At 31.5% G+C, this 57,671-nt stretch carries 59 protein-coding genes and 3 pseudogenes (1 of these 62 running past the window's edge); 5 read left to right on the top strand and 57 right to left on the bottom strand.

Going from position 1 to position 57,671, the window contains the following annotated elements:
• The 3 genes in view from dnaG to ccpN are tightly spaced (at most 59 nt apart) and all read right to left on the bottom strand, a layout consistent with a single transcriptional unit that may run on beyond the window.
• On the bottom strand, window positions 1–942 hold the 5' portion of the coding sequence (gene dnaG, locus BDW31_RS05575) for a DNA primase (protein ID WP_110709309.1). 864 nt of this gene lie to the left of the window's left edge; the window shows 942 of its 1,806 coding nt (coding positions 1–942); its start codon is at window positions 940–942; its stop codon lies beyond the left edge, outside the window.
• A gap of 59 nt (window positions 943–1,001) precedes the next feature.
• Window positions 1,002–1,817: a pyruvate, water dikinase regulatory protein gene (locus tag BDW31_RS05570; RefSeq protein ID WP_053024511.1), complete on the bottom strand. Its 816-nt coding sequence runs from the start codon at window positions 1,815–1,817 to the stop codon at window positions 1,002–1,004.
• An 11-nt stretch (window positions 1,818–1,828) separates the two neighbouring features.
• Entirely contained in the window at window positions 1,829–2,452 is a 624-nt protein-coding gene (gene ccpN, locus BDW31_RS05565; RefSeq protein ID WP_075140644.1) for a transcriptional regulator CcpN, read from the bottom strand.
• Window positions 2,453–2,790: 338 nt separating this feature from the next.
• Between ccpN and BDW31_RS05560 the strand changes: the two genes are divergently transcribed.
• The gene (locus tag BDW31_RS05560; protein ID WP_011275647.1) at window positions 2,791–4,182 is read left to right on the top strand and encodes a glycine--tRNA ligase; all 1,392 of its coding nucleotides are present in this window, start codon (window positions 2,791–2,793) and stop codon (window positions 4,180–4,182) included.
• A 77-nt stretch (window positions 4,183–4,259) separates the two neighbouring features.
• Here BDW31_RS05560 and recO read toward each other — a convergent pair whose 3' ends face one another.
• From recO to lepA, 19 genes are all read right to left on the bottom strand, one after another.
• Window positions 4,260–5,012, bottom strand: a complete 753-nt coding sequence (gene recO, locus BDW31_RS05555; RefSeq protein ID WP_037550657.1) for a DNA repair protein RecO — start codon at window positions 5,010–5,012, stop codon at window positions 4,260–4,262.
• Window positions 5,013–5,043: 31 nt separating this feature from the next.
• Window positions 5,044–5,943, bottom strand: coding sequence for a GTPase Era (era, locus tag BDW31_RS05550; RefSeq protein WP_053024512.1), 900 nt, complete (start codon window positions 5,941–5,943; stop codon window positions 5,044–5,046).
• Window positions 5,944–6,348 (bottom strand): cytidine deaminase, encoded by a 405-nt coding sequence (gene cdd / locus BDW31_RS05545; RefSeq protein WP_053024513.1) that lies wholly within the window; start codon window positions 6,346–6,348, stop codon window positions 5,944–5,946.
• A gap of 19 nt (window positions 6,349–6,367) precedes the next feature.
• On the bottom strand, window positions 6,368–6,703 hold the full coding sequence (locus BDW31_RS05540) for a diacylglycerol kinase family protein (RefSeq protein WP_053024514.1): 336 nt from the start codon (window positions 6,701–6,703) through the stop codon (window positions 6,368–6,370).
• 4 nt (window positions 6,704–6,707) lie between these two features.
• Window positions 6,708–7,169, bottom strand: coding sequence for an rRNA maturation RNase YbeY (ybeY, locus tag BDW31_RS05535; RefSeq protein ID WP_037550661.1), 462 nt, complete (start codon window positions 7,167–7,169; stop codon window positions 6,708–6,710).
• Window positions 7,170–8,117, bottom strand: coding sequence for a PhoH family protein (locus BDW31_RS05530; protein WP_037550663.1), 948 nt, complete (start codon window positions 8,115–8,117; stop codon window positions 7,170–7,172).
• A gap of 313 nt (window positions 8,118–8,430) precedes the next feature.
• Window positions 8,431–9,120, bottom strand: a complete 690-nt coding sequence (locus BDW31_RS05525; protein WP_053024515.1) for a hypothetical protein — start codon at window positions 9,118–9,120, stop codon at window positions 8,431–8,433.
• A gap of 18 nt (window positions 9,121–9,138) precedes the next feature.
• Complete coding sequence (floA, locus tag BDW31_RS05520; protein WP_037536620.1) at window positions 9,139–10,125, bottom strand: flotillin-like protein FloA; 987 nt, start codon at window positions 10,123–10,125, stop codon at window positions 9,139–9,141.
• Between the two features lie 12 nt (window positions 10,126–10,137).
• Window positions 10,138–10,809 carry an NfeD family protein gene (locus BDW31_RS05515; RefSeq protein ID WP_370741124.1) on the bottom strand — a complete coding sequence of 224 codons (672 nt, stop codon included), beginning with the start codon at window positions 10,807–10,809 and terminating at the stop codon, window positions 10,138–10,140.
• 196 nt (window positions 10,810–11,005) lie between these two features.
• Window positions 11,006–11,182, bottom strand: coding sequence for a 30S ribosomal protein S21 (gene rpsU, locus BDW31_RS05510; protein ID WP_000048060.1), 177 nt, complete (start codon window positions 11,180–11,182; stop codon window positions 11,006–11,008).
• Between the two features lie 129 nt (window positions 11,183–11,311).
• Window positions 11,312–12,658 carry a tRNA (N(6)-L-threonylcarbamoyladenosine(37)-C(2))-methylthiotransferase MtaB gene (gene mtaB / locus BDW31_RS05505; protein ID WP_053024516.1) on the bottom strand — a complete coding sequence of 449 codons (1,347 nt, stop codon included), beginning with the start codon at window positions 12,656–12,658 and terminating at the stop codon, window positions 11,312–11,314.
• Between the two features lie 5 nt (window positions 12,659–12,663).
• Complete coding sequence (locus tag BDW31_RS05500) at window positions 12,664–13,416, bottom strand: 16S rRNA (uracil(1498)-N(3))-methyltransferase (protein ID WP_037550671.1); 753 nt, start codon at window positions 13,414–13,416, stop codon at window positions 12,664–12,666.
• A gap of 1 nt (window position 13,417) precedes the next feature.
• The gene (gene prmA, locus BDW31_RS05495; protein WP_053024517.1) at window positions 13,418–14,356 is read right to left on the bottom strand and encodes a 50S ribosomal protein L11 methyltransferase; all 939 of its coding nucleotides are present in this window, start codon (window positions 14,354–14,356) and stop codon (window positions 13,418–13,420) included.
• A 4-nt stretch (window positions 14,357–14,360) separates the two neighbouring features.
• A complete protein-coding gene (gene dnaJ / locus BDW31_RS05490; protein ID WP_037536631.1) occupies window positions 14,361–15,494 on the bottom strand; it encodes a molecular chaperone DnaJ in 1,134 nt (377 codons plus the stop codon).
• Window positions 15,495–15,645: 151 nt separating this feature from the next.
• Window positions 15,646–17,478: a molecular chaperone DnaK gene (gene dnaK, locus BDW31_RS05485; RefSeq protein WP_053024518.1), complete on the bottom strand. Its 1,833-nt coding sequence runs from the start codon at window positions 17,476–17,478 to the stop codon at window positions 15,646–15,648.
• 50 nt (window positions 17,479–17,528) lie between these two features.
• Window positions 17,529–18,155 carry a nucleotide exchange factor GrpE gene (gene grpE / locus BDW31_RS05480; protein WP_037550678.1) on the bottom strand — a complete coding sequence of 209 codons (627 nt, stop codon included), beginning with the start codon at window positions 18,153–18,155 and terminating at the stop codon, window positions 17,529–17,531.
• 31 nt (window positions 18,156–18,186) lie between these two features.
• Window positions 18,187–19,164: a heat-inducible transcriptional repressor HrcA gene (gene hrcA, locus BDW31_RS05475; RefSeq protein WP_053024519.1), complete on the bottom strand. Its 978-nt coding sequence runs from the start codon at window positions 19,162–19,164 to the stop codon at window positions 18,187–18,189.
• A gap of 101 nt (window positions 19,165–19,265) precedes the next feature.
• The gene (gene hemW, locus BDW31_RS05470) at window positions 19,266–20,387 is read right to left on the bottom strand and encodes a radical SAM family heme chaperone HemW (protein ID WP_110709305.1); all 1,122 of its coding nucleotides are present in this window, start codon (window positions 20,385–20,387) and stop codon (window positions 19,266–19,268) included.
• Window positions 20,388–20,520: 133 nt separating this feature from the next.
• On the bottom strand, window positions 20,521–22,344 hold the full coding sequence (gene lepA / locus BDW31_RS05465) for a translation elongation factor 4 (protein WP_053024521.1): 1,824 nt from the start codon (window positions 22,342–22,344) through the stop codon (window positions 20,521–20,523).
• Between the two features lie 336 nt (window positions 22,345–22,680).
• Here lepA and rpsT point away from each other — a divergent pair, with 336 nt between their 5' ends.
• Complete coding sequence (gene rpsT / locus BDW31_RS05460) at window positions 22,681–22,932, top strand: 30S ribosomal protein S20 (protein ID WP_011275628.1); 252 nt, start codon at window positions 22,681–22,683, stop codon at window positions 22,930–22,932.
• A 118-nt stretch (window positions 22,933–23,050) separates the two neighbouring features.
• On the opposite strand, the gene holA is transcribed toward rpsT, so the two are convergent.
• The 33 genes and pseudogenes from holA to BDW31_RS05300 all read right to left on the bottom strand — a co-directional run bounded on the left by holA (window position 23,051) and on the right by BDW31_RS05300 (window position 53,609).
• Complete coding sequence (gene holA / locus BDW31_RS05455; protein WP_037550686.1) at window positions 23,051–24,025, bottom strand: DNA polymerase III subunit delta; 975 nt, start codon at window positions 24,023–24,025, stop codon at window positions 23,051–23,053.
• A 75-nt stretch (window positions 24,026–24,100) separates the two neighbouring features.
• A complete protein-coding gene (locus tag BDW31_RS05450; RefSeq protein ID WP_242305980.1) occupies window positions 24,101–25,969 on the bottom strand; it encodes a DNA internalization-related competence protein ComEC/Rec2 in 1,869 nt (622 codons plus the stop codon).
• A gap of 316 nt (window positions 25,970–26,285) precedes the next feature.
• Entirely contained in the window at window positions 26,286–26,744 is a 459-nt protein-coding gene (locus BDW31_RS05445) for a ComE operon protein 2 (protein ID WP_011275624.1), read from the bottom strand.
• 70 nt (window positions 26,745–26,814) lie between these two features.
• Window positions 26,815–27,528 carry a helix-hairpin-helix domain-containing protein gene (locus BDW31_RS05440; protein ID WP_242318919.1) on the bottom strand — a complete coding sequence of 238 codons (714 nt, stop codon included), beginning with the start codon at window positions 27,526–27,528 and terminating at the stop codon, window positions 26,815–26,817.
• Between the two features lie 43 nt (window positions 27,529–27,571).
• Window positions 27,572–28,297 carry a class I SAM-dependent DNA methyltransferase gene (locus tag BDW31_RS05435; protein ID WP_053024524.1) on the bottom strand — a complete coding sequence of 242 codons (726 nt, stop codon included), beginning with the start codon at window positions 28,295–28,297 and terminating at the stop codon, window positions 27,572–27,574.
• Entirely contained in the window at window positions 28,298–28,651 is a 354-nt protein-coding gene (gene rsfS / locus BDW31_RS05430; protein ID WP_037550694.1) for a ribosome silencing factor, read from the bottom strand.
• Window positions 28,652–29,236 (bottom strand): bis(5'-nucleosyl)-tetraphosphatase (symmetrical) YqeK, encoded by a 585-nt coding sequence (gene yqeK, locus BDW31_RS05425; protein ID WP_053024525.1) that lies wholly within the window; start codon window positions 29,234–29,236, stop codon window positions 28,652–28,654. It abuts the gene before it with no gap.
• Window positions 29,226–29,801 carry a nicotinate (nicotinamide) nucleotide adenylyltransferase gene (gene nadD / locus BDW31_RS05420; protein ID WP_037550695.1) on the bottom strand — a complete coding sequence of 192 codons (576 nt, stop codon included), beginning with the start codon at window positions 29,799–29,801 and terminating at the stop codon, window positions 29,226–29,228. The genes yqeK and nadD overlap by 11 nt, the downstream gene beginning before the upstream one ends.
• Window positions 29,802–29,804: 3 nt before the next feature.
• Complete coding sequence (gene yhbY, locus BDW31_RS05415) at window positions 29,805–30,095, bottom strand: ribosome assembly RNA-binding protein YhbY (protein WP_053024526.1); 291 nt, start codon at window positions 30,093–30,095, stop codon at window positions 29,805–29,807.
• A gap of 1 nt (window position 30,096) precedes the next feature.
• Entirely contained in the window at window positions 30,097–30,903 is an 807-nt protein-coding gene (aroE, locus tag BDW31_RS05410) for a shikimate dehydrogenase (protein ID WP_053024527.1), read from the bottom strand.
• A gap of 12 nt (window positions 30,904–30,915) precedes the next feature.
• A complete protein-coding gene (yqeH, locus tag BDW31_RS05405) occupies window positions 30,916–32,016 on the bottom strand; it encodes a ribosome biogenesis GTPase YqeH (protein ID WP_053024528.1) in 1,101 nt (366 codons plus the stop codon).
• Window positions 32,017–32,544: a YqeG family HAD IIIA-type phosphatase gene (locus BDW31_RS05400; protein ID WP_037550701.1), complete on the bottom strand. Its 528-nt coding sequence runs from the start codon at window positions 32,542–32,544 to the stop codon at window positions 32,017–32,019.
• Window positions 32,545–32,567: 23 nt separating this feature from the next.
• Window positions 32,568–33,254, bottom strand: a complete 687-nt coding sequence (locus tag BDW31_RS05395; protein ID WP_053024529.1) for a 5'-methylthioadenosine/adenosylhomocysteine nucleosidase — start codon at window positions 33,252–33,254, stop codon at window positions 32,568–32,570.
• A gap of 244 nt (window positions 33,255–33,498) precedes the next feature.
• Window positions 33,499–34,755, bottom strand: coding sequence for an NRAMP family divalent metal transporter (locus BDW31_RS05390; protein ID WP_037550704.1), 1,257 nt, complete (start codon window positions 34,753–34,755; stop codon window positions 33,499–33,501).
• 12 nt (window positions 34,756–34,767) lie between these two features.
• The gene (gene pxpA / locus BDW31_RS05385; RefSeq protein WP_053024530.1) at window positions 34,768–35,520 is read right to left on the bottom strand and encodes a 5-oxoprolinase subunit PxpA; all 753 of its coding nucleotides are present in this window, start codon (window positions 35,518–35,520) and stop codon (window positions 34,768–34,770) included.
• Window positions 35,520–36,881 (bottom strand): acetyl-CoA carboxylase biotin carboxylase subunit, encoded by a 1,362-nt coding sequence (locus BDW31_RS05380; protein ID WP_110709303.1) that lies wholly within the window; start codon window positions 36,879–36,881, stop codon window positions 35,520–35,522. Before BDW31_RS05380 ends, pxpA begins: the two co-directional genes overlap by 1 nt.
• Before the next feature lie 13 nt (window positions 36,882–36,894).
• Window positions 36,895–37,125 (bottom strand): annotated as a pseudogene (locus tag BDW31_RS12940) (acetyl-CoA carboxylase biotin carboxyl carrier protein); the annotation flags it as partial.
• A gap of 108 nt (window positions 37,126–37,233) precedes the next feature.
• A pseudogene (locus BDW31_RS12935) lies at window positions 37,234–37,344 on the bottom strand (acetyl-CoA carboxylase biotin carboxyl carrier protein subunit); the annotation flags it as partial.
• 3 nt (window positions 37,345–37,347) lie between these two features.
• Window positions 37,348–38,352: a 5-oxoprolinase subunit C family protein gene (locus BDW31_RS05370; RefSeq protein WP_037550713.1), complete on the bottom strand. Its 1,005-nt coding sequence runs from the start codon at window positions 38,350–38,352 to the stop codon at window positions 37,348–37,350.
• The gene (gene pxpB / locus BDW31_RS05365; RefSeq protein WP_053024531.1) at window positions 38,342–39,070 is read right to left on the bottom strand and encodes a 5-oxoprolinase subunit PxpB; all 729 of its coding nucleotides are present in this window, start codon (window positions 39,068–39,070) and stop codon (window positions 38,342–38,344) included. The genes BDW31_RS05370 and pxpB overlap by 11 nt, the downstream gene beginning before the upstream one ends.
• Before the next feature lie 533 nt (window positions 39,071–39,603).
• Window positions 39,604–40,080, bottom strand: a complete 477-nt coding sequence (gene greA / locus BDW31_RS05360; RefSeq protein ID WP_037536682.1) for a transcription elongation factor GreA — start codon at window positions 40,078–40,080, stop codon at window positions 39,604–39,606.
• A 74-nt stretch (window positions 40,081–40,154) separates the two neighbouring features.
• Window positions 40,155–40,778, bottom strand: a complete 624-nt coding sequence (udk, locus tag BDW31_RS05355; protein ID WP_037536685.1) for a uridine kinase — start codon at window positions 40,776–40,778, stop codon at window positions 40,155–40,157.
• A complete protein-coding gene (locus tag BDW31_RS05350; protein WP_037550718.1) occupies window positions 40,778–42,046 on the bottom strand; it encodes a peptidase U32 family protein in 1,269 nt (422 codons plus the stop codon). Before BDW31_RS05350 ends, udk begins: the two co-directional genes overlap by 1 nt.
• A gap of 17 nt (window positions 42,047–42,063) precedes the next feature.
• Window positions 42,064–42,987 (bottom strand): peptidase U32 family protein, encoded by a 924-nt coding sequence (locus BDW31_RS05345; protein WP_053024532.1) that lies wholly within the window; start codon window positions 42,985–42,987, stop codon window positions 42,064–42,066.
• A 2-nt stretch (window positions 42,988–42,989) separates the two neighbouring features.
• Window positions 42,990–43,625: an O-methyltransferase gene (locus tag BDW31_RS05340; RefSeq protein WP_053024533.1), complete on the bottom strand. Its 636-nt coding sequence runs from the start codon at window positions 43,623–43,625 to the stop codon at window positions 42,990–42,992.
• A gap of 399 nt (window positions 43,626–44,024) precedes the next feature.
• Window positions 44,025–44,339: a DUF1292 domain-containing protein gene (locus tag BDW31_RS05335; RefSeq protein WP_011275602.1), complete on the bottom strand. Its 315-nt coding sequence runs from the start codon at window positions 44,337–44,339 to the stop codon at window positions 44,025–44,027.
• 14 nt (window positions 44,340–44,353) lie between these two features.
• Window positions 44,354–44,782, bottom strand: coding sequence for a Holliday junction resolvase RuvX (ruvX, locus tag BDW31_RS05330; RefSeq protein ID WP_053024534.1), 429 nt, complete (start codon window positions 44,780–44,782; stop codon window positions 44,354–44,356).
• A 3-nt stretch (window positions 44,783–44,785) separates the two neighbouring features.
• Window positions 44,786–45,046: an IreB family regulatory phosphoprotein gene (locus tag BDW31_RS05325; protein ID WP_011275600.1), complete on the bottom strand. Its 261-nt coding sequence runs from the start codon at window positions 45,044–45,046 to the stop codon at window positions 44,786–44,788.
• A gap of 66 nt (window positions 45,047–45,112) precedes the next feature.
• On the bottom strand, window positions 45,113–47,743 hold the full coding sequence (gene alaS, locus BDW31_RS05320) for an alanine--tRNA ligase (protein ID WP_037550728.1): 2,631 nt from the start codon (window positions 47,741–47,743) through the stop codon (window positions 45,113–45,115).
• A gap of 299 nt (window positions 47,744–48,042) precedes the next feature.
• Window positions 48,043–50,484 carry an SF1B family DNA helicase RecD2 gene (gene recD2, locus BDW31_RS05315; protein WP_110709301.1) on the bottom strand — a complete coding sequence of 814 codons (2,442 nt, stop codon included), beginning with the start codon at window positions 50,482–50,484 and terminating at the stop codon, window positions 48,043–48,045.
• A 1-nt stretch (window position 50,485) separates the two neighbouring features.
• Window positions 50,486–51,157 carry a tetratricopeptide repeat protein gene (locus BDW31_RS05310; RefSeq protein WP_180529054.1) on the bottom strand — a complete coding sequence of 224 codons (672 nt, stop codon included), beginning with the start codon at window positions 51,155–51,157 and terminating at the stop codon, window positions 50,486–50,488.
• 197 nt (window positions 51,158–51,354) lie between these two features.
• Window positions 51,355–52,467, bottom strand: a complete 1,113-nt coding sequence (mnmA, locus tag BDW31_RS05305) for a tRNA 2-thiouridine(34) synthase MnmA (protein ID WP_110709299.1) — start codon at window positions 52,465–52,467, stop codon at window positions 51,355–51,357.
• 2 nt (window positions 52,468–52,469) lie between these two features.
• Complete coding sequence (locus BDW31_RS05300; RefSeq protein ID WP_037550733.1) at window positions 52,470–53,609, bottom strand: cysteine desulfurase family protein; 1,140 nt, start codon at window positions 53,607–53,609, stop codon at window positions 52,470–52,472.
• A gap of 280 nt (window positions 53,610–53,889) precedes the next feature.
• Between BDW31_RS05300 and BDW31_RS05295 the strand changes: the two genes are divergently transcribed.
• A complete protein-coding gene (locus BDW31_RS05295) occupies window positions 53,890–54,903 on the top strand; it encodes an LLM class flavin-dependent oxidoreductase (protein WP_080287546.1) in 1,014 nt (337 codons plus the stop codon).
• Between the two features lie 220 nt (window positions 54,904–55,123).
• Here the strand turns inward: BDW31_RS05295 and BDW31_RS05290 are convergent, their stop codons facing one another.
• Both BDW31_RS05290 and cymR read right to left on the bottom strand, forming a co-directional pair.
• A complete protein-coding gene (locus BDW31_RS05290; protein WP_110709297.1) occupies window positions 55,124–55,258 on the bottom strand; it encodes an SAS049 family protein in 135 nt (44 codons plus the stop codon).
• 140 nt (window positions 55,259–55,398) lie between these two features.
• Window positions 55,399–55,821, bottom strand: coding sequence for a cysteine metabolism transcriptional regulator CymR (gene cymR, locus BDW31_RS05285; RefSeq protein WP_033080142.1), 423 nt, complete (start codon window positions 55,819–55,821; stop codon window positions 55,399–55,401).
• 85 nt (window positions 55,822–55,906) lie between these two features.
• Here cymR and BDW31_RS05280 point away from each other — a divergent pair, with 85 nt between their 5' ends.
• Window positions 55,907–57,175, top strand: a complete 1,269-nt coding sequence (locus tag BDW31_RS05280; RefSeq protein ID WP_037550736.1) for a replication-associated recombination protein A — start codon at window positions 55,907–55,909, stop codon at window positions 57,173–57,175.
• 173 nt (window positions 57,176–57,348) lie between these two features.
• Window positions 57,349–57,671: pseudogene (locus tag BDW31_RS05275) on the top strand (transposase family protein); the annotation flags it as partial.

The following is a 57,671-nucleotide window of genomic DNA, read 5'->3' as shown; positions in this document are numbered from 1 at the left end:
ACCAGCGAAATCACCATCAAACATTAGAGTAATATGAGATGTTAGTTTTTTTAGAACAGTAATGTGTTCATCTGATATAGCTGTTCCCATACTTGCAATGACCGGTTTTAGTCCTGATGAATCGGATTTAATTACATCCATAAATCCTTCTAATAAAATGGCTTCATCATTTTTTCGTATATACTTTCTAGCATTATCAAGATTATATAATAATCTTCTCTTTTGAAATATGGGTGTTTCCGGACTGTTTAAATATTTAGGTTCTTGATTATTATATGTTCTACCTGAATAGCCCACAATACGACCTTGAGCATTATTTAAAGGGAACATAATGCGATCTCTAAACCTATCAAAATAGCTGAAATTTTCTTCATTTCGTGATAAAAGACCAGCTTCGTACGCGAGTTCTATATCATAACCTTTTTGTTGTAAAAAGTCATGACAAAAGTGAGTATGATTAGGCGCATAACCAATACCACGTGATTTAATAAGTTTTTCAGTAAAACCACGTTTTGTTAGATAATTTAATGCCTCTTCACCTTCTACTGTCTTAAGTAAAGCATATTGATAATATTCATGCATTAATTCATGCATCTCAATCATTGTTAAATCATTCGATGCTATTTGACTTGTATAGTCACTACTATTACCAATATCAACTGAAATGTTAATTCTTTCTCCTAGCTCTTTTACAGCCTCTACAAATGATAAATCTTTTATTTCTTGAGTAAATTGAAAGACATTACCACCTTTTTTACAACCAAAGCAATGACAAATTTGTTTATCTTCAGATACAGTAAACGAAGGAGTCTTCTCATCATGAAAAGGACACAAACCAATGTAATTGCGTCCTTTTTTTTCTAATTTTACATATTCACTTACTAGATCCAAAATATCGGTCTTATCTTTAATTTCATTAATTACTGATTGTTCAATACGCAATATATATCACCTATAAATTGTAGTCATAATATTATACTTTGTCTAAAGATAAATTAAAACTATTTTGATTGACTTTCGATTATATTAATAACATCATTAGCTGTTTCTTCAATTGCTTTATCAGATACATCAATGACTGCACATCCAATTCTGTCTACGATATCTTCGAAGTATTTAATCTCTTCTTTAATACGTATTTCATTAGCGTATCTAGCTGAATCACCTAATCCAAGCTGTTTCAAACGTTGTTTTCTAATACGATTTAATTTTTCTTCACTAATTCTTAAAGCGATGCATTTTGATGAGTCAATGTCAAATAACATGTCCGGTGGGGTTACTTCAGGTACAATTGGAACGTTCATCACTTTATAACTTTTATGGGCTAAATATTGAGATAAAGGAGTTTTTGATGTTCTTGAAACACCAATTAATACTATATCCGCTTTAGGTAATCCTTTAGAGTCTTTTCCATCATCATATTTTACCGCAAACTCAATCGCATCAATTTTCTTAAAATAAGCGTCATCTAAACGATGGACTCTACCAGGTTGATTATATGGATTCTCTTCAAAAGCATCTTTCAAATAGCCCATTAATGGACCCATAATATCAATAGAACGTAACTTATTAGTACCTATCTTACTTTCCATATAAGTTTTCATTTCTGGTTTAACTAACGTATAAACTATAATTGCATTTCTGTCATTTGCTACTTGAATAACTTCATCAATGTCCTCTTTTGTCTCGATATAAGGATACCTTAAAAATTCATGTTTACATTCCTTTGGATTGAATTGAGAAATACATGCTCTTGATACTAATTCAGCAGTTTCTCCAATTGAATCAGAAGCGATGATTATCTTTATATTTTCCATCGTTCTACCACCTATTCTTTAAATAATGATACAAATAATTTTGCAATTGTTGTTTTTGAAATTCTACCAGTGACTTGATATTTATTATTACCTTTATTTTTTACAATGGGTATTGAGTCGATTTCTTTCTCTATCATTTGATCTGCAGCATATATAATAAGTTCATCTTCTTCTAAATAAGTTAAGTTAGGCATTCTAGACATGTTTACACTGATAGGCATTGTATGAATATCCTCTCCAATCATAGATGCTCGTAACAAATCCTTTCTTGAACAAACGCCTATAAAATCATTATGCTCATTTGTAATGAATAAAGTACCTGCGTCTTCTAAAAAGATGGTACAAATAGCATCATAAACAGTCATATCTTCTTTTACAATGACTGGTGGAGACATATAGTCTTTAACAACATATTGGCGTAATTTATCGGTCATTAATTTGTTTTTTGATTTTCCTGAATAATAATAACCCACTCGAGGTCTAGCTTCTAAAAAACCGGACATAGTTAAAATTGCTAGGTCAGGTCTTAGAGTAGCACGCGTTAAATCTAATTTTTCGGCAATGTGTTCTCCAGTAATAGGTCCACCGCTTTTGACTATTTCAATGATTTGCTCTTGTCTTTTACTAAGTTCTATAGGTCTTCACCCCTTTTTTATTCACGTCTATTATACCTATTTATTTATGTAGCTACAAATACATATAATTTCTTGCTATTAAATAATCAATCTATTAAACTAATAGTAAGCGAGTTAAGGATGGTGTAAGCTTAACAATTTTAATTTGGCTAATATTAAAACTTTATAAAAGAGAGTGGCTACACTAATTTGGGTGGAACCGCGGGTTATTAAGGTATCAACTATATTAAAACAATATAGTAAAATAAATTAACTCGTCCCAAGATAATGATAAATGTAATTAATACATTTATTTATTGTCTTGGGGCGTTTTTATGTATTAAATAAGGAGAGATTATATGGTTAAAGATATGGAAACAATTGTATCATTAGCGAAACACAGAGGATTTGTATTTCCTGGTAGTGATATTTATGGTGGATTATCAAATACATGGGATTATGGCCCATTAGGTGTTGAATTAAAAAATAACGTAAAAAAAGCATGGTGGCAGAAGTTCATAACTCAATCACCATTTAATGTTGGTATTGATGCTGCAATTTTAATGAATCCTAAAACTTGGGAAGCTTCAGGTCACTTAGGTAACTTTAATGATCCTATGATTGACAATAAAGATAGTAAGATTCGTTATCGTGCAGATAAATTAATTGAAGATTACATGCAAAAAGAAAAAGGCGACGAAAACTTTATCGCTGATGGTTTGAGTTTCGATGAAATGAAACGTATTATTGATGATGAAGGTATTGTGTGTCCGGTAAGTGGAACTGCTAATTGGACAGATATTCGTCAATTTAATCTTATGTTTAAAACATTCCAAGGTGTTACAGAAGATTCTACAAATGAAATTTTCTTAAGACCAGAAACTGCACAAGGTATTTTTGTGAATTACAAAAACGTGCAACGTTCTATGCGTAAAAAATTACCATTTGGTATTGGTCAAATTGGTAAGTCTTTCCGTAATGAAATTACACCAGGAAACTTCATCTTCAGAACTAGAGAGTTCGAACAAATGGAATTGGAATTCTTCTGTAAACCTGGCGAAGAAATTGAATGGCAAAATTATTGGAAAACATTTGCTAGTCAATGGTTAAAAGATTTAAATATCAATGAAGAAAACATGAGATTACGTGACCATGACGAAGAAGAGTTATCTCATTACTCTAATGCTACGACAGATATCGAATATCGCTTCCCATTTGGTTGGGGTGAATTATGGGGTATCGCAAGCCGTACTGACTTTGACTTGAAAAAACATAGTGAACATTCAGGTGAAGACTTTAAATATCACGACCCTGAAACAAACGAAAAGTATGTTCCATACTGTATTGAACCATCTCTTGGTGCTGATCGTGTTACATTAGCATTCTTATGTGATGCATATGAAGAAGAAGGTGTTGAAGGAAGCAAAGATGCACGTACAGTGATGCATTTCCACCCTGCTCTAGCACCTTATAAAGCGGCTGTTTTACCATTAAGTAAAAAATTATCTGAAGAAGCTATTAAGATTTTCGAACAATTAAGTTCTAAATTTGCAATTGATTTTGACGAGTCTCAATCAATTGGTAAACGTTACCGTAGACAAGATGAAATTGGTACACCTTATTGTATTACATTTGATTTTGACTCATTAGAAGATAATCAAGTTACAGTACGTGACCGTGATTCAATGGAACAAGTGCGTATGCCTATTTCAGAGTTAGAAACATTTTTAGCTGAAAAAGTGGCATTCTAATAAAATGTGAATAATTAGTACTAACCCCACCTCAAATTTCTTTGTGGTGGGGTTTTAAGTGTGTGTATTGTTGGATATTAATATTCTATACGTTTAAGTTGGTTAATTAGCTTTTGACCTTTAAAGTACATGCCTGCATATTCTTTATAAATTAATAATATTAATTCTGACATTTCATCTAATATTTCTTGGCTAATGTTAAATTGATTCATTTTATCAATTGGTAATTTTTGTAAAACATCTAATAAGTATAACGTTTTGTTAGATATTCGAAAGGCATGTGGGTCTTTGTGTAATTCTGATTCAAGAATAGTTCCATCATATACAAAACTATACGCAACTAATTTTGATTGATCAAAGCTATTTGAAATAGCTGAGTGATTAAAAAATGCTGTAAACCCAAAACGATTCATACATTTTAAAAGAACTATAATTGACATTAATTGAGCTGAATCACCATTTGAAATCTTTTCGAGTACGAAGTGTAAAAGTTGGTAATGGAACGGTGAAATGTCATCATCATCCATAGAACGTTCAATTGCCTCTGCACATAACATAGCATAGCTACTATTAAATATATCTAAACGTAAATAATAATATTGATTGATAACATCAACTGAACTTAATGTACCCATACCTTTCCATTTATTATAAATAAATAAGCCATACACAAATAGTTGCGTATGGGCTTGCAAACCTGTTTTTGATTTTTTAGCTCGTCTAACCATTAATGGTATTTTTGCACCATGCTCGTTTAATATTGTAATAATTTTATCAGATTCTCCATAATCTACGGACTTTATGATGATACCTTTTTGTTTTTCGAGCATAGTTTCACGACCTTTCTAAAATCAAATATTTTTAATCTTGATCTTCAATATATCCCATTTGACGAATAAAATTAACTTTATTTCGCCAATCTTTTTGAACTTTTACCCATAGTTCTAAATAAACTTTTGAGCCTAGTAACATTTCAATATCATGTCTTGCTCTTTTACCGACTTCTTTTAGTTTCTTGCCACCTTTACCGATAACAATACCTTTTTGTGAATCTCTCTCAACAAAAATAGTAGCTTCAACTCTAACACGCTCGTCATTTTCTTTAATCATTCTATCTACATTTACGCCTATTGCATGCGGAATTTCTTCACTAGTTAAATGTAAAATTTTCTCACGTATGATTTCACTGACAACAAACTGTTCAGGGTGATCTGAGATTTGATCATCTGGATAGTATTTTGGACCTTCAGGTAAATATGTTTTCAACACATCTATAAAATGGTCAACATTTAGTCCTTCTAAAGCTGATAGTGGTACGATTTCAGTAAAATCCATGTATTTTTGATATTGTTCTATTCTTGGCATTAAAGCATCAGGATGAACTAAATCGATTTTATTTAATACTAAGAAAACGGGCGTCTTAACATTCTTTAGCATTTCCATGATATATTCATCGCCACGACCGATTTCTTCATTAACGTTAACCATGAACATGATTGCATCAATTTCAGATAGAGTATTTTTTGCAACACGCATCATATAATCACCTAATTTGTGTTTAGGCTTATGAATACCCGGTGTGTCTAAAAATATGATTTGTGCATCATTTCTAGTCATTACACCTTGGATTTTATTTCGAGTTGTTTGAGCCTTGTCGGACATAATTGCAATTTTATGGCCAATAACTCTATTCATAAATGTAGATTTTCCTACATTCGGTCTTCCTATTATTGATACAAATCCTGACTTATGTTGTGTCATTTATTCTAAATCCTTTCCTGAAAAGCCATGTGGTAATAAATCTCCCACAGTTGACTCAAGTAATTCCCCTTTATGGTTTGTCATATATACCGGCATATCATCATCGCATAATTCTTTAAGTACCTGTCTACAAGTTCCGCAAGGAGAAGACGGTTTTTCAGAATCAACAGTTACTGTTATTGATTCAAAATCTCCAGGTCGATAACCTTCAGAAATTGCGGCCACTAAACTAGAACGTTCAGCACAAATGGTAGCAGGGTAAGCTGCATTTTCAACATTAGCACCATAGAACGTACGGCCGCCTTTGGTCTTTAAATAAGCACCTACTTTAAAGTTGCTGTATGGTACATACGCACGGCTTTGAGCTTCTCTAGCTTCTTGAAAATAATGTGATTGATAAGTCATTTAAACATCCCCTTTATAGTTAGAAAATATGAGGTAAAAATATAACTAATCCAGTTATTAGAGCAAATATTGATACCAACATAACACTAAATGCGGCAATATCTTTAGCCTGTTTAGCAAGTTCGTGATAATCCATTGTAACCAAATCAACTACACATTCAATTGCAGTATTAACTGCTTCTATGGTTAATACTAAAAAGATGGCTAGTAATATAAATAACCACTCTATAGCACTCAATTGATAAATATAACCTAAAATAATTGTTATAAAAGCAACAATGATATGTAGTAAATAATTATGATCTTTTAGAAGAAGCGTTTTTAACCCATCATACGTATGTTTAAAACGTTTAATATGTTTAATCTCTAGTCAATCCATATGCATTTAGTATAGTGTCTTGACGGCCAAACATTTCTTTCTCATCTTCTTCATTCATATGATCATAACCTAATAAATGTAAAAATCCATGAAGCGCTAAAAATCCAAGTTCTCTTTCAAATGAATGCCCGTATGAGTCAGCTTGCTCTTCAGCTACATTAGTGCAGATAATAATATCACCGAGAACTCTAGGCATATCTAGTCCAACAATTTCTGGTTCGTCTTCTTCAAGAGCGAATGAAATAACATCTGTTACTTTATCTTTATCGCGATAAGTTTTATTTATTTCTTGAATTTCATTTTTATCTACGAATGTGACTGAAAGTTCAGCATCCTCGTTAATTTGCTCTTGTTCTTTAGCAAAATTTAGTAAATCTTCAATCTGATGATACCAAGATTCATTTACCAGGTCTGTATGATCATTAAAATCAATTGTAAACATTTAAATGTCTCCTTCATAGCGATCAATTATTTTACTTACTAATGGGTGTCTTACAACATCACTTTGATCTAATTGCATAATATTAATTCCTTTGACACCATGTAATTTTTTGACTGCTTCTTTTAGTCCACTTTTAACACCTTTTGGTAAATCGATTTGAGTTTGATCTCCTGTTACTACCATTTTAGAACCAAACCCAAGTCGTGTTAAGAACATCTTCATTTGAGCATGCGTTGTATTTTGAGCTTCATCTAAAATCACAAACGCATCATCAAGTGTACGACCACGCATATAGGCTAAAGGTGCAATTTCAATAGTACCTCTCTCTATAAATCGAGCTGTTTGTTCTCTTCCTAATACAGTGTTTAATCCGTCATAAAGAGGTCTCAAATAAGGGTCTACTTTTTCTTTTAAATCACCGGGTAAAAATCCAAGAGACTCTCCTGCTTCAACAGCTGGTCTTGTTAATACAATACGTTTTACTGAGCCTTTTCTTAATTGTTTAGCTGCATATACCACTGCTAAAAAAGTTTTGCCAGTACCTGCAGGCCCAATGCCAAAGACTAAGTCATTATTCTTCATTGCATTAACATATAGTCTTTGTCCCATAGTTTTTGCTCTAATAGTTTTTCCATAAGCATCTTTTGTAATTTCTTCATCATATAAATCAATAAGGTGATGTATTGTATCATTTTTAGCCATTTTTATTGCAGCTTCTACATCTTTTAATGTAATTGTGTTACCCATTTCAATTACTTTTAATAAATTTTTAAGAACTAATTCTGACTTTTCTACAGGCTCTATTTTTTGGCCTTTAACTGCTATTTCTTGGCCACGAGCATGTATTTCGACATCAAATGCCTCCTCAATCGCATTAATATGTTCATCATTATTACCAATTAATGCTTGAGAATGGTTAATATCGTCTATTTGAATTATTCCTGGCATACAAGCGCTCCTTTTCACTTAAACAATGTAAAATCTTTTGATTATATTAGTTTCACTTAAGATTCAAAAATTAAACATGATTTGTTAATTTTCAAAAAAGTAAAAACTAAATTGTGTTTAGTAAATTAACTTTCATTTAAATTTTACTAAAGTCTGTTAAAGTATACAAATTTAATTGGCTTTGTGTGCTGATTTATTAAATTATAATATGAGCCTTTTCTTTTTATTTAAATAAAACAACCCGAAAATCATTTAAAAATGAAATTCGGGTTAAATATAATTTTTAATTATAAAATAATAACATTTCTTCAAATTATAATTGTTTAGGTTTATTGAGAATTTCTTGCCATAGAATACCATTTACAACAGGATCATTATCAAACTGAAAACTTTGATGTGTCATATCTTGTTCTATTGCTTTACTATTTAACAATTGTTTTAATCTATAGCGTTTGGTACGTTCAGATAGATTTTTATCATTGATAATAGCTCTTGCTTCATTTTCAATTCTAGAAAGTTGTTTTTCTTTTTCACGGTCGATTTCTGTACGTACGTTATATAAATCGTCTACAAGTTGCTTTTCTAATTCTTTTTGAAGTTTATTCGAGTCTCTATTGCTCTCGCGTGAATTGGCAGATTGACGTGTTTCTCTTTCAACTCTACCACGTTGTCTTGTAGAACGCTCTAATTCCTCTGGTACACTCTCTTTTTCGATTTCTTTTTCAAGTTTTTGATCCTGATAAACACGTTTTGTGTTAGGCTGTTTATCTTTCTTTTGTTTGTTAGATGGTTTATCTTCGTTTGTAAATTCCTTTTCTAACTCACTAAATGCTTCTTCAATTTGCTCAAAAAAACCTTTTTCATGAGTTTCTTTTTTGTCAGAAGTTGACTTTTTTGGCTGAGGGGGTCTTTGATTTTTTCTTTGTTCATGACTCTTATCCCTCATCGCACTAATACCTGTAACAATTATGGATATTATAAAAATTATAATACCAATATTCATCTAATCACCCCTTAAATTTTACTTTGGTGATTCATCTTCATTTTGTTCAGTACGTTTGTTTATCGCATTTCTCATACCAGTGTCAGCCTCTACGTTTTTTAAATTGTAGTAATCTTTGACACCCAAATTGCCTTCACGTAATGCTTCTGCCATCGCAAGTGGAACTTCAGATTCTGCTTCAACCACTTTAGCACGCATTTCTTGAACACGCGCTTTCATTTCTTGTTCAGAAGCTACGGCCATAGCACGACGTTCTTCAGCTTTAGCTTGTGCAATATTCTTATCTGCAAGTGCTTGTTCTGTTTGTAAGTCAGCACCGATATTTTTGCCAATATCTACGTCAGCGATATCAATAGATAAAATTTCGAAGGCTGTACCTGAATCAAGACCTTTACTTAAGACAGTCTTAGAAATGTTATCAGGGTTCTCAAGTACTTGTGTATGATGCTCACTTGAACCAATAGTAGAAACAATACCTTCACCTACACGAGCAATGATTGTTTCTTCTCCGGCACCACCAACTAAACGAGAAATGTTTGCACGTACAGTAATTCTAGCTTTCGCTTTTACTTCTATACCGTTCATTGCAACACCAGTAATAAACGGTGTTGCAATTACTTTAGGGTTTACAGACATTTGAACTGCTTCAAGAACGTCGCGTCCAGCTAAGTCAATAGCTGCACCACGTTCGAATGGTAAGTTAATATCTGCACGTTGAGCAGCAATATTAGCATCGACTACTCTATCTACATTACCCCCCGCTAAGTAATGTGATTCTAATTGATTTGTTGTAAGGTTCAAACCTGCTTTATGTGCTTTAATTAATGGACCAATTACCTTACGTGGTGATACTCGACGTAATCTCATACCTACTAATGTTCCAATACCTACTTTAACTCCAGCAGCAATTGCTGATATCCAAAGTCCTACTGGGACAAATGAGAATAACACTAGTAAAGCAATGACAATGATTACTGCTATAACTATAATGCCTAATCCAAACATTTAACCACTCCTCTATGTATTTTCAATTTCTCTAACAACAACTCTAGATCCTTCTACCTCAAGAATTTTAACTTCTTTATTTCTTAAAATAAAAGCGCCATCTGATACGGCATCTATTCTTTCATTATCAAGCGTTATAATTCCTGCAGGTCTTAAATCTGTCACAGTACGAGCTGTTTGACCAACTAAATGAGAACGATCATCGTGAGATCTATATCCTGCTTCTGAATTAGTAGAATCTTTTAACACAACTTTATCTAAAAATGGAATTTTCCTTTTAAACCATTTCACTAATATCACCCATTCAATAATTGCCAATATTGACGCAATCACAACGTTTAATAGCATCAAGAGAATGTTATCTCCTAACATTATTATGCTAAGTATAATCAGTGATATACCAATAATACCTATGACCGCACCAATGACAAATAATTCAATAATAACGAGTATTGCTCCAACGAAGAATAGCAATACAGAAATCAGATTAACATCACCGTTTATTAAAAAACCGAGAAAGAGAATTAAAAGTGCAAGCATTGCAATAATTCCTGCAAAATTAATACGCTTCGAATACAATTGATATAAAAAGCCTAAAAAAATGATACATGTTAATATAAGTGATATTAATGGACTCGTTACGAACTGGGATAGATTATTAAATAAATTATTAGTGGTTAAAATGGAATTGATAATTGTATGTATTGCATTGAAATAGTTCACAATTTCACCTCGCTCTCAATTCCGATTATACATGAATACACTTAGTTATAATAGTGATAGTAGAATCTTTAACATAAAAAAGCTCTCGACTAGTTTAACTAATCGAGAGCATATATATAATTAATATTCTTGTTGAGGGAGTCAACAGAGTTATTAATTATTTGAATTTACGTTTACGTGCAGCTTCTGATTTCTTTTTACGTTTAACACTTGGTTTTTCGTAAAATTCACGTTTACGTACTTCTTGGATAGTACCACTTTTAGATACTGAGCGTTTAAATCTACGTAATGCATCTTCAAGTGATTCATTTTTACGTACTACTGTTTTAGACATCTGTATTTCCCTCCCTCCAAATATCAACGGAACTTTAAAGTCATTGCATAGTAGGATACAACTATGCTTTACTTAGTATAATATATGAATTTATTATGGTCAATTCCAAATTATTATAAATTTTAAAAATTATAATAATACGCCTTCTTCAGATTGGTTCGTTGCGTGTTCTACAATTCTCACGACTTTACCTGTATTAATAGGATAATCAGCTTTAGCGATTTTTACTTTTACAATTTGACCGATTAAAGAGTCATTGCCTTCAAATTGTACTTTCATATAGTTGTCAGCATACCCCACCAATGTTCCTTCTATCTCGCCAGCTTCTTCAGGAATGACTTCTAAAACTTCATCTTCAAATTTAGAGGCATATTCTTTAGCTAATTGATCACTTAATGTGATTAATTTATGCACACGTTCATTTTTGATAGTTTCATCAATTTGATCATCCATACGTGCAGCAGGTGTACCAATTCTAGCTGAATATGGGAAAACATGTAATTCAGAGAATTTGTGTTTAACAATAAAATCATAAGTTTCTTGAAATTCCTCTTCCGTTTCACCTGGAAATCCAACTATAACATCGCTTGTAACAGCTAAATTTGGTAATGCATCATGTAATTTCATGATTCTTTCTGAAAAATGTTCCATAGTATATTTACGTCTCATTCGTTTTAAGACAGTATCTGAACCTGATTGTAATGGAACATGTAAATGTCTAACAACTTTATTTGAACGTTTTAGAACTTCAATGACCTCATCTGTTAATTGACTGGCTTCAATAGAAGAAATTCTAATTCGTTCAAGTCCATCAATTTCTTCTAAATCACGGAGTAACTGTGCTAAATTATAATCTTTTAAATCTTCACCATAGCCACCGGTATGAATACCAGTTAAAACAATTTCTTTATAACCAGCGTTAACTAATTGAGTAGCTTGTTCAACCACTTTTTCTGGATCACGTGAACGCATTAATCCACGCGCCCATGGTATGATACAAAATGTACAGAAATTATTACACCCTTCTTGGATCTTTAGTGAAGCTCTTGTTCTATCAGTAAAATATGGTACATCTAATTCTTCATATGTACGATTTTTCATGATATTTCCAACACCATTGATTGGTTGACGTTCTTCTCTGAATTGTTGGATATAGTCTAATAGTTTATGTCTATCCTGTGTACCCACCACTACATCTACGCCAGGAATTTCCATGATTTCTGCAGAAGATGTCTGAGCATAACACCCTGTCACACATACCACTGCGTCTGGATTTTGTCGAATTGCTCTTCTAATTATTTGTCTACTTTTTTTATCTCCAGTATTTGTTACTGTACAAGTGTTGATTACGAAGACGTCTGCATTAGTTTCAAAATCAACTCTGTCATAATCAGCGTCTTTAAATAATTGCCAAATTGCTTCAGTTTCATAATGGTTTACTTTGCAACCTAATGTGTGAAACGCAACTGTTGACATAATATTCACCCCATTAATTCATTTTCATAACTGATAGCACTTAAAGCGTAAAGTGGCGCCGTTTCTGCCCGTAAAATTCGAGGTCCTAAACCAACATTGAAACTCGTTTCATTTAATAAAGTGATTTCATTTTCTGAAAAGCCGCCTTCAGGACCAAATATTAATAAAATACGATCGTTAGTTTTAAACTTTTTCAAGGTTTCTTTAAAAAGACTAACTTCACCACGTTTTGCTTCATCTTCGTATGCTAACAAGATATAGTCATAATGATTAATAGTATCATAAATCTCATTTAAATTCGACTTAAAAATTATATTAGGAATAATTAAGCGATAGCTTTGTTCAGCAGCCTCTTTAATAATCTTTTGCCAACGTTCTAATTTTTTTTGAACTTTATTTGAGGTAAGCTTTACTATAGATCTGTCCATTTCTACAGCTATAAAACTATCAGCACCTAATTCAGTAGCTTTTTGAATTAGCCATTCATATTTATCGGCTTTAATTAATCCACTACATATAGTAACTTGTACTGGTAACTCTGAATTGATATCAATCTGCTCTATTAGTTTAATTTCAATTGACTCATTTTCAATAGTAATAATTTCCGATTTAAAAACTATTTTATCTTTAAATGTTATAATAATCTGATTACCAATTGTATTTCTCATCACATTAATAATATGATGTATATCTTCTTTATTTGTTATAAAAAAACGCTGACTTTCATCAGCGTTTTGATTGATAAAGTATCTTTGCAAATTATTCACTCACTTTCTGACCTACAATACATACCCAACCATTGTCATGATTTACTGATTTAATATCAAATCCAACATTTTCCATTTGATTTAATATGTGTTTATGTTTTTCCTCTATAATACCTGATGTTATAAAATAACCATCTTTATTTAGAGTATTATAAGCATCTTCAATCATATCTTCAATAATATGAGCTAAAATATTTGCAATAACAATATCAAATTTTTCAGTTTCATTCTTTAATAAGTTTCCTGGTACAGCTTCAATTGCATCTTCACAATGATTTTTAGCAAAATTTTCTTTAGCAACGTTAACAGCCAATTCATCAATATCCAAAGCTTTAATTCTTTTAACTCCAAGTAAATGACTGGCAATACTTAATATACCAGAACCTGTTCCAACATCAATAACGGAATTGTCAGGATCAACGTAGGTCTCAATTGCATTTAGACACATGCTTGTTGTTGGATGATCTCCAGTTCCAAATGCCATACCTGGATCTAATTCAATACACTTTTCAGAATCATCTTCTTTAGTGTATTGTTCCCAACTTGGCACAATTGTGAATTTTTCCGAGGCTCTAAAGGGGTGAAAATAATTTTTCCACTCGTTCTCCCAATCTACTTCAGCTATAGTTTGCTCAGAAAAATCTAAAACAGTTGAATCAATATTTTCAAGGTTAGTAACAGCTGTCTTAATTTTATTTCTTAAAGAATCATCAAACTTTAATTCGTTGAAATAAGCTTTTAATCGGACACCTTTTTCAGGATAATCTTCTTGTTTCAGTTCATAAATTTCACCGAATTTATCGGCAGGTTGATTAATTAAATCATTAGAATCTTCAATTACAACACCATTTGATCCATAATTTTCTAATATATCAGTAACTAAAGGTTCAACTTCATGGTTTACAACAATCGAAAGTTCTGTCCAGTTCATTCGCTTATTCTCCTTTAAAGAATTTGCGTGCTCTATCTTTAAAATTAGATGGTTGTTCTTCAATCGATTCACCATTTAATTCAGCAAACTCTCTCATTATTTCTTTTTGTCTATCTGTTAGTTTTGTAGGTGTAACTACTTTAATATTAATAAATAAATCACCATGACCATATCCATGAACATTTTTGACACCTTTATCTTTTAATCTGAACTGTTTACCAGTTTGAGTGCCTGAAGGAATTGTCAACATAACATTACCATTAAGTGTTGGAACTTTTATTTCATCCCCAAGAGAAGCTTGAGGGAAACTAACATCTAAATTGTAATAAAGATCGTCTCCATCACGTTCAAATTTATCAGATGGTTTGACCCTAAATACTACATACAAGTCGCCGTGTGGTCCGCCATTTTCTCCTGGTGTTCCTTCGCCAGCAAGTCTAATTTGTTGGTCATTATCTACACCTTCAGGTACAGTTACTTCTAATTTAACTGTTTTATTTTCTGTACCTTTACCATGACATGTTGGGCATGGTTCTTCGAATTCTTGACCAGTTCCATCACATTTTGGACATGTTTGTTGAGTTCTTACACGACCTAAAATTGTATTTTGCTCAACTGACACATGACCTGCCCCATTACAGTAACTACATGTTTTTTTACTTGTACCTGGTTTAGCACCATCGCCATTACAAGTGTGACATGTCACATCTTTACGAATTGAGATTTCTTTTTTAGTTCCAAATACAGCTTCTTCAAATTCTAGTGTCATTGTATATTGTAGATCATCACCTTTTCTAGGTGCATTAGGATCTCTTTGACGTGAGCCACCAAAGAATGAACTGAAGATGTCTTCAAATCCACCTCCGCCAAATCCACTAAAGTCTTGGCCACTAAATCCTTGACCACCAAAACCACCTTGAGGTCCGTCGTGACCAAATTGGTCATAATTTGCTCTTTTATTATCGTCGCTTAGGACTTCGTAAGCTTCTGAAATCTCTTTAAATTTCTCATCTGCACCCTCTTCTTTATTGATATCAGGGTGATATTTTTTTGATAATTTACGATATGCTTTTTTGATTTCATCTTTAGATGCATCTTTACTTACACCTAGGACGTCATAATAGTCTCTTTTAGCCACAATCATCTCTCCTTAACTTAATTATTTACTAGGTTTAAAAGAACGAAGTTATAAAAGAAAAAGTCAAAGCCAATGTTCAATTGACTTTGACTTTTTGGCTTACATTCATAATAGTTTGCTAATTAAAGCATACTTTACAAACGGTTAGCAATTATTTTTTATCTTCATCATTAACTTCTTTAAATTCAGCATCTTCAACATTGCTATCGTTTTGAGTTTGTTGAGTACCTTCTTGGGCTTGTTGCTGAGCTTGTTGAGCTTGTTGATATACTTTTGCAGATAAATCTTGAATTACTTTTTCAAGTTCTTCTTTTTTAGCTTTAATATCTTCGATATCTTGCCCTTCAAGAGCAGATTTTAAAGCATCTTTTTTACTTTCCGCATTAGATTTATCGTCATCACTTATATTGTCGCCAAGGTCAGTAATTGTTTTTTCTACTTGGAATACTAAGCTATCTGCTTCATTTCTTAAATCTACTTCTTCACGACGTTTTTTATCTGCTTCTGCGTTTTCTTCAGCATCTTTAACCATGCGGTCGATTTCTTCATCAGAAAGAGCAGAGCTTGATTGAATAGTAATATTTTGTTCTTTATTAGTACCTAAGTCTTTAGCAGTTACATTAACGATACCATTTTTATCAATATCAAATGTTACTTCGATTTGTGGTACACCACGTGGAGCCGGTGGAATGTCAGTTAATTGGAATCTTCCTAAAGTTTTGTTATCAGATGCCATTGGACGTTCACCTTGCAATACATGAATATCCACTGCTGGTTGGTTGTCAGCTGCAGTTGAATAAACTTGAGATTTTGAAGTTGGGATTGTAGTATTACGTTCGATCAACGTATTCATACGTCCACCCATAATTTCAATACCTAATGATAATGGTGTTACGTCTAATAATACAACATCTTTAACATCACCAGTGATAACGCCACCTTGAATTGCAGCACCCATTGCTACTACTTCGTCTGGGTTTACACCTTTATGAGGATCTTTACCAATTTCTTTTTTAACAGCTTCTTGAACTGCTGGGATACGTGTTGAACCACCTACAAGAATAACTTCGTCAATTTCAGAAGTTGATAAACCAGCGTCTTTTAATGCTTGACGAGTTGGTTCCATAGTTCTTCTAATTAATGAATCAGCTAATTCTTCAAATTTAGAACGAGTAAGGCTAATTTCTAAGTGTAATGGACCACTTTCACCAGCTGAAATAAATGGTAATGAAATTTGAGTTTGTGAAACGCCAGATAAGTCTTTTTTAGCTTTTTCTGCAGCGTCTTTTAAACGTTGTAACGCCATTTTATCTTGAGATAAATCTACGCCATTTTCTTTTTTGAATTCTGACACTAAGTAGTCAATAATTACTTGGTCAAAGTCATCACCACCAAGTTTGTTGTCACCTGCAGTTGATAGTACTTCGAATACACCGTCACCTAATTCAAGAATTGATACGTCAAAAGTACCGCCACCTAAGTCGAATACTAATACTTTTTGATCTTGATCAGTTTTATCTAAACCGTATGCTAATGCAGCTGCAGTAGGTTCGTTGATAATACGTTCAACTTCTAAACCAGCAATTTTACCAGCATCTTTTGTAGCTTGACGTTCAGCATCATTGAAATATGCAGGAACTGTGATAACAGCTTTATCTACTTTGTCACCTAAATAACTTTCAGCAGTGTTTTTAAGGTTTTGTAATACCATAGCTGAAATTTCTTGAGGTGTATAAGATTTACCTTCAATATCTACTTTATAGTCAGTACCCATATGACGTTTTATTGATTGTATAGTGTTTGGGTTAGTGATAGCTTGTCGTTTTGCTACTTCACCGACTTGTGTTTCACCATTTTTGAATGCCACAACTGATGGAGTTGTTCTAGCACCTTCTGGGTTTTGAATTACTTTAGGTTCATCGCCTTCTAAAACAGCTACACATGAATTTGTTGTTCCTAAGTCAATACCGATTACTTTACTCATAATAAAATTCCTCCAATTTTAATATTTAATATATGGTATTTTTCGTCAATTTATTGATTTACTTTTACCATAGATGGTCTCAATACTCTATCTTTTAACTTATAACCTTTTTGTAGTTCTTGAGTAATATCACCAGATTTGAAATCTGGATTATCATCTTGAACGACAGCCTGGTGGAAGTTAGGGTCAAAAGCTTGACCTTCAGATTCGATTTCTTCAAGACCATTATCTTTTAATGCTCTAAGTAAACTTTCGTGTACCATTTGAACACCTTTTTGAAGTGATTTAAACGATTCATCATCACCTTCAATTTGAAGTGCGCGTTCAATATTATCTATCGTTGGTAAAATGTCAGTTAGAACACGCTGAGATTGATAAGTTTTATTAGTTTCATTTTCTTTCTGAATTCGTCTTTTATAATTTTCGAATTCAGCGTATAATCTTAAATATTTCTCTTCATTTTCATTAGCTTTTAATTGTAATTGCTGAATTTCTTCATCTTTAGGATCAACTGCAGTTTCTTCAGAACTTACTTCATTCGAACTGTCGTTAGATGAATTATCACTATCAGAAGTACTACCTTCAAAACTATCAACTGTTGAAGTTTCTTCATTCTTAACTTCTTGTTCTTCAGTATATTCAGAATTACTTTTTACTGATTCATCTTTTTCTGTCATTTTTTACCCTCCAATATAATTACAATTAAAATCACCATATTTGGTTAAGTAATTGAATCACATTTTGATAACGCATCGCTGTAGGTCCAATAACCGCAATTTGACCTTTTAATGAATTGTCGAAGTGATATTGACTCGTTACAATGGATATATCACTAAGACTTTCATCAATTTCTTTTCCTATCTTAACGTTAATATCATTTGATGTAATTGTCTGGAGCAATTCAGTGATTCTCTCAGATTCTAGATATTGTAAAATTGGTTGAATTGATGAAACATTTGATTCATTTAACGCATCAATTAGTTTAACCTTTCCACCTAAGAAAATGCTATTACTTTGTTTGCTAATATGAGAATTTATCATCTTAACAATGTCATTAATAAATTGATTCTCTTCATTTGAGCTAGCAAAAGAATTAATTTTATTCGATAGTTTGGTGCGCATTTCTAAATTATTGTTACTAATAAAATTAGAAATAGCGATTAATCTATCGGGTGATAACCCAAGTGAAGAATTCAAGTGAAAATGTTCAACATGACCAGAATTATAAATAATTACTAAAATCATGATCGAATCATTTGCTTTAATCAAATGAACATTATTAATCATTTCTTCACTATGCTTTGGACGTACAACTAAAGTTGCATAATGAGATTTCATTGACAACTCATTTGCAAAGTAGCTTAATGCTGAAGAAATATCATAGTGATTCTCAATCAATAGTTGATTTAAACGTTGTATTTTATTTTTATTTTGACGAGAGGTTTGTTTTAACAATTGATCGACATAAAGTCTAAACCCTTCTTCGGAAGGTGAACGCCCTGAAGAAGAATGCGTCTTCTCTAAAAAGTTCAAATCTTCAAGTTGCTTCATCTCATTCCTTATTGTTGCAGGACTGACATCTAAATGATGTCTATCAATCAAAGCTTTAGAACCTATAGGTTGTCCTAAATCAACATAATCTTCAACAATTGCATTTAAAATGCTTAATTGTCTTTGTGTAATCATGTTTTCACCTCATTAGCACTCTTTTGTCCTAAGTGCTAATTATAATTTATCAAATTGGTCAAAGTAAGTCAACGTTAAAGCTTTACTTTTTGGATTTTTTATTAATTTAATAAGAAAGCTTCAAACACTTCGTTACCTATAACCTTTCCTCTTTCAGTAAGTGAGATGTTTCCGTCCGTTTCAACCAAAAGTTGTTTTGATTTTAAATGAAATATTGTTTCTCCAAATATGTCATCTAATGATTGACCAAATTTTACCTCGAAACGTTCACGATTGACTCCTTTATTCATTCTCAAGCCTAAAAACATTTCTTCTTCCATCTTTTCGTTCAAGGTTGGACAACTAGAGGTTAAAACAGGTCGGTTTCCATTATTAATAGCATCAATATAGTGGCGAACTGGATTTAAATTTGTATAGCGTTTACCTTCAACATATCCACTTGCACCTGCTCCAAATCCGTAATATTCCTCGTTAAACCAATAAACTTTATTATGATCGGATTCATGATTAGTTTTAGCAAAGTTGGAAATTTCATATTGTTTAAAGTCGGTTTGATTTAATGTTTTCATTAGGTATTGGTACATTTCAGCGCCTAAGTCTTCATTCGGTAATTTCAATTTCCCTTTACGATACATATTATAAAACTGTGTCTTTGGTTCAAGTATTAAACCGTAACTTGAAATATGGTCAATATCCATATTAACTGCTTGGTTTAAACTATCTGCAAAATCATCTATCGTTTGTTCAGGTAAATGGTACATTAAGTCAAGACTTATCGAATTAATACCAGCTTTCCTAGCATTATTTACTGCATTATAGATATCTTGAGTATTATGTGTTCGTCCTAATAATTTTAATAACTCAGGTTTAAACGTTTGCACACCCATTGAAATTCGATTAACACCATACTGTTTAAGTAACTTAACTTTATTTAAAGTAAGTTCATCTGGATTTGCTTCAAAACTAAATTCGCCATTTATCGAGAATTTTGAATTTATCGCTTGTAATAAACGTTCTAATTGCATTTCACTTAGTGCAGTTGGCGTGCCTCCTCCAACGTACATGGTCTCTAGTTTTTTTGTTTTACTAAATGACATTTCTTTTATTAAGGCATCAATGTATTCATCTACTGGCTGTTTATCAATATAATATTTATTGAAATCACAATAAGTACAAATTCTCACACAAAAAGGTATGTGTATGTACGCACTTTTAACTTCCAATGTTACACCCCTTTTTAATAACTTAAAAAAGAGATTGAGACTTAGTAATATAAGTTAGTAGCTTCTTTATCAATAATATTCATTATTGTTATGATATCTACCAATATATATTCGTCTCGATCTCTTTTATGTTCTATTCATCATCCATTTTTAGTACAGCTAGGAAAGCGTCTTGAGGAATTTCAACACTACCTACGGCTTTCATTTTAGCCTTACCTGCTTTTTGCTTTTCAAGTAACTTACGTTTACGGCTAATATCCCCACCATAACATTTAGATAATACATTTTTACCCGTTGATTTTATGTTTGTTCTTGCAACAATTTTTTGACCAATAGCTGCTTGTACAGGTACTTCAAATTGTTGACGTGGTATAAGCGTTTTTAATTTTTCAACTAATGCTTTACCACGTTCGTATGCAAAGTCTTTATGGACAATAAAGCTTAAAGCATCAACTTTATCTCCATTAAGTAGGATGTCCATTTTCACTAAGTTACTTTCTTTATTTTTAATAAATTCATAATCAAAAGAAGCGTAACCTTTAGTGTTGGATTTAAGTTGATCAAAGAAATCAAAAACAACTTCAGAAAGTGGTATCTCGTATACGATATTAACTCTAATATCATCTAAATAATCCATATTAATAAATTGTCCACGTTTACGTTGGCATAACTCCATAACTGCTCCAACGTAATCGTTTGGAACCATCATTGTAGCTTTCACATATGGTTCATAAATTGAGTCAATCTTATCTCTTTCTGGCATTTGAGCCGGATTATCTACTGTAACCTCTGATCCATCTTTCATAATACATTGATAAATTACAGATGGCGCGGTAGCAATCAATTCAATACCAAATTCTCTTTCGATTCTTTCTTGAATGATTTCCATGTGAAGCATTCCTAAGAAACCTGTTCTAAAACCAAAACCAAGAGCCTGAGAAGATTCTGGTTCAAATTCTAATGAAGCGTCATTTAATTGTAATTTTTCAAGCGCTTCTCTTAAATCATTATAGTCTTTATTTTCAATTGGGAACAAACCACAATATACCATTGGGTTCATTTTTTTATAACCTTTTAATGGTGCTTCAGCTGGTCTATTAGCATGAGTAATAGTATCACCCACACGTGAGTCATCAACATTTTTGATGCTTGCAATAATATACCCTACATCACCTACAGTTAGTTCTTCGATAGGTAGTTGTTTAGGAGTATTAATGCCTACTTCACTAACTTCAAATTCTTTACCTGTAGCCATCATTTTAATTTTGTCACCAGCTTTAACGACGCCTTCCATCACACGTATTGATGAAATAACACCTCTATAAGGGTCGTATTCTGAATCAAAAATTAATGCTTTCAATGGTTCACTAGGGTCACCTTCAGGTGGTGGGACAACTTCTACAATTTTCTCTAAAATATCTTCAATACCAATATTTGACTTTGCACTTGCCATTACTACATCGTCTTGATCTAGACCAATTACATCTTCTAATTCTTGTTTTACTCTTTCAGGTTCAGCTGCAGGTAAATCAATTTTGTTTACTACAGGTAATAATTCTAGATCATTATCAAGTGCTAAATATACGTTTGCTAAAGTTTGTGCTTCAATACCTTGTGCTGCATCCACTACTAATATTGCACCCTCACATGCTGCTAAAGATCGTGAAACCTCGTATGAAAAGTCTACATGACCTGGTGTATCAATTAAATGAAATGTATAAGTTTGACCATCATTTGCTTCATATTTTAATCGCACAGCATTTAATTTAATTGTGATGCCTCGTTCTCTTTCAAGATCCATTGAATCTAATAATTGATCTTGCATTTCCCTTGTTTCTACAGATTTAGTATTTTCTAAAATTCTATCTGCTAATGTTGATTTACCATGATCAATATGAGCAATAATAGAAAAATTTCGTATATTTTCTCTTCTGTTATAGCGTTCTTGCATATCCATAGCCTATCATTCTCGCTTTCATAAAATTAGCCCGTATATGTATACATCTTTGATATAATAACGTTTTTAATGCTTAATTGCAAACGTAATTGTGCTATTAAAAAATTAAGCATAAGCTTAATAATTCATTACTTACATTACATTTTCATTTAGATTACATACTAATTATAAAGTGTTAAAGAGTGCATTCCAACAGTAATTATGATTTAATTCAGATTTTAATTACACTATACTTAATTAATGATTGCACAAATATGTATGTTTTGATAAAATATTTCTTGTTGTAATCAAAATAAAATTTGATATGCTTAAGATCACTTTTAGGAGGTGACAGTAATGCCAAATATTAAATCTGCTATTAAACGTGTTAGAACAACTGAAAACGCTGAAGCTCGTAATATTTCACAAAAAAACGCTATGCGTACTGCTGTGAAAAATGCTAAAACAGCAATCAACAATAATGCTGATAACAAAGCTGAATTAGTTAACTTCGCTATCAAATCAGTTGATAAAGCTTCACAAAGTAACTTAATTCATTCAAATAAAGCTGATCGCATTAAATCACAATTAATGTCTTCAAGTAAATAATTTGTTAAAAAGCGCGGAACTATGTTCCGTGCTTTTTTAATTGCTAGATAAATTCCCATATAATATTAATTATATGTTTATCACTGATTTAATTTAAATATTTGAATCTGATTAATATTTAAAGTGATAAAATAAATAATTCAAGAATTAAATGTTTGTCCATATATGAAGATTTTAGTTTATAATCTGTTTCGGCACAGTTATTAATAATATTTAGTAGTTGACCTAACTCGTAATAACGTACTTGATTTAATGCTAGTTTAACTCTATATGGGTGAACATTTATGGTCTTAGCAATTTGCTGGCCACTATAGCCCTTTTGAGCAAGAATTTTACATTGATAATATAATCTATAATTACTTGTAATAAGCGCCAATAATTTTATAGGATCTTCTTTCATAATTATTAAATCTCTTACTAATTGTATAGCCTTATCTTTCTGGTTCTTCTGAATGAATTCTGTTAAAAGAAAAACATTTTGCTCTAAACTTCTATTTATTATTAAACTAACATCATTTTTAGTAATAGTGGTTCTATCACCTAGGAATAATGAAATTTTGTCTAATTCTTGAGAAACGATATTAAAGTTAACACCAGTTAATTCTATAAACAGATTTAATGCATCTTGTTTTATATCTTTGTAATTCTCGTGTAACTGATTTTGTATCCATGATTTAATTTCTTGTTCTGACATTTGTTCTACTTTTGAAAGTTTACTAGTTTTCTTTAATGTTTTAGTTAATTTCTTTCTCTCATCTAATTTATTGCTATATATTTCAAAAATGACTAAGTTTTCACCATCGTATTTTTCTAAGAATTCAATAACTTGTTCATTATTTGGTGTAATATCTTTGTTAACTTTTTCACCAGTAAACATGAATGAATTTTTAACAACAATGACTTTCTTTTCAGATATAAAAGGCATAGTTAAAGCTTCTTCAATAACTGTAGACATATCAGTTTCATAAAGATTATATTTAATATAGTTAAAATCATCTTTATCTTCATTTAAGAATGAATGTGTCAGTTCATTGCTTTTCTTTTCAACTAATTCAGGCACTTCACCATATATTGCCATAATGTTATTTGCCATAATTGTGAACTTCCTTTCAAATATCAAACATTTATAATTATACCACGTCTGTTTAAAGCCTCACTAAATAAATAGCTAATTTTTGAATTTTATATCTAAATCATGGTCTAAGTCTATCGTTATTTCTCCAACATCTTGTGTGTTTAAAATTGAACTATTTGTAGATCTTAGCGTTTGTAACGTTTCTCGATTAGGTAAGTGATATTTATTGTTTTTACCATTTGAAATGATACTTATTGTTGGCTTTATTAAGTTAATAAATGATTCAGAACTACTAGTCTTACTTCCATGATGACCAACTTTCAATATATCAATTTTTGGTAATTGATATATTTTCATTAATTTTGATTCATTATTTTTTGTTACATCACCTAGTAAAAGCATCTTATATCTTTGATATTCAATAAGTAAAATGATGCTATGTTCATTTTTATCATTACTGTTGGGAATATCTCCATGTAAAAATGAAATTTTAGAATTATTTAGTTGAATAAATTGTATCGTTGTAGCATCTATTAATTCAATATTATTGATCTTACATAAACGTTTTATTTTTATTAATTCTATTTCAGAATAGCTATATAAGTTTATATATAACTTTTTGATTCTGATGTGTTGGGCGATATATGGTAATTCACCAATGTGATCGGCATGCGGATGAGTAATAATTAGATGATCAATTTTTGTAATTCTTTTTTGCTTTAATGTTGGTATAATATGATACTTAGCAATATTATGATTATCAATATTACCTATTTTAACCTCTTTACCACCGGTATCAACCATGACAGTTTCTTGTTTCCTTGTTTGAAAGATTAGACTGTCTCCTTGACCAACATCAAAGAAGGTTATCGTGCTAACATTTGGTCGAACGTTAAAAACACATAAAACTATAAACACGATAATGAATAAAAACAGAATTTTCATTTTTTTATAACAGAAAAAGATATAAATGAGTACTATCAATAATACGAAAATAGAAAATTCTACTGCCGATTTAGGTGCTATAAAAATTTGATAATATTTAAAAGTTAAAAATAAATCTAAAAGTTTGTTATGAACTATGTATATTTTGTCAAAAACTAAATTAGGCAATGCCGTATCACTTACAAAATGATAAGCAAAGAATAAAAATATGGCTAATGGAAAAATGATAAAACTATAAAATGGAACAAAAATGAGATTGGATAGTAATCCTATCCATTGAATTTGGTTAAAATGATAGATTGAAATTATAGTTGAAGAGAGTTGTGCGATAAATGTAAGTACAAAAATATTTTTAATGAAAGTTAATTTTTTAATAAGAGGAAATGAAATAATAATAAAAAATGAGATTATAAATGAAAATTGGAAACCAATGTCATATAGATAATCAGGCTTGAAAAAGGTCATAACTAAAAATATGAGACCTAGTATATCTATAGAAGCTATTTTTGTTTTATTTGAAATAAGTATGACAGTAGTTGTTGCTAAAATTGCTCTTAGTGCACTTGGTGCAAAACCAGTATAATATGCAAATATTGATAAAAATAAGATGATTAAACCATTAATAATTACTTTAGGAATGTTTAATCTTACAAGTGGTTGATAAATGAGAAATGAAATTGTTGCAATATGTGATCCGCTAACGGCTAATAAATGGTAGATACCGATATCTTTTACTTTATCAATGAAATCAGTATTGATTCCATTTACATCTCCAGTTACTAAAGCGATAACATATTCAGGATGAGATAAACTTGAATTGTTTAATTTTTTAATAATAAAGTCTCTTTGTTTTTCAATTATATTTTTACTTTTAGTAATATGACACGAATTTAAGTCTACATTACTTATAGAGACATAAGGAGTATGATTTAAACCACTAATTAGCTTGCCTTTAATAACACAAGATTTATTTTCTAGATCCTTTTCTTTTAGATTATTAGAATAAAGGTAATACACGAAAGGTTGATGCCTAAGTTCAAATATACCTTTTAGTTGTCTCTCTTGTTTCTCTATCTTGGAACCAAATTGAACTTCGGTAGATATATTAGAATTTGATTTAAGAAATTCGTCTTTATTTAAATTATATTCATTGTGAAAGTGTTCAAAAGTTAAGCCGGAAAATAAACAAATAATCAAAAAGAAAATATGTAGTAACTTTAATCTCTTTTGTAGCGAGATAATAATTAACAATAGAGTAATAAGAACGGCAACCCATTTTATATGTATCCATAAAATACCTGATATAAAAGATAATGCATAAAATATCATATATTTAGTTAGTCAAATATCGAGCTACATTTTGTGCTGAAAAAGGTATTTTTTTATAATCAATACCCGCTTGATCTAAAAGTTCTAGTGCGTATTTATGATTGTGATAGTCTTCAGCATAGTATATTTGTTTAATACCAGCCTGAATTATAGATTTTGTGCAATTAAGGCATGGGAAATGAGTAACGTATATAGTAGCTCCATCAGTCGATACACCTTGTTTAGCACATTGTAATAAAGCATTCATTTCGGCGTGAATGGTTCTAATACAGTGGCCATCTTCAATTAAACATCCTTCATCAATACAATGAACTTCTCCAGCTACTGACCCATTATAACCTCCAGCGATAATTCTATTGTCTTTAACGATTGTTGCCCCTACTGACAATCTTTGACAAGTTGAGCGCAAAGCTAATAGATGACTTTGCGCCATAAAGTATTCATCCCATTTCAATCTTTCCATTTTCTTCACTCCAATACGTAATTATTATAAATATTATAAAGTATCCTTAAATAGAAGCCAATAATCAATATTAAGTTGTTACATATTCCTTAATTCTTTCATAAGTTTTATCACCAATACCTTTAATATTTTTCAAATCTTCAATTGAATGAAACGTATTATTTTTTTGTCTGTAATCAATAATTTCTCTGACTTTAGTAGGACCAACACCCGGGATTTTTAATAATTCTGTTTCGCTTGCAGTATTTATATTCATCTTATTAGTAGATGATGAATTTAAAGACTTACTATGGCCACTTTTATTATTATCGTCATTTTGGGTTATGCGATTTTTATTTTCATTAGCAGAGGGAATATATATCATTTTTTGATCTGTTAACTTTTCAGATAAATTGACCTGACTCAAATCCGCGTCAGTAAGCAATTTAGCTTTATCTAACACATCTTTTATTCGATCTGAACTTTTCATTTTATAAACATTTGGGTGTTCTACTGCACCTTTAATATCTACAAAAACTATTTCGTCTCCATTTTGAATTGTATTAGATTTTATCTTATTATTAGTTTTATCATCATTTTTCAACACATCATGATTTTTTCCTTTTTGATTAGAGTTTACATGAGATGTAACAATAGGTTTAGTATCATTTGTGTCCTCATCTGATTTCGAATAAAATAGAAATAAAGCTATAGATATAATCACTAATATAGTGATACTCAATTGGAATTTCCATTGCTTAATAACATATAATAACTCTTTTTTATCTTTAAACAAAAAACTCATCTCCTTATATGTATAAACGTTTGAGGAGATGAGTTTACTTTATTTATTTAAAAGCTACGAAGAACAGGCGTTCACCATGATCATCGTGATTATTTCGGTTAAAGTCAATAAATGTTTCGATGTTTTTAAAACCTATTTGATTTAACATGTTTATATAAGTTTCTTTTTCAAAGGTTCTTTGATAGTGAGATTCATTAAATCGTTGATAAGTACCGTTATTGTCTTCTATAAAGAAACTCATTTCGTGATAAACGCTAAAAGGTTCATTACCTTCAATGGCTTCCCATGCTAAAAAGGTTGACTCATTTTCATCAATATAACATTGATTATGAAACAACGTACTCATCTTATAAATAGTGTGAACATCAAATATAAAAACGCCATTTTCTGATAAATGATTGAAAACATTTATAAATGTTTTATTTACATCTTCTATATCAGGTAAATAATTCAGTGAATCACAAAATATTGTTATTACATCAAATTTATTATTAAATGAAAAATCGGTCATATTTCCCTCTAACCATAATATTTGATTAGATTTGTTTGCAGCAATGGCTAGCATATCAGAACTTAAATCCATTCCTGTTACCGAACCAATAGTACTAAGTTGAGCAGTTAAACTGCCTGTCCCACAACCAAGATCAAGAATATTAGGCTTATGATTAAAATTTTGAGAATAATGTTGTACTATTTCAAACCATTTATCATAAGGTTGGTCTTGTGTAAGTTGATCATATACTTGACTCATTTCAACATATTGGGTCATTTAATAAGCAACCTGACCATATGATTCTATTGGTGCATCTTGATAGAGCTTCTCAATATTATAATAATTGCGTTCGTCTTTATGGAAGACATGAATAACTACATCTGCCAAATCAATTAAAACCCATCTGGCACTTTGATACCCTTCCATACGTTTAACATCAATAGCTTGTTCATGTGCAGCTTCTTTAACTGCTCTAGCAATTGATTGAACTTGACGTTCATTATTGCCGTGACAAATCACAAAATAATCAGTCATATCACTGATGCCTTTCATATTTAGAGAAACAATATCTTCTGCTTTTTTGTTTTCTGTCGCATCGACAGCAATATTTAATAATTCTTCTGAATTCATTTAATCATCCTTTATTCTTTGATCACTATAATTATAATAGTTTAAACATGAAATCGTTGTGCCATAAACTGTAATATCCTTACTGATTAAGAAAAGTACCGTTCGCTTAGAAATTTCATAAATCGTTTTATCTAAGCTACCTTGATTGTATGCCATATCTCTTATTTCTTCAACTCCTGGGGTTTTTCTCCCTGGTTCAATATAATCAGCAATGAATACAAGTTTTTCAGTTTTAGTCATTTCTTTACGTCCAGTTGTATGGTTCTTAATTGCTAGTAAGACTTCTTCATCTTCGACTCCAAATTCTGAGCGCATTATAGCGGCGCAGACAGGTCCGTGTAAGATTTCTCCACCATAACTTAATAATTCACTATCTAAATCATGCTGTCTAACAATTTGATACATAGTACTTAAATCATCATATTTGCAATAATCATGTAATACACCAGCTAAATTAGCTTTATCTTTATCACCATCATAAATTTCTGCTAATTTTACAGCAGTTTCAGCTACTCTTAACGAATGTTTGAATCGTTTTTCAGTTAGTTTATCTTTAATAAGTTCAATAGCTTTATCAATTTTCATAAAATCCTTCCTCTCTTATATAGTCGTGAATACTAGGAGGAACCAAGATATTTATTGGTTGTTTATTTTTTACACGATTTCGAATTAATGAAGAGCTAATATCCATTCTCGGTATTTGAATTGCTATCATTGAATCTTCTATTTCTTGATAGTTAACATCTCTGTTAACAACTACAAACGTTATTAGTTTTTTTAATTTATCAATTTCATACCATTTATCTAGTTGCTTATACTGATCAGTTCCGATAATGAAATAAATCTTAGCATTTTTTTCATTTTTTGCGAAATCTTTTATCGTATCATAAGTATAGCTTTGGCCTCTCCTGTTAAGTTCGATATCACAAATTTCACCAAAACCTAATTCATTAATTGCTAAATTTATCATTTTGATACGATATTTAGCATCTAAATATTCATCGTGAGTTTTTAAAGGTGCCATAAAACTTGGTAGGAAATAAAATTTATCTGGTTGAAGGTGATGATAAACTTCATTAGCAACTAACATGTGTGCAGTGTGTATTGGATTGAATTGACCACCATAGAGAACTATTGTTTTCTTATTCATAACTTATGGTAATGTAATTTCTTTATTATCAACTGATTCTCTATATATTACGATCATAGAACCAATCACCTGTACAATTTCACTTTTAGTTGCATTGCTTAACGTTACTGCTAGTTCATTTATATCATCAAAGTTATTTTGTAATACGTGTATTTTAATTAATTCTCTATTTTCAAGTGTATCATCGATTTGAGCAATCATATTTTCATTAATACCTGATTTACCAATTTGAAAAATAGGATCTAAATTGTGAGCTAAACTTCTTAAATATCTTTTTTGTTTTCCTGTTAACATATTAAACTCCTTGTAATTTATTTAATACTGTATTTTTCATTTCTTTTAAGTTTGGTTGTTTTCCCGTCCATATTTTAAAACTTTCAGCGCCCTGATTTATAAACATATCTAAACCATTATGAATCAGGTTACCTTTAAGTTCAGCTTCCTTTAATAACTTAGTTTTATATGGAATATAAATAATATCACTGACTAGTGTGCTTGATGATAGATTGTCTAATTTTATAACAGTGTCATCGTTATTATCTAGTCCTGCTGATGTTGTGTTGATGATAATATCAAATTCATCTAAATATTGTTCAGCTTGGTTTAATGAAATAGCATTAATATTCATATCCCATGATTCAAATCTACTCATCGTTCTGTTTGCGATTGTTAATTTAGGTTGAACAATCTTATTAAGTTCATTAGCAATTCCTTTACTTGCGCCACCAGCACCTAGAATAAGAATATAAGCATTAGCTAAATCAGGATATATTTGTTTGAGACCTGAAACATAGCCAATTCCATCTGTGTTATAACCAATCCATTTATTATCAACAATTTTTACAGTATTAACAGCTCCTACTGCTTTTGATTGATCATCAATTTCATCAAGATACTGAATAATACTCTCTTTATGAGGAATTGTCACATTAAATCCAACAATACGCTTATCTTCTATAATATTACGTATATTATGGAAGTCTTCTTTACGTACATGCAAAGCTTCGTACGAATCTTGCATATCTAATGATTTAAAGTTTGCATTATGCATTATTGGAGATAAAGAGTGGGAAATTGGATCGCCTATCACTGCATAATTCATAAATAATCCACCTTACATTATTGAATTTCTTAAGATTACATCAACATTTTTTGGTACACGCACAATAACTTTTGCACCTGATTCAATTGTTATAAACCCTAGACCGGAAATCATTATGTCTTTTTTCTCTTTTCCAGTCTCTAGTCTAACTGCTTTAGTATTACTCATATCAAATTGATCTGGGTTATTTGGTGGTGTTAAAACATTTCCAATTTGATTTCGCCATAAATCATTAGCTTTTTCTGTTTTGGTACGGTGAATATTTAAATCATTTGAAAAATAACAAACTAGCGGTCTTTTTCCACCTGAGACATAATCAATTCTAGATAACCCACCAAAGAATAACGTTTGCCCTTCATTCAGTTGGAAAACTCTTTGCTTAATTTCATTTTTAGGTACGATTGTTTTTAGCTCTTTTTCAGAAACATAGTGTGTCATTTGATGAGATTGAATAATACCAGGAGTATCATACATAAACGTTTTTTCATCTAAAGGTATGTCAATTAAGTCTAATGTAGTACCAGGAAATCTTGATGTAGTAACTACATTTTTCTCTCCTACACTTTGTTCAATCAATTTATTTATAAGTGTAGATTTACCTACGTTTGTTGTGCCTACTATATAAACATCCTGTTTATTTCGATTTTGGTCAATTGATGCTAGTAGACCATCGATACCCCAACCTTTTTGAGCAGATATTAATATAACATCGTCAGCATCTAAGCCATATTTTCTAGCAGTTTTCTTAAGCCATTCTTTTACTCGTCGTTTATTAATCTGTTTTGGCAGAAGATCTAGTTTATTAGCTGCTAAAATAATCTTCTTGTTACCAACTATTCGTTTTAAAGCATTAATAAATGATCCTTCAAAGTCAAATATGTCAACTACATTAACAATAATGCCATTTCGGTCAGATAGTTCATTTAATAAATTTAAAAAATCTTCACTATCCATTCCAACATCTTGAATTTCATTGTAATTTTTTAGTCTAAAACAACGTTGGCAAATAACATCCTCTCTAAAAAGGTTATGTTCAGGAACATAACCAGGTGCACTTTTATCTTCGGACTGAAGTGGCGCACCACAGCCAATACATTTTAATGTGTCATCCAATCAATTTTCCTCCCATGTGATATAGCCTTTATTTTTAAAGTAATTTAATAAGCGACGTTCAATAATACGGTTGAACTTTGTAATAAAACCATCTGTACGTTTAACAGGAACTACCATAATTGTATATAAACCATTTCGATTGCCTCCAAATACATCAGTTAACATTTGGTCTCCAATGACAATCGTTTCTTCTGGATTAATATTCATATGTTTAATAGCTTTTTTAAATGCTTTGCCCATAGGTTTTCTTGCTTTGAAAATAAAATCCACATCTAGATCTTTAGAAAAACTAGATACTCTATCTTCATTGTTGTTAGATACAATTGTAATTGTGATACCTAACTCATTTGCTCTTTTAAACCATTGCTGTATCTCTATAGTTGGAGATTTAACATCCCAACCCACTAAGGTATTATCTAAATCTGTGATAATACCTTTAAAACCAGCCTCAGCTAACTTTTCAATGTCTATTTGAAATACAGACTTAACGTAGTCATTTGGCATAAAAAATTTTTTTATTAATCCCATTTATTTATCACCTTTATTATTATTTATAAAACTTTAATTAATGCTTCAACAATTGAACTTGAAGATTTTGCGGCTTCGCCAAGAAACTCTTTAAAAGATATGTCTGCTTTACCATTAGCTAAATCTGAGACTGCACGTGTAACTATAAAAGGAACATGAAATTGATAGCAAGTTTGTGCAATTGCAGTTGCCTCCATTTCAACAGCCATAGCCTCAGGAAACTGTCGTTTAATTGTTAATCGCTGCTCTACACTACCAATAAAACTATCACCGCTAACAATTTGGCCAATTTTAGCATTATAATTTTTTTTATTAATTACTGTTTCTATCGATTTAAGTAGTTCTTGATCTGACTTAAATTCTAATGGCATTTGAGGTATTTGACCCAGTTTATAGCCAAATGCTGTTGCATCAACATCATGATAAACAACATCATTACTAATTAACATATCTCCAACAGATAAACTCTCATCTAACGCACCGGCAGATCCAGTGTTGATGATGAGTTTTGGATTGAATTTTTCAATTAATAACGTAGTTGAAATAGCAGCATTTACTTTGCCAATACCACTTTGAGTTAACACTACTTCTGTTGAATTTAATTTCCCTCTATAAAACTTTACATGTGCAACAGAAATTTCATTCATATCTGTTAATTTGTCTTTTAGTATAGCTACTTCTTCTTCCATAGCTCCTATAATTCCAATCATATTAACACCTCAGTCTTTATCTTAGCAATTGCTATTTTATCATATATTTTTATTCATCACGACAATGTTATTTACTCTTTAATTAAAAAAATAAATTCATCTAATATAAAAGCTTTTGAGGTCATGAAGTTAATGCACTAAATTAATTTAAACTTGTAAAAAAAAGACCGTTTCTATTAAAATTTAATAGAAACAGCCTTAAAGAATTATATAAGCACTTTACGGTGTGCTCATTATTGAAAATTTAGCCTTTCCAAAGCGTAGCTAAATCTTGTAGTGAGAAAATACCAGTTACAATTGTTACAATCACTGCTACTATACCGAAAATAAGCATCCATGTAGGGTGTTTGTAGTCTCCGACTATAGATTTTTTACGACTTGCAATTAAAATAGCCCCAAGTGTAATAGGTAAAATCCAACCATTTATTGCACCAGCAATAATAAGTAAACTAATAGGTTTACCAATAAATAAGAAAATTAAAGTCGAAACAACAATAAAGATAATTACAATAAGATTATTTTTAGTCAATAATGATTTATGTAATGTTTTCAAGAATGTAGCACTTGTATATGCTGATCCTATAACAGATGACATAGCAGCAGCAAAAATAACTACACCGAAAATATTTTTACCAATAGGTCCTATTGCATGTTCAAATACAGATGCAGGTGGGTTATCAGTGCTTAATGTTACTCCAGTAACCACAACTCCTAATACTGCAAGGAATAATAATGTTCTCATAATACCGGTTGTTAATATACCAGCAATAGCAGAACGGTTTACAAATGGTAAGAATTCTTTCCCTTTCATTCCAGAATCTAAAAGTCTGTGTGCACCAGCAAATGTAATATATCCACCCACTGTTCCTCCGACTAGTGTAATAATTGGTAAAATTAATTTAACCGGATGTTCAGGAGCAAATGTGTGAACTAAAGCATCTCCATATGGTGGATTTGAAACAACCATAACATATGCAACTACTAGTATCATAACAACACCTAAAATCATCGATACAAAATCCATGATTTTTTGTCCACTTTTACTTACAAAGATTAATATTGAGAAGATAGCTGTAATTGCAGCACCCCATTTAATATCTAATCCAAACATAGCATTTAACCCTAGGCCAGCACCGGCAATATTACCAATATTAAATGCCAGTCCTCCAAATGCAATTAGTATGGAAATTAAAGTACCAAGACCTGGCATAACTTTATTAGATACTTCTTGTCCACGAAGTCCAGTTACTACAAGCACACGCCAAATGTTAATTTGTGCTCCAATATCAATTATAATGGAAATTAATATTGCGAATGCGAAGCTAGCGTAAAATTCTGCAGTGAATACAGCGGTTTGAGTTAGAAAAGCTGGTCCAATGGCTGAAGTTGCCATTAAGAATACAGAACCGTACAGTAATCGTCTGTGATTTTTTGTGAATTTAAATTCCTTTTCATTTGGTTTAATTTCTTGATTTGGATTTTGGTTTAAGTTTTCTCCCATAATAGCTCCCCCTTATAAGGATTGAATATCAATGCCTTCTTTCGTTAATTTTTCTCTAATTTGCGATACAAATTCTAGTGCATGAGCCCCATCGCCATGCACACAAATCGTATCAGCTTTTAAATCAATTTCTTTTCCGTTTTTACTAACAACTTTGTTTTCAATTACCATTTTTAAAACTTGATCCAAGGCTTCTTCAGTATTAGTGATTACTGCATCTGCCTCTTTACGACTAACGAGTTGACCATTGTCTTCATATCGTCTGTCAGCAAACACTTCAGATGCAGTACGTAATCCTAATGATTCAGCTTCAGTAATTAATAATGTATTTGATAACCCTACTAAGATTAGTGAAGAATCAAAATCATATACAGCTTGAGCAATTGCATGTGCAATGTTTTTGTCTTTAGCACCCATATTGTAAAGTGCACCGTGAGGTTTAACATGATTAATACGTGTTTGATGTACCTTACAAAATCCATCTAACGCACCAAGTTGATAAACAACTAAATTATAGATTTCTTTTGGTGTAATATCCATGTTGCGACGACCAAATCCTTTTAAATCTGGTAATCCAGGATGAGCCCCAATACCTACAGCATTGTCTTTGGCAAGTTTAATTGTGTCATACATGACATTTTCATCGCCAGCATGGAAGCCACAAGCAATATTAGCTGATGTAATTAATGGAATGATATGATTATCTCCACCGAATGAGTAATTTCCAAACGCTTCACCTAAGTCACAATTTAAGTCTATGCGCATTATAACTCCACTCCTTCGATTATTTGATGTTTTTCAAGGAATTTAATATCTACTTCACTTGCATCATCATTTGCATAAAGTGGGTAACTTAAAACTGCATATAAAAAGTCTGCAGTTGTTGTAAATCCTTCTATAACCATTTCATCAAGTGCTACTTTTAATTTGTTTATAGCTGTTTTTCGATCAGTATCTTTTAATATAACTTTAGCAACTAGCGAATCATAATAAGGTGATACTTGATACCCTGGATACAACAGAGAATCGACACGGATGTTGAAACCTTGAGGTAAATGTAACTTTTTAACTTTACCAGGCGTAGGTTGAAATTTCTTTTCTGGATTTTCAGCATTGATACGTGCTTCAATTACATGTCCATTAAACACAATATCATCTTGAGAAAATGGTAATTTATCATGTTGCATTAAGTATAATTGAGCTTGTAATAAATCTCTATCAGCGCGCATCTCTGTAACAGTATGTTCTACTTGAATACGTGCGTTCATTTCAATAAAGTAGTGTGCATCCTTAGTTACTAAAAATTCAATTGTACCTGCACTTCGATAATGTGATGCTTTTGCGACTGCAACTGCATCTGCGCATATCTGTTGGCGTCTCTCTTCAGTTAAAGCGGCACAAGGAGATTCTTCTATTAATTTTTGGTTTTTACGTTGAACCGAGCAATCTCTTTCGCCTAAATGTACATAATTACCTTTACCATCACCAATAATTTGTACTTCCACGTGTTTCGCCACAGGTATAAATGCTTCAACATAAACTCTGTCATCGTTAAAGTATTTTTGTCCTTCGCTTTTCGCTTCTTTAAGGGATTTTTCAAGTTGTTCTGGCTCTTTTACTATACGGATGCCTTTTCCGCCACCACCACTTGCTGCTTTTAAAACAACAGGATAGCCAATTTCTTCAGCTAGTTCCTTTATTTCATCAACTGAATTAACTGCATCTTTAGATCCTGGAATTACAGGAACATCTGCATCATCTACAGTTTGTCGAGCAGTTATTTTATCACCCATTAGTTCCATTGTTTTCTTACTTGGACCAATGAATTGAATATTATTTTCTTCTACTTTTTCAGCAAAAGTTGTACTTTCAGATAAAAAACCATATCCTGGATGGATTGCATTAGCACCTGTAATTTCTGCTGCTCCAATAATTCGCTCAATATTTAAATAACTATCTAAAGGATTTGCTTCACCAATACAAACTGATTGATCAGCTAAACTAACATGTAAACTTTGCTCATCTCCTTTAGCATATATCGCAACGGTCTCGATTCCCATTTCACGACAAGCTCTAATTATACGGACCGCAATTTCTCCTCTATTTGCTACTAAACAACGATACATTTAGCTGTCCCCCTTATTTAACTTTTACTAGTACTTGATCATATTCAACATTTGTACCATGATCTGCTACTATTTCAGCAACTTCTCCATCTACATCGCTAGTTATTTCATTCATAACTTTCATCGCTTCTACATAACCAATAATGTCACCAACTTTAATTTTATCTCCAACTTTAATTTGTGGATCAGTTAACTCTTTACTATCTTGTAAGAAGAAAGTACCCACCATTGGTGAAGAAATTTCTTTAGAAGTTTCTTCACTTGCACTCGTTTGAACTTGTTGTGGATTTTCATCATTTACAGTGTTTGTACTTACTAAGTTTTGGTTTGAAGACACATTAGATGATTGATAACCCTCAGTGAAATCTAATTCTAATTCGCTTTTATTATCCTTAAATTTAAAACGTTTAACGCCATTTGATTTAACTAAGTTAATAACTTCTTCTATTTTTTTTATATTCATCTATTATTTCTCCTCTTCAATTAATTTTGCTAATTTTTTTGATGTTGCTCGCATTGAATGCATATTAAATATTGGAGCCTTTGTCACTGATTCTAACTTTTCTTCAAAATGTTGATTAAAGTTTTTTAACATAGCATTCGCTTCATCCACAGATATCCATTTAAACTGTATCACATCACCTGGCTTAAATTGAGCTAGTTTTTTAAGATCTAATTGACTCACTGTAGCAATTTTTGTATAACCACCAACTGTTTGTTTATCATTCAAAAGTATTATCGGATTGCCATCATTTGGAACTTGGATACTACCCAAACCTACAGGTTCTGATATGATATCAGCTCCATTATCTGGTGGAATGTTGTCACCGATAAGTCTATATCCCATTCGATCTGATTGGTCAGATATTTTATATTCCGATTCAACTAAGGTCTTTCTTTTTTCACGTGAGAAAGCATTTACTTGAGGACCTTCTATAATATGAATAATATTGTCTTGTTCTATTGCATCATAGTCGCTTGATTTTCCAAGATTAACCTTAAAGTTGCTATTTTGCACAACTTTAATATAATCGTCTTTTTTCAAAGCTCTACCATCAAAACCACCTAATTTACTTCTTGTATGTGTAGAGTAGCTACCAGCAACCATCTCAATATCAAGGTGATGACCAAAGAAAATATAACCACGTGCACCCTTTATTGCTGGCCCAAATTCAAGTACATCGCCTTTATTTGCTAATAAGACATTATTATTGGAAATATTAATATCATTTAATTTTGCATTAAATTGACCACCTGTTATTACAAAGGTGTTAGCTTGAGTAAAAGTCAATGTTGGTCCAATGATAGTAAATTCTAGGCTAGGACCGCTATTTCCGATTAGTTTACGTCCTAAGTTATAACTAAATTGATCCATTGCACCAGACCCGGAGAAACCTAAATGTTGATATCCAAAACGGCCTTTATCTTGAACGGTAGTGAAAAGACCTGGTTTCAAAATCTTAATGCCCACTACGAGTCACCCACTTTTCTTTATTAAATCTTCCGTCATTGATTTCACTTTCAATTTGATTATACGTCTTCTCATCTATCGAGTAGAATTTAATATAATCACCAGCTTCATACAATGTCATAGGTTCAGAATATTGATCAAAGACTTTTAAAGGTGTTCTTCCAATAATTTGCCATCCTCCAGGTGAATCAGAAGGATATAAACCTGTTTGATTGTTAGCTATCCCAATTGAACCAGCATTAATTTTAACTCTTGGTTCAGATCTTCTAGGAGTATGAATATGTTCGTCTAAACCACCCAAGAATGGGAAACCAGGCATAAAACCTAGCATATATACAAGGTATTCATTAGTTGTATGGATTTGAACAACTTCTTCTATAGATAAGTTGTTATAACTAGCTACCTCTTCTAAATCAGGTCCCATTTCTAAGTTATATAATACAGGAATATGTATAACATTTTTTTTAGAGTATGTATCCTCTTTCGAAACTTTGAGCTTATCTAATTCTAATTTTTCAATCAATTGTTTGTAATCGATTGAATCATTATTGAAATTAATCATAATAGCTCGATATGATGGGATAACATCTTTAATATCTGGAATATTTTTGGACAGAATATGTTGTGTAGTTAAATCAACCTCTTGATAATTAACTTCACTTATTTCTTCTTTGAAATAAAGCAATAGCGATTGCTCATTTATAACTTTAACTTCCAATCCATTGTCTCCCCTTTAATATTATTAATTGTATATTTGCGCCTTAAAAAAATGATTTAATATTTTAAATAATCATATTTTACCTATATGTATAGAAAATTATAACATTATAATATCTTAGTTGTTTAATAAGTATTTCAAATTATGAATAATAAAAAAAGCGAGACGAAATGTAATCGCTTACTTAATAGTGTAATTGGCAAATGATTCAATTGTATTTACAACGTTATTTAAGCATATAAAACTAATTTTGTCATGAAAAAGTTCAGATTTTCAAATTAATATGATAAAATATATGAGTTTTTGTAACATAAAGTATAATTTTATCTTAAAATTATCATATTCTAGCTGATAACTTTTTTAATATCACTTTATTAAAATTAATACAATAGCATTATTGGGTTATTAAAAAAAGCTATGAAAGAAATCATTGATACTTGATTTCTTTCATAGCCAATATAAATATGCATTTAATTAATGTAAATAGCAAAAGATTTAAAGAGTTTGTAAAACTTTATTCAGAAAAAATCTATCTATTTAATATTTACAATTTTAACATTAATTTCTCCACCATTTGGTAGAGGTACTCGAACTTCATCTTTTAAACTTTTACCAATTAAAGCTTTAGCCATTGGTGATTCATTTGAAATTTTACCGTTGAATGCATCTGACTCTGCAGAGCCCACGATTTGATAACTTTCTTCTTCATCTCCAGGTAACTCAATGAAAGTAACAGTTTTTCCAATTTGTACAACGTTGTTATCACCAGTATCCTCAATGATTAGAGCATATCTAAGCATATGTTCTATACGTTGAATATCTTGTTCGATAAAACCTTGCTCATCTTTAGCAGCATCATATTCTGAGTTCTCAGATAGGTCACCAAATGAACGTGCTACTTTGATTTTTTCAACAACTTCTGGACGTTTAACTGTTTTTAATTCTTCTAATTCTTTTTCTAATTGTTCATAACCCTCTTGAGTCATTGGATATTGTTTTTGATTTTCCATTATGTCATCTTCCTTTTTCAATTAATATGGTTTAGTCATTAAATATATAGTTTTTGATACATATTGTAACTTACTTATTGTTTACTAACCAATGTTTGAATTTTAGTAGTCATTATATCAATTGCAACCTTGTTACTTCCACCTTCTGGAATGATAATATCTGCATATTTCTTAGTAGGCTCAATAAATTGATTATGCATTGGTTTGACAACATTTAAATATTGGTTAATTACTGATTCCATAGATCGACCACGTTCTTTAGTATCACGAACTAGCCGTCTAAGAATTCTTAAATCTGCATCAGTATCAACGTATATTTTAACATCCATCATATCACGTAGTGTTTTATTTTCTAAAGCAAATATGCCTTCTACGATAATAACATCTTTAGGTTCAAATGCAATGGTTTCTTCACTACGTGTATGATTTGAATAATCATATGTAGGAACTTCGACTGCATGACCATTTCGTAAATCTTTTAAATTTTCTATTAGCAAATCATTGTCAAATGCAAAGGGATGGTCATAATTTGTTTCTAATCGCTCTTCAAATGTTAAATGTGATTGATCTTTATAATAATAGTCTTGAGCAAGTAATGCGACACTATGGCCTTCTAAATTCTTCATGATTTCGTTTGTAACTGTTGTTTTACCAGATCCTGAACCACCGGCAATACCAATAATTGTTGTGTTTGCCATTATCTAATTTCCTTTCTCATCATGTTCTTAGGATAAATTGGATGATCTACTTTGATTTGTACAATTTGAAGTGGGTGACGAGCAGCATCTAGACTATTGCCCTCCTCATCAAATATGGCATCAATAACTTGTCTAAAACTTTGTATTTCAGGTCCAAAGAATTCAATTTCTTGACCTGGTTTAAAGTGATTTCTTTGTTGTATTGTAGCAATTTGAGTAGTTTCATCATAATCTATTACTAATCCACAAAAATCGTAAGGTGATTTTTTATTTTGTTGAACACCAAACATTTGCTCTTCATATCCTGGTGTACCTTCAAAAAATGCTGGTGCAGTATCTCTATTAGCACATTTATCTAATTCTTTTAACCATTCAGGATTAATTTTAAAATTCTCAGGATCTTCAGCATAAGCATCAATAACTTTTCTATAAACTGATACAACTGTAGCTATATAATGAATAGATTTCATTCGCCCTTCTATTTTTAAAGAGTCGATACCGATTTCCATCATTTGAGGTATTGATTCAATTAATTTTAAATCCTTAGGACTCATAGCAAATGGTACGGTGTCTCCATCTTGATAATAAAGATCAAGTTCACCGTCATTATCTACTTCTAATAAATCGTAATCCCAACGACAACTTTGACAACAACCACCCCTGTTAGAGTCTCTAGCTGTCATATGATTACTAAGTGTACAGCGACCTGAATATGCAATACACATTGCACCATGTATAAATGCTTCAATTTCAATGTCTACATTTTCTTTCATTTCTTTCATTTCCATCGCACCAGTTTCACGTGCTAATACTACTCGATCTAAACCTTCTTCTTTCCAGTATTGCACCGCTTTAGTATTAGACAATGACTGTTGTGTCGACAAGTGTATTTCTAATTTAGGAGCAACTTGCTTACAAGTTTCAATAATTAAAGGATCTGCAACAATGATTCCGGTAGCACCCGTTTTTTCTAATTTAATTAAATAATTTTCCAGACCTTTAATATTCTCGTCATGAGCGATAATATTAGTAGTTACGTAAATTTTTGCATTATATTGATTTGCGAATTCAACGCCTTCTTTAATTTCAGCCATAGTAAAATTATCAGCATTAGAACGCAAACCATATTCTTGACCACCTAAAAATACTGCATCTGCACCATAATGTACTGCAATCTTTAATTTTTCTAAATTACCAGCAGGCGCTAATAATTCGGGCTTTTTAATTTTACTTTTCTCTTGTGTTTGAATTTCAGTCAATGTTTTCATTTTTTATCGCCTCCTTTTTAATAAACTGTTTGTTTATATAAAAATCCTTCATCAAATGGACGATGTTCTGGTTGGATTGCTTCAATTGGATCTACTAACATGAATTTTTCATCTTCATATGCTTCAGGATCTTCATTATATAAATCTATAGCTTCTCTGTATTGAGCTGTAACAGTGTTTATATATTCTTCACTTTGCAGAATTCCATCTATCTTAAAAGAATCAATTCCAGCTTCAAATAGTGGCTCGAGTTCTTCAATTAAGCAGATATCATTTGGAGACATTATATGTGTACCATTAAAATCTTCAAATACAGGATATTTATTATCACGTTCTTCGTCATATAGGAGTAACTCTTTATCATCATTTTCACGTTTAATCTTCATTTGTCTATCTTGGAAAGTATAATAGTTCCCAAGCAACATGCGTTTAGATTGGAACATACAAGTCATCCCATGTACTTGAACTTCAATTTCAACATTTGCATTCTCTTTTATATTTATTATTTCATCTAAGTTTAATTCTCTCGCTAGAAGTGCTCGTTTGGCACCTCTTTTCCCCCAATAGTTACATTGGAAATAGTTAGTTACTATAGTTTCAGCATCCCAATTTAGTGGTATCGGATTATGTTGATTTTTGACATACATGACGACTGCAGGGTCACCAAATATAATTCGGTCTACTCTAACTTCATGTAAGAAATTAATATAGTCTTCCAATGCATTTAAATGATAATTGTGGAAAATGCCATTTACAGCAACATATATTTTTCTATCATGCTCATGCGCTAATTTGACTGCTTGTTTAATATCCTCACGATTAAACTCTCCTGGTAATCTTAACCCAAATTTTTGTTCACCAATAACAAATGCATCTGCACCAATATCTATTAGTGTTTCTAAATGACTTAATGATTTAGGAGTAACGAGTAATTCCGTCATAATTATTCTCCTTTAATTGATATTGCTAACCCATCATCCATATTTATAAAGTTAGTACTGTAATTTTCTAGACTAATTAGCCAATCATTAAATTTTTGAACTTTTTTAACCATTTGCTTAACATTTCTAGAACGTACAATATCTATATTCGATACAAAACCGTGGTATAGAACATTATCTGTAATGACTAGTCCACCATTTCTTAATAGTGGTGTGTAATATTCAAAAAATTTCTTTGATTGAGCTTTTGCTGCATCAATAAAAATAATGTCATATTGTTTATCACTGACTTTATTATATTGCTCTAAAGCATTTCCCTCTATAAGTCTTATTTGTGATGAGTAGCCATAAGTTTCGAAATTTGATTTAGCTTGTGTAATCATTTTCTCATCACGCTCTATAGTCGTAATATGTATATCATTTGATACGGATGCAAATTGCATTGAACTATACCCTATTGCAGTGCCAATTTCTAGAATGTTTTTTGCATGATGTATCCGAATTAATTGTTTAATCATCTCTAGGGATAATCTATCGACAATTGGTACAGCATTTTGCTCCGCATATTCTCTTAACGTTTCAATTTTATTATCTGTTTTACGATGTATATCCAATAAATACTGCTGGTTAGCTTCCATTAATTTACTTCCTTTTTAAAGACAAAATGACATTAAAAAATAAACCAGTCGATATGGAGTTATCCGCTAAACTTTAAAAGTTTTAAATAAACTTAACCGTGCTAGGATAACTTATACTTATAAATGTATGACTGATTTAAATATTTATTAAAACTCATTGTCTACCTATAAGAATTTAACTTTAAATATTTTATCATATATTTGTTTGTAATTTAAGATGTAATATGTAAAAAACCACGATTTTATCAATCAAAAAAGGAGCAGAATAGAACTCGAATTGAATTCATTATCCCACTCCTTATATAAAATTACTGTTCTGAATTATAAATTAAATCACATATTGACAGTTCAGTCAGCTAATTTAAATTTGTTTTAGTATTAAATATTAAATCTAGGAAACTATTCTTCCATGTTTGTGTTAACTACTTCTTCAATCATGTCCCATTCTTCATCAGTCTCGATAGGTACTAATTTACCACCATCGCCTGATTCATCAGGTTCATTAATCATTGGAATCAATTCAATCATGTCATCATCGTCAGATTGAGCACCTTCCTCAGCTAAAATAACATATTCTTTTTTAAATTCTGGATGGTAAAATTCCAACATTTTACGATATAAAACTTCATTACCATTTTCATCGAATAAAGTTAATAACTCTTCTTCATTACTAATATCTAATTCTACATCGTGGTTATGATTATGTTCAGTCATTATTTATTACTCCTTTATTGAATTGAATCTAAATAGCCTTGCAATATAAATACTGCTGCCATTTTATCAATTACTTTTTTTCTTTTTTGTCTAGATACATCTGCTTCAAGTAATGAACGCTCTGCTGCCATAGTACTTAATCGTTCATCCCACATAATTATCTCTATATTAGGTAAGCTTTCTTTGAGTAACTCCTTGTATCTTAACGAAGCTTCTCCACGAAAGCCAATAGAATTATTCATATTCTTAGGTAAACCAATTATTACAGAACCAACGTTATGTTCTTTAATAATGGTCACTAATTGATCTATACCAAAATCTTCTAGTTCCTCGTTAATTCTTAGAGTGTCCAATCCTTGGGCAGTCCAACCCATTAAATCGCTTATAGCTACGCCAACTGTTTTACTACCTACATCCAAACCCAAAATTTTGTGCGTTAACATATACTATTTCTTGTTCTCTTTTAAATAATTTGAAACGAGTTCTTCCATGATAACGTCACGATCAATGTGGCGAATTTGATTTCGAGCATCATTTTGACGAGGTATATATGCAGGATCACCTGAAAGTAAATATCCTACAATTTGATTTACAGCATTGTAACCACGCTCTTCTAAAGTTCGGTGTACGTTGTTTAACACTGTTTCAACATTATCTTTCGGAATTTCTTCATAGTCAAACTTCATTGTTTTATCAATATTATCCATAGATGCGACACTCCTCTAAAACGAATTATCTTACATACACCAATTTTACACTAGTTGATTACAAAGTTATAGTTTTTTAATGTAATCTTTAATAAAGCGTAATGCTTCTGAGATATTTTCTGGTTGCGTACCGCCACCTTGAGCCATATCTGGACGACCGCCACCTTTACCACCAACTAATGGTGCCATATTCTTAATGATATCTCCAGCTTTAATTTTATCTGTTTGTTCTTTTGGTACAGTTGCTATTAGTGATACCTTTTCACCTAAATCACTTGCTAAGATTATAATAGCATCTTGTTGTTTAGATTTGAAATCATCCATAGTTTGTCTAATTTCTTTAGCATTAGAAACTTCAACTTCTGTAGCTAGTACTTTAAAGCCATTAATTTCTTCAATTTGATCCTCTATATTACCCATTTTTAGTGAAGTGATTTCCTTATTTCGTTGTTCTAATTGTTTATGAAGGTTCTTTTCTTCTTCTTGTAGCTGGACAATTTTATCAAATACTTGATTATCAGATTTGACTTTAACTTGATCTTTAATAGAATTAAATTTATTTTGAATATCCTCTAGATGTAAGAACGCTGATTTACCAGTAAATGCTTCAATACGTCTAACGCCTGCACCTGTACCTGATTCACTTATAATCTTGAAAAGCCCAATTTCTGCAGTATTATCAACATGTATACCACCACATAGCTCAATTGAGAACGGTGCCATATTAACAACGCGCACAATATCTCCGTATTTTTCACCGAATAACGCCATAGCACCCATTTGTTTTGCTTCATTAATAGGCATCTCTTGTATATTAACTGAAATACCTCTCCAAATTTCCTCATTTACACGTCTTTCAACTTTATCAATTTCGTCTTGAGTCATCGGACCAAAATGTGAGAAATCGAAACGCAAACGCTCACTTTCAACTAACGAACCTGCTTGATTTACATGTTCACCTAATACTTCTTTTAATGCAGCGTGAAGTAAATGAGTGGCACTATGATTTTTTTGGATGTCTTTTCTTTCATCCCTATTAACACTTGCATCTACATCACTATTAACTGTAACTTGACCAAATTGGATGACACCTTGATGTAAGTTTTGACCATTAGGTGCTTTAGTTACTTCAGTTACTTCAATCTCAAAGTTCTCATTACCTACTGTTCCTTTATCAGCTACTTGCCCACCACTAACTGCATAAAATGGAGTTTCTTTTAAAATGAAATATACAGTTTCTCCTGGTTCAGCAGATTCAACTTTCTCTCCATCATAAATTAAATCAGTTAACGTAGTCTGATAATCTGTAGTTTCATATCCGACAAATTTGCTTTCAGTAGTAATATTTTTAAGAACTTCACTTTGGATTTGCATTGATTGTGAACTTTGTCGAGCTTCTCTAGCTCGTGTACGTTGTTGATCCATTTCTTTTTCAAACGTTGCCATATCCACAGAGATGTTTTCTTGACTAGCTAATTCTTCTGTCAATTCAATTGGAAATCCATAAGTGTCGTATAATTTGAACGCATCTGAACCGTTAATTTCATTATTAGATGATTTAGCTTTAGCTAATAAATTATTCAAAATTGCTAAACCTTCTTGAAGTGTCTCATGGAAACGCTCTTCTTCTGATTTAATAACACGCTTAATAAAATCAGCTTTCTCTTTAACATTTGGATAATATGGCTCCATTATCTCTGCAACGATATCAACTAACTTATACATAAATGGTTCATTAATGTCGAGAGTTTGACTAAATCTGACTGCTCTACGTAGAAGTCGACGTAAAACGTAACCTCTTCCCTCATTCGCAGGTAAAGCGCCATCAGCAATTGCAAATGCAATTGTACGAATATGGTCCGCTATTACCTTAAAGGCAATATCATGCTCGTTGTTTACTAAATATTTTTTGCCAGCTACATTTTCTACTTCATTAATGATTGGCATAAATAAGTCTGTTTCATAATTTGTTCTTACGTTTTGAGAAACAGAGGCCATTCGTTCAAGCCCCATACCCGTATCAATATTTTTATTTGGTAATGGTGTATAAGTGTTGTCTTTATTATGGTTAAATTCACTAAATACTAAGTTCCAAACTTCTAGATATCTTTCATTTTCCCCACCTGGATACATCTCTTCTGATGGATCATCTTGGCCATATGCATCTCCACGATCATAGAAAATTTCAGTGTTAGGACCAGATGGACCCTCACCGATATCCCAGAAATTACCTTCTATTCTAATAATTCGACTTTCTTCTAATCCAATTTCATCATTCCAAATACGATAAGCTTCAGTATCTTCAGGATGAATAGTTACATATAATTTTTCAGGTTCCATGCCCATCCATTTTTCACTAGTTAAAAATTCCCACGCAAAGTGGATTGCTTCTTTTTTGAAATAATCACCAATTGAAAAGTTACCAAGCATTTCGAAAAATGTATGATGTCGTGCAGTAAATCCTACATTTTCAATATCATTTGTTCTAATTGCTTTTTGAGAATTGACTATTCTAGGCTTTCTTGGTGTTTCTCTACCATCGAAATATTTCTTTAAAGTTGCTACACCTGAATTTATCCATAATAATGTATCGTCATCAATTGGAACTAAGGGGGCTGAAGGTTCAACCATATGACCTTTTTCGACGAAGAAATCAATATATTTTTGACGAATTTCACTAGCCTTTAAATTTTTCATTTCCGACACTCCTATATCAACATATTTTATCTAAAAAACACAAAAAACGTTCATCCTCAAAAAAGGGACGAACGTTTTCGCGGTACCACCCTAGTTATAAACAATCTATCTTTAAGCTACAAAAATTATCGCTTGATAGAAAACATTTATCACTCAATTAAAATATAAAAATGACATGAAGTAGCGTTCAACAATATACATTGCACTTTTCACCAACCAGTACATCTCTATATAAGTTATAATTGCCTACTCATCTTCATGCGAACTTAAGATTATTTTAAGTATTTTCAAACTAAATGTCAACGCTCAGCAAAATCATAAGGAGAAACATCACCCATATTAATCATTGGATTGATTTGATATATAGTAGATTCACATAAAATGATTTGATCATCTTTTGTATCTACGTCGTAAATTGTATCCATTGCCTCTTCATCTTTATTCACAGAAGTATTTGAAATTGTTACATCACTTTCTTTTTGGTCTATATCAAAATATGACAAGATTAGCTCTTGCAATTGTGTATGTCGTAATTGTCCTTGCGTATTTAATCCAATTTCAAATGCGGTTGAATCTCCAAGTAATACTAATGATTGTTTAGCACGTGTAAGTCCTGTATAAAGTATTGGTCGCTGTAACATTCTAAAATACTGCTTAACGATAGGCATAATTACAATTGGAAATTCAGACCCTTGTGATTTATGAATAGATGTGCAATAAGCATGCGTTAATTCTAATAAATCTTGACGAGTGAAAGTAATCTCGTTACCTTCGAAATCAACAACCATAACATCTTTATTTAAAACATTTTCTTTAGCCCAAAATATACCAACGATTATTCCTATGTCACCATTGAAGATATTATCATTAGGACGATTAACTAACTGAAGAACCTTGTCACCTTTACGAAACTTTATATCACCAAATTCAATTTCTCGTGTATCTTGTGCCTTGGGATTTAAAATATCTTGTAATACTTGATTTAATCTTTTAATACCTGCGTTACCTTTATACATAGGCGCCAAGACTTGAATATCACTCATATCATAACCTTTATTAACTGCACTTGAAACTACTTTTTCAACTACTGTAGGAATTTGATCGACATTACAACTTATAAAACTCCTATCATGATAACGCTTTGTAATATCTATTGGCTCACCATGTTTCATACGATGCGCTAAATCGATGATACTTGAACCATCTTGTTGACGATAAACTTCAGTTAGATTAACTCGCGGTATTGCCTTCGAATCAATAAGATCCTTAAAGATTTGACCTGGTCCAACTGAGGGTAATTGATCTTCATCACCGACTAAAATAATTTGTGCATCTAGTGGAACTGCACTTAAAAATTGGTGAAACAACCATGTATCTACCATAGACATTTCGTCAATAATTATGAGCTTTGCTTTAATTTCATTATCTAGAATGTCTTCTGGTTGTGTTTCTTGATTCCATCCAATTAGACGATGAATTGTCATTGCTTCTAACCCTGTAGATTCTTGCAATCTTTTAGATGCTCTACCTGTCGGAGCTGCCAGGACAATAGGATAGTCATCTTCTTGATAGTCTGAATAATTAAGAGAAAGACCATGTACCTCTGCATAAAGCTCAACGATTCCTTTGATTACTGTTGTTTTACCTGTACCAGGGCCACCGGTTAAAAGCATAATTTTAGAATTAATTGCAGTTTGTAAGGCCTCTTTTTGAGATGATGCATAAAGCACATTATTACTAGTCTCTATATCCCCTATATGTATCTGTAAATCAGATTGTTCTATTTCTTTTAGCTTATGTTTGTATGTTTTAATTCGATATAAATTTTGAACACTTTTGAGTTCGGAATAATAAAGACTAGGAATGGCGACTCGCTCATTATTTACAATAATTTTTTGTTCCTCATGTAATAATTCGAGAATATTTTCAAGCTGTTTTGAATCGATGCTATCACTGGAATGAGCATCCATTAGCATGTCTAATGTCACTTCAATTGCATAATCTAGTGATAAATAGGTGTGACCTTGTTTTATACATTCTTCTTCTAACGTATACAATAATCCTGCTTTCAATCGTTCTGGATCATTAAAACTAATGCCATTATTTCTAGCTAAAGTATCAGCTTTATTAAAACCAATTCCTTTAATATCATAAACGAGTTGATAAGGGTTATTTTCGAGCACGTTTAAAGTCTCGGCTTGGTAAAATTGATATATCGCCATTGATAATTTAGGTCCGAAGCCTAAATCATGTAATCGAATCATAATTTTTTCGGACTCTTGATTGGCGTTAATTTGATCAGCAATCTGATTTTGTTTCTTTTTCGGTAAATTTGAAACCTTCTCTAAAACTGATGCGTCTGCCATAATATCATTTATCGCATTTTCACCAAGTGTATTTACAATATTTTGAGCAGTTTTTTTACCTATACCTTTGAATAAGTCACTTGATAAATATGTAATTATAGCATCCTTAGTTTGAGGGACCTCTTTTTCAAAAGTGTCGGCTTTCAATTGCTTGCCATAACGTGGGTGCTCTACCACTTGTCCTTTAAAAGTGTATACATCTCCTTCCACAATATTTGGAAAGAACCCTACAACTGTTGGTAAATTACCAAATGATTCAGTAGTCTCAATTGTATCCACTTTAATGACTGTATAGAAATTATTATTATTTTGAAATAAAATAGCATCTACAGTACCTTTAATCATTGAATAATCAAATAGTGTAGGGTCAGACATATTACTCCTCCTCATTCTTTATAGCTTCAAACGTTTTCTTAGCATGATGACTTAACAAATGATTTGGATCTATAGATATTGCCTTGTCAAAATAAGACATAGCTAAATCAAGATCTTCAGTATCCATGTAAGTGGCTAAACCAATATTATATAAAGCATCGACATGCTTTGAATCTATAGATAAAACAATTTTTAATTGATTTATAGCCTGGTTAAACATTTCTAAATGACATAGTGCCAAACCATATTGAAATTGAACTTCTGCATCTTGATTATTATCTAATTCTGCTGCAGTCATAAAGTAAGGTAAAGATTCTTTTGGTGCATCTAATTGGTTAAATGACATACCAATCATGTAATTAGTATCTATTTTATCCATATTGTATTTAGATGCCAATTGATATAGTTTAATAGCATCACGGTATTTACCTTGATCGTAATACAGATTGGCTAAATTGTAATACACTGCACCATTTTTATCATCTATCGTAATTGCACGTTGAAAGAAACGCTCAGCCTTTTCAATTTCATTAATATCAGCTAATACTATTCCTGCATTGATATAATTTTCAATGGTATTTGGTTTTTCTTCTATGTTTTGAAATAAAGCTTTTAAAGCATCTTCAAGTTGACCATTTTTAATCCACTCATAAATCGTATCTTGTTTCGTTATCATTATTCCACCCAATCCTAAAATTATCTTACGAGAAACGCTTTATTTTATAAAATAAAGATGTAGTAGTATTTGAGAGCAAGACATAAACAATATTTTTCGAAAAAATATTTCCAGTCAATTACTGCCAATATACATTTGTAGCCTGAGGCATTGAATTATGTCCCAGGCTTTTAACAACTCCATCTTTTGTTTAATTAAACAACATAACTTAACTGACCTGATGTTTTAAATACATCATCGATAGTTGCTCCACCTAGACAAACTTCTTCATCATAAAATACAACAGCTTGTCCCGGTGTGATAGCACGTACTGGTTCATCAAATGTAACGCGTAAAGCATTTTGACTTTCACGTTGAACAAACACCTTAGTATCTTTTTGACGATATCTAAATTTAGCAGTACATTCAAATCCGTTGTCCAAATCAACTGGATTTACGAAAGAAAAATCGGAAGCTATTAAATAATCACTATAGAGTGCATCATGATGGAAACCCTGTTCAACGTATAAAATATTGTCTTCTAAATTTTTACCTACAACGAACCATGGATCACCGTCTCCACCGATACCAAGTCCATGTCTTTGACCAATAGTGTAATACATTAATCCACTATGCATTCCCATTTTTTCGCCATTCAACGTACGCATTTCTCCAGCTTGAGCTGGTAAATATTGTGATAAGAATGTTTTGAAATTACGTTCTCCAATAAAACAGATGCCTGTAGAGTCTTTCTTTTTAGCTGTTGCTAAATCTTGCTCTTCTGCTATTTTACGAACTTCTTTTTTATCAATATTTCCAATTGGAAACATAACTTTAGACAATTGTTGTTGAGATAGTTGATTTAAGAAATAAGTTTGATCTTTATTATTATCTACACCTCGTAACATTTCTACATGGCTATCATCATGACGACGTATTCTTGCGTAATGTCCTGTTGCTACGTAATCTGCGCCCAATTTAAGTGCATGCTCTAGAAAAGCTTTAAACTTAATTTCTTTGTTACACATTACATCTGGATTAGGTGTACGACCTTTTTTATATTCATCTAAGAAATAAGTAAAGACTTTATCCCAATATTCTTGTTCGAAATTAACGGCATAATATGGAATACCAATTTGATTACATACTGCGATAACGTCATTATAGTCTTCTGTTGCAGTACAAACACCATTCTCATCAGTGTCATCCCAGTTTTTCATGAATATTCCAATAACATCATACCCTTGCTCTTTAAGCACATGAGCTGTGACTGAACTGTCAACACCGCCAGACATACCTACAACTACACGTATATCTTTATTAGACACATTTATTCCTCCTTAAATTTATGATATATTTTGTGAATTTCAGCTACGATATATTTTATTTCTTGATCAGTTGTTAATTCATTAAAGCTAAATCTTACTGAGTGTTTAGCACGTTCTTCATCTTCATACATTGCTGCTAAAACATGAGAAGGTGTTGTTGAACCAGCTGTACATGCTGAACCTGAAGATACATAAATGTTAGCTAGATCTAAAAGTGTTAGCATAGTTTCCACGTCTATGAATGGGAAATATAAATTTAGAATATGTCCTGTTGTATCAACCATAGAACCATTTACCTCAAAAGGAATCGCACGTTCTTGTAGGCTAACTAAGAATAATTCTTTTAATTGCATTAAATGTAAATTATTATTATCTCTATTCTTATGTGCTAATTCTAGTGCTTTTGTTAAACCAACAATTTGTGCTAAATTTTCTGTTCCTGCACGTCGTTTGGTTTCTTGTTCTCCTCCTAGTTGAGTGTACTCTATTGGGGTTTTATCTCTAACTAATAAGACACCTACACCTTTTGGACCGCCGAATTTATGTGCTGTCAAACTTAAAGTATCCATTTTAAAATCTTCAAAATTAACATCTAAATGTCCGATTGCTTGAACTGCATCTACATGCAATAATGCGTTTGACTCGCTAACAATATCTTCTATATCATACATAGGTTCAACAGTTCCAACTTCATTATTAACAAACATTATCGAAACTAAAATAGTGTCATTCGTTAATGCTTCTTTAAGTTGATCTAAATCTATTGCACCTGTATCATCTACATCTAAATAAGTGACATCATATCCTTCTTTTTCCAATTGTTCAAACACGTGTAAGACAGAATGATGTTCAATTTTAGTTGTAATAATGTGATTTCCAAGATGTTCATTTGCGTAAACTAATCCTTTAATGGCTGTATTATTTGATTCAGTCGCGCCACTTGTAAAAATGACTTCGCTAGGCTTAGCATTCAATAATTTAGCAACTGTTCTTCTTGATTCATCTAGAAAACGACGTGCATCTCTTCCTATAGAATGAATAGACGATGGATTACCAAAATGTGATTTATAAATTGTCATCATCTCTTCAATTACTTCCGGTTTGACAGGTGTAGTTGCAGCATAATCTGCATATACTTCCATTTTTAAGTACACTCCTCACAATATTATCAATGTTCCTATAATAGCACCTGAATAGAATTTTTTCTATATAGTTGTTTATAAACATAAATTTTTCCATTATTTAATATTTTAACACTCAATCACTTTAAAAATTAACCCCACATTAACTTATAAATATTTTTAAATGTACTATTAATTAAAGTATCAATATTTTTCACTAACATTATCGATTATGAGCATTTCAATATAAATTAAACTACATATCTTGTTAAACTAAACCATATTAATTTTATATGAGGAGATGAAAACTGTGGGTAATCTAAAGGTATCTGCATTAAATTTAGTTCCAATAAGAGAAGGTCAGAGTGATAAAGAAGCAATTGAGGATATGATTAGTTTAGCTCAAAAGTTAGATTCACTTAATTATGAAAGATACTGGATTGCAGAACACCATAACGCACCAAATTTAGTAAGTTCAGCAACTTCTCTATTGATTCAACATACACTTGAACATACGAAACGTATTAAAGTTGGTTCTGGAGGGATTATGTTACCAAACCATGCTCCTCTAATAGTTGCGGAGCAATTTGGAACAATGGAAACACTTTTCCCAAACAGAGTTAATCTAGGTTTAGGTAGAGCCCCAGGGACTGATATGATGACAGCTAGCGCATTGAGACGTGACCAGCATAATGGCGTCTATGAGTTTCCTGAAGAAGTTGAACAATTACAAACTTATTTTGGACCTGGAAATAAACAAGCTTATGTAAGAGCTTATCCCGCTGTAGGTAAAAATGTACCTTTATATATTCTTGGATCATCTACTGATTCAGCTCATTTAGCTGCACGTAAGGGATTACCTTATGTCTTTGCAGGACATTTTGCACCTCAGCAAATGAAAGAGGCAATTCAAATATATAAAGAACTATTTGAACCTTCTGACGTATTAGACAAGCCTTATATGATTGTATGCTTGAATGCGATAGTAGCTGAAAGTGATGAAGAAGCTGAATACTTGGCAAGCACATTAGCTCAAGTATTTATTGGTATTGCTCGTGGTAGAATGCAACCATTACAACCACCTACAAATGACTTACAAGCTCTTCTAACACCTAGAGAATTTGAAATGGCTAAACAAAGATTTAATGATTCGCTAATAGGTTCAGAGGAAACAGTTAAAGAGAAGTTGGAAGCATTCATAGAAGAATATGGTGAAATTGAAGAACTCATGGGAATCAGCTATATTTATGATCAAGAAAAGCAATTTGAATCATTCACTCGTTTACAGAATATTATTGAAAAATTGAATCAATAATCAATATTAAAATTTAATATTGATGGATAGCGAGAGAATTAATGCATAATTTGGAGTGGGATATTATTTAATCTCACTCCTTTTATTTGCTAATAAACATATAGGTTTTAATGCTAAAACAACATTAACTTTAATAAAAATGTTTTGAATTACTTAAATTGTAAATACTTCTTTTGATATAAAAAAGCGATAACATTTAATGTTATCGCTTGAAAACTAATTATTTATCATCTTTTTTGTCATCGTTGTTTTTGTCAGTATATTCATTGATTTTGTCTTTAACTTTATCAACTTGTTCGTTATCGCTATTATTAAATTTTTCTGCTGCGTCTTTCGCTTTATCCATGAATCCCATAATGAAATTCTCCTTTCAAATTTAAGAATATTTTTATCGATCAAGTATCATGTTAATTCTGAGATACAAAATAAAGAATGTACCTTACTGTTGTAATTATTATTTACCACACACAATTGTATATAAACATATTTTTAAAATTAAATATAAAACATGTAACCATCAAGTTTATCATCAGTTTCTACATAGTCTGCTAGATATTTTAAAGTAGTATTATCTAATACTTCTCTAACAGCATCTCTCATTCTTAACCATAACTGTTTTTGTGCAGGTGGTTCTGATTCAATACTTTCGACTATCGTAATAGGACCTTCTAGTAAACGAATTATATCGCCTGCTTTAATTTCGTCAGCTGGTACTCTAAGTTGATAACCACCTTTGGCACCACGAACACTTCGAATTAAACCAGCATTTCTTAAAGGGCCAACTAATTGTTCGAGATATAAATCACTCAAACTGTTTTCTTCAGCAATTGACTTTAAAGATACGCATCCTTGCCCTTCTCTTTTAGCAAGAGAAATCATTAAAGTTAAGCCGTATCTCCCTTTCGTTGATATTTTCATAACATTACCTCACTTAATTCGAATAATATATAATACCATTCTAGCATTTTTTCAGTTAAGATAGTATTAGAAAGGTGTGAAAATAGTGACTACAGAACCTTTAGCTTCAAGAATGAGACCTACTAACATTGACGAAATCATTTCGCAGCAACATTTAGTAGGACCTAGAGGCATTATTAGACGAATGGTTGAAACCAAAAGATTATCATCAATGATATTTTATGGGCCACCAGGCATTGGTAAAACAAGCATTGCGAAAGCAATTTCTGGTAGCACTGATTATAAATTTAGACAATTAAATGCAGTTACAAATTCAAAAAAAGATATGCAAATGGTAGTCGAAGAAGCCAAAATGTCTGGTCAAGTCATTCTTTTATTAGATGAAATTCACCGGTTAGATAAAGCTAAACAAGATTTCTTATTACCACATTTAGAAAATGGTAAAATCGTCCTAATTGGTGCAACAACCTCAAATCCATATCATGCAATCAATCCAGCTATTCGCTCTAGAGCTCAAATATTCGAACTGTACTCATTAGATCATGATGATGTGCGACTCGCAATTAATAGAGCATTAAATGATTCTCAACGTGGCTTAGCTAATTATCATCCCAAAGTAGATGAAGATGCATTAGAATACTTTGCTACGCAAAGTCAAGGAGATGTTAGAAGTGCTTTAAATGCTCTTGAATTGGCTGTTTTAAGTGCTTCAGTTGAAAATGAAATTAGACATATTACTCTTCAAGATGCTAAAGATTGTTTGCAAAAAGGTGCTTTCGTAAGCGATAAAGATGGAGATATGCACTACGATGTTATGAGTGCTTTTCAAAAATCAATAAGAGGTAGTGATGTAAACGCTGCATTACACTATTTAGCAAGATTAATTGAAGCTGGCGATTTACCAACTATTGTAAGACGCTTATTAGTCATTAGTTATGAAGATGTGGGGTTGGCTTCACCTAATGCGGGACAACGTACGCTTGCAGCCATTCAATCGGCAGAGCGACTGGGGTTTCCTGAAGCGAGAATTCCTCTTAGTCAAGCTGTAATTGAGCTTTCCTTATCACCTAAATCCAACTCAGCGATCACTGCTATTGACAGTGCACTTAGTGACATACGTAAAGGTAATATTGGCCAAATTCCTGACCATTTACGAGATGGACATTATGCTGGGGCTAAAGATTTAGGTCGTGCCATAGGTTATAAGTACCCTCATAACTATGAAAATGGATACGTCATTCAACAATACTTGCCAGATAAACTCAAAAATAAAATTTATTATGAGCCTAAAACAACATCAAAAAGTGAACAACAATTTAAAACTATTTATGATAATTTAAGAAACAAAAACTAAAAAAGATTATGAAACAATTAGCCATTATAAATGACTTTTAAATGGCTCTATAATAAATTGGACTGATGACTAAAAATCATCAGTCCAATTTTTATGTTTGAATACAAAAATGGCGCAATTACCTCTATAATTATTAGCTACCAAACAAAATAAAAAAGAAGGGTAATGCGCCTATGTGTAAGTCTATATTAAATACATTAAGAATTAAAGCTAAAAATCTAAATTTTTCAGATGAAGTGATTGAGAAAAAAACAAAGGACGAATGAGCTTGTTTTACTATGCCGAGCTCACTTATCAACCTACACATTGTGAAAATTGTTCAACTAAAAATGAAAATTTCTCTATAGTAAAAAATGGTAAGAAAACCTCAACGATTACTTTACTTAAAATTATGGAAATTCCCGCTTATTTAGAACTTCAAAAACAAAGATTTTATTGTAAATCATGTGACAGTCATTTTACTGCTAAATCTAATATTGTCGACGCTCATTGTTTT

Source organism: Staphylococcus sp. AtHG25 (genome assembly GCF_003217445.1).
Taxonomy (GTDB): Bacteria; Bacillota; Bacilli; order Staphylococcales; family Staphylococcaceae; genus Staphylococcus; species Staphylococcus haemolyticus.
This window is presented reverse-complemented; position numbering and strand designations above follow the sequence as displayed.

What these genes read in the sequence shown, in the direction of transcription:
- prmA (WP_053024517.1), bottom strand. Translation starts at nt 14,356, where the DNA reads ATGAACTGGACAGAACTTTCGATTGTTGTAAACCATGAAGTTGAACCT.
- ruvX (WP_053024534.1), bottom strand. Translation starts at nt 44,782, where the DNA reads ATGTTAACGCACAAAATTTTGGGTTTGGATGTAGGTAGTAAAACAGTT.
- recD2 (WP_110709301.1), bottom strand. Translation starts at nt 50,484, where the DNA reads ATGTCTGACCCTACACTATTTGATTATTCAATGATTAAAGGTACTGTA.
- udk (WP_037536685.1), bottom strand. Translation starts at nt 40,778, where the DNA reads ATGGCAAACACAACAATTATTGGTATTGCCGGTGGTTCAGGATCTGGT.
- cymR (WP_033080142.1), bottom strand. Translation starts at nt 55,821, where the DNA reads ATGAAAATATCAACGAAAGGGAGATACGGCTTAACTTTAATGATTTCT.
- aroE (WP_053024527.1), bottom strand. Translation starts at nt 30,903, where the DNA reads ATGAATTATGCAGTGATAGGCGATCCAATTTCCCACTCTTTATCTCCA.
- rpsU (WP_000048060.1), bottom strand. Translation starts at nt 11,182, where the DNA reads ATGTCTAAAACAGTAGTACGTAAAAATGAATCACTTGAAGATGCATTA.
- BDW31_RS05395 (WP_053024529.1), bottom strand. Translation starts at nt 33,254, where the DNA reads ATGATTGGAATTATAGGAGCTATGGAAGAAGAAGTAGCTATACTAAAA.
- BDW31_RS05400 (WP_037550701.1), bottom strand. Translation starts at nt 32,544, where the DNA reads ATGGGATTAATAAAAAAATTTTTTATGCCAAATGACTACGTTAAGTCT.
- BDW31_RS05445 (WP_011275624.1), bottom strand. Translation starts at nt 26,744, where the DNA reads ATGGAAAGATTGAAATGGGATGAATACTTTATGGCGCAAAGTCATCTA.
- BDW31_RS05525 (WP_053024515.1), bottom strand. Translation starts at nt 9,120, where the DNA reads ATGAATATTGGTATTATAATTTTTATAATATCCATAATTGTTACAGGT.
- BDW31_RS05380 (WP_110709303.1), bottom strand. Translation starts at nt 36,881, where the DNA reads ATGTATCGTTGTTTAGTAGCAAATAGAGGAGAAATTGCGGTCCGTATA.
- yhbY (WP_053024526.1), bottom strand. Translation starts at nt 30,095, where the DNA reads ATGTTAACAGGAAAACAAAAAAGATATTTAAGAAGTTTAGCTCACAAT.
- dnaK (WP_053024518.1), bottom strand. Translation starts at nt 17,478, where the DNA reads ATGAGTAAAGTAATCGGTATTGACTTAGGAACAACAAATTCATGTGTA.
- mtaB (WP_053024516.1), bottom strand. Translation starts at nt 12,658, where the DNA reads ATGTCAACAGTTGCGTTTCACACATTAGGTTGCAAAGTAAACCATTAT.
- BDW31_RS05345 (WP_053024532.1), bottom strand. Translation starts at nt 42,987, where the DNA reads ATGACGGAATTACTCGTTACTCCTAAATCATTAAGTCATTTAGAAACA.
- pxpA (WP_053024530.1), bottom strand. Translation starts at nt 35,520, where the DNA reads ATGCGCATAGACTTAAATTGTGACTTAGGTGAAGCGTTTGGAAATTAC.
- lepA (WP_053024521.1), bottom strand. Translation starts at nt 22,344, where the DNA reads ATGGATATGCAAGAACGCTATAACAGAAGAGAAAATATACGAAATTTT.
- recO (WP_037550657.1), bottom strand. Translation starts at nt 5,012, where the DNA reads ATGCTCGAAAAACAAAAAGGTATCATCATAAAGTCCGTAGATTATGGA.
- BDW31_RS05300 (WP_037550733.1), bottom strand. Translation starts at nt 53,609, where the DNA reads ATGGAAGTATATGCAGATTATGCTGCAACTACACCTGTCAAACCGGAA.
- BDW31_RS05435 (WP_053024524.1), bottom strand. Translation starts at nt 28,297, where the DNA reads ATGACCCAATATGTTGAAATGAGTCAAGTATATGATCAACTTACACAA.
- floA (WP_037536620.1), bottom strand. Translation starts at nt 10,125, where the DNA reads ATGTTTGGATTAGGCATTATAGTTATAGCAGTAATCATTGTCATTGCT.
- ybeY (WP_037550661.1), bottom strand. Translation starts at nt 7,169, where the DNA reads ATGTTTACAATTGATTTTAATGATCATACAGACCTGGTAAATGAATCT.
- BDW31_RS05530 (WP_037550663.1), bottom strand. Translation starts at nt 8,117, where the DNA reads ATGCCAGGAATAATTCAAATAGACGATATTAACCATTCTCAAGCATTA.
- BDW31_RS05340 (WP_053024533.1), bottom strand. Translation starts at nt 43,625, where the DNA reads ATGGAAGCTAACCAGCAGTATTTATTGGATATACATCGTAAAACAGAT.
- hrcA (WP_053024519.1), bottom strand. Translation starts at nt 19,164, where the DNA reads ATGATTACACAAAGACAATTAAGCATTTTAAATGCAATTGTTGAAGAT.
- era (WP_053024512.1), bottom strand. Translation starts at nt 5,943, where the DNA reads ATGACACAACATAAGTCAGGATTTGTATCAATAATAGGAAGACCGAAT.
- holA (WP_037550686.1), bottom strand. Translation starts at nt 24,025, where the DNA reads ATGGCAAATAACATTATGGCAATATATGGTGAAGTGCCTGAATTAGTT.
- BDW31_RS05350 (WP_037550718.1), bottom strand. Translation starts at nt 42,046, where the DNA reads ATGAAAACATTGACTGAAATTCAAACACAAGAGAAAAGTAAAATTAAA.
- nadD (WP_037550695.1), bottom strand. Translation starts at nt 29,801, where the DNA reads ATGAATAAGAAAACAATAGTTCTCTATGGTGGTCAATTCAATCCAATA.
- BDW31_RS05570 (WP_053024511.1), bottom strand. Translation starts at nt 1,817, where the DNA reads ATGGAAAATATAAAGATAATCATCGCTTCTGATTCAATTGGAGAAACT.
- BDW31_RS05325 (WP_011275600.1), bottom strand. Translation starts at nt 45,046, where the DNA reads ATGGATAATATTGATAAAACAATGAAGTTTGACTATGAAGAAATTCCG.
- BDW31_RS05335 (WP_011275602.1), bottom strand. Translation starts at nt 44,339, where the DNA reads ATGACTGAACATAATCATAACCACGATGTAGAATTAGATATTAGTAAT.
- BDW31_RS05440 (WP_242318919.1), bottom strand. Translation starts at nt 27,528, where the DNA reads ATGAGTTTTTTGTTTAAAGATAAAAAAGAGTTATTATATGTTATTAAG.
- BDW31_RS05390 (WP_037550704.1), bottom strand. Translation starts at nt 34,755, where the DNA reads ATGGGAGAAAACTTAAACCAAAATCCAAATCAAGAAATTAAACCAAAT.
- alaS (WP_037550728.1), bottom strand. Translation starts at nt 47,743, where the DNA reads ATGAAAAATTTAAAGGCTAGTGAAATTCGTCAAAAATATATTGATTTC.
- yqeK (WP_053024525.1), bottom strand. Translation starts at nt 29,236, where the DNA reads ATGAAAATTGATAAAGCTATTGAACTTATTAAAGATAAACTAACTGAA.
- cdd (WP_053024513.1), bottom strand. Translation starts at nt 6,348, where the DNA reads ATGACTTATCAATCACATTATTTTCAAGAAGCTAGAGAAGCTCAAAGC.
- BDW31_RS05560 (WP_011275647.1), top strand. Translation starts at nt 2,791, where the DNA reads ATGGTTAAAGATATGGAAACAATTGTATCATTAGCGAAACACAGAGGA.
- BDW31_RS05295 (WP_080287546.1), top strand. Translation starts at nt 53,890, where the DNA reads ATGAAAACTGTGGGTAATCTAAAGGTATCTGCATTAAATTTAGTTCCA.
- rsfS (WP_037550694.1), bottom strand. Translation starts at nt 28,651, where the DNA reads ATGAATTCAGAAGAATTATTAAATATTGCTGTCGATGCGACAGAAAAC.
- BDW31_RS05290 (WP_110709297.1), bottom strand. Translation starts at nt 55,258, where the DNA reads ATGGGATTCATGGATAAAGCGAAAGACGCAGCAGAAAAATTTAATAAT.
- rpsT (WP_011275628.1), top strand. Translation starts at nt 22,681, where the DNA reads ATGCCAAATATTAAATCTGCTATTAAACGTGTTAGAACAACTGAAAAC.
- grpE (WP_037550678.1), bottom strand. Translation starts at nt 18,155, where the DNA reads ATGACAGAAAAAGATGAATCAGTAAAAAGTAATTCTGAATATACTGAA.
- greA (WP_037536682.1), bottom strand. Translation starts at nt 40,080, where the DNA reads ATGGAAAATCAAAAACAATATCCAATGACTCAAGAGGGTTATGAACAA.